53 protein-coding genes, 2 pseudogenes and 1 riboswitch are annotated in these 52,821 nt (G+C 66.4%); of the genes and pseudogenes, 30 read left to right on the top strand and 25 right to left on the bottom strand.

Features of this window, described 5'->3' with window-relative positions; genetic code table 11:
• The 9 genes and pseudogenes from ACLP4W_RS05930 to ACLP4W_RS05890 all read right to left on the bottom strand — a co-directional run.
• Nucleotides 1-729 (bottom strand): annotated as a pseudogene (locus ACLP4W_RS05930) (5-methyltetrahydropteroyltriglutamate--homocysteine S-methyltransferase); the annotation flags it as partial.
• 138 nt (nucleotides 730-867) lie between these two features.
• A riboswitch (cobalamin riboswitch) is annotated at nucleotides 868-1,099 on the bottom strand.
• Nucleotides 1,100-1,130: 31 nt separating this feature from the next.
• Nucleotides 1,131-1,772: an NAD(P)H-binding protein gene (locus ACLP4W_RS05925; protein WP_442385039.1), complete on the bottom strand. Its 642-nt coding sequence runs from the start codon at nucleotides 1,770-1,772 to the stop codon at nucleotides 1,131-1,133.
• Nucleotides 1,773-1,791: 19 nt separating this feature from the next.
• Nucleotides 1,792-2,634, bottom strand: a complete 843-nt coding sequence (locus ACLP4W_RS05920) for an SDR family oxidoreductase (protein WP_442385037.1) — start codon at nucleotides 2,632-2,634, stop codon at nucleotides 1,792-1,794.
• A gap of 79 nt (nucleotides 2,635-2,713) precedes the next feature.
• Complete coding sequence (locus tag ACLP4W_RS05915) at nucleotides 2,714-4,027, bottom strand: TetR/AcrR family transcriptional regulator (RefSeq protein ID WP_442385035.1); 1,314 nt, start codon at nucleotides 4,025-4,027, stop codon at nucleotides 2,714-2,716.
• A 154-nt stretch (nucleotides 4,028-4,181) separates the two neighbouring features.
• The gene (locus ACLP4W_RS05910) at nucleotides 4,182-4,829 is read right to left on the bottom strand and encodes a nitroreductase family protein (RefSeq protein ID WP_442385033.1); all 648 of its coding nucleotides are present in this window, start codon (nucleotides 4,827-4,829) and stop codon (nucleotides 4,182-4,184) included.
• A 10-nt stretch (nucleotides 4,830-4,839) separates the two neighbouring features.
• A complete protein-coding gene (locus ACLP4W_RS05905; protein ID WP_442385031.1) occupies nucleotides 4,840-5,967 on the bottom strand; it encodes an acyl-CoA dehydrogenase family protein in 1,128 nt (375 codons plus the stop codon).
• On the bottom strand, nucleotides 5,964-7,118 hold the full coding sequence (locus ACLP4W_RS05900; protein ID WP_442385045.1) for an acyl-CoA dehydrogenase family protein: 1,155 nt from the start codon (nucleotides 7,116-7,118) through the stop codon (nucleotides 5,964-5,966). The genes ACLP4W_RS05905 and ACLP4W_RS05900 overlap by 4 nt, the downstream gene beginning before the upstream one ends.
• A 48-nt stretch (nucleotides 7,119-7,166) precedes the next feature.
• Entirely contained in the window at nucleotides 7,167-7,736 is a 570-nt protein-coding gene (locus tag ACLP4W_RS05895; protein ID WP_442385029.1) for a nuclear transport factor 2 family protein, read from the bottom strand.
• Nucleotides 7,729-8,739: an SDR family NAD(P)-dependent oxidoreductase gene (locus ACLP4W_RS05890; RefSeq protein ID WP_442385027.1), complete on the bottom strand. Its 1,011-nt coding sequence runs from the start codon at nucleotides 8,737-8,739 to the stop codon at nucleotides 7,729-7,731. Before ACLP4W_RS05890 ends, ACLP4W_RS05895 begins: the two co-directional genes overlap by 8 nt.
• Before the next feature lie 110 nt (nucleotides 8,740-8,849).
• On the opposite strand from ACLP4W_RS05890, the gene ACLP4W_RS05885 reads away from it, so the two are divergent.
• From ACLP4W_RS05885 to ACLP4W_RS05845, 9 genes and pseudogenes are all read left to right on the top strand, one after another.
• Nucleotides 8,850-10,574, top strand: coding sequence for a nitric oxide reductase activation protein NorD (locus ACLP4W_RS05885; protein WP_442385025.1), 1,725 nt, complete (start codon nucleotides 8,850-8,852; stop codon nucleotides 10,572-10,574).
• Between the two features lie 147 nt (nucleotides 10,575-10,721).
• Nucleotides 10,722-11,579, top strand: coding sequence for a CbbQ/NirQ/NorQ/GpvN family protein (locus tag ACLP4W_RS05880; RefSeq protein WP_442385023.1), 858 nt, complete (start codon nucleotides 10,722-10,724; stop codon nucleotides 11,577-11,579).
• 113 nt (nucleotides 11,580-11,692) lie between these two features.
• Complete coding sequence (locus ACLP4W_RS05875) at nucleotides 11,693-12,811, top strand: ABC transporter substrate-binding protein (protein WP_442385020.1); 1,119 nt, start codon at nucleotides 11,693-11,695, stop codon at nucleotides 12,809-12,811.
• 1 nt (nucleotide 12,812) lies between these two features.
• Nucleotides 12,813-13,955: a spirocyclase AveC family protein gene (locus tag ACLP4W_RS05870; RefSeq protein WP_442385018.1), complete on the top strand. Its 1,143-nt coding sequence runs from the start codon at nucleotides 12,813-12,815 to the stop codon at nucleotides 13,953-13,955.
• Entirely contained in the window at nucleotides 13,948-14,937 is a 990-nt protein-coding gene (locus ACLP4W_RS05865; RefSeq protein ID WP_442385016.1) for an SDR family oxidoreductase, read from the top strand. Before ACLP4W_RS05870 ends, ACLP4W_RS05865 begins: the two co-directional genes overlap by 8 nt.
• A 2-nt stretch (nucleotides 14,938-14,939) precedes the next feature.
• Nucleotides 14,940-16,157 (top strand): cytochrome P450, encoded by a 1,218-nt coding sequence (locus ACLP4W_RS05860; RefSeq protein ID WP_442385014.1) that lies wholly within the window; start codon nucleotides 14,940-14,942, stop codon nucleotides 16,155-16,157.
• Nucleotides 16,158-16,304: 147 nt separating this feature from the next.
• Entirely contained in the window at nucleotides 16,305-17,789 is a 1,485-nt protein-coding gene (locus ACLP4W_RS05855; RefSeq protein ID WP_442385012.1) for an aldehyde dehydrogenase family protein, read from the top strand.
• Between the two features lie 93 nt (nucleotides 17,790-17,882).
• Nucleotides 17,883-18,614 (top strand): alpha/beta fold hydrolase, encoded by a 732-nt coding sequence (locus ACLP4W_RS05850; protein ID WP_442385010.1) that lies wholly within the window; start codon nucleotides 17,883-17,885, stop codon nucleotides 18,612-18,614.
• Nucleotides 18,615-18,641: 27 nt separating this feature from the next.
• Nucleotides 18,642-18,779: pseudogene (locus ACLP4W_RS05845) on the top strand (maleylpyruvate isomerase N-terminal domain-containing protein); the annotation flags it as partial.
• 95 nt (nucleotides 18,780-18,874) lie between these two features.
• Here the strand turns inward: ACLP4W_RS05845 and ACLP4W_RS05840 are convergent.
• Together ACLP4W_RS05840 and ACLP4W_RS05835 are read right to left on the bottom strand one after the other, a co-directional pair.
• Nucleotides 18,875-19,165 (bottom strand): hypothetical protein, encoded by a 291-nt coding sequence (locus ACLP4W_RS05840; protein WP_442385008.1) that lies wholly within the window; start codon nucleotides 19,163-19,165, stop codon nucleotides 18,875-18,877.
• A 147-nt stretch (nucleotides 19,166-19,312) separates the two neighbouring features.
• A complete protein-coding gene (locus ACLP4W_RS05835) occupies nucleotides 19,313-20,431 on the bottom strand; it encodes a hypothetical protein (RefSeq protein WP_442385006.1) in 1,119 nt (372 codons plus the stop codon).
• A gap of 230 nt (nucleotides 20,432-20,661) precedes the next feature.
• On the opposite strand from ACLP4W_RS05835, the gene ACLP4W_RS05830 reads away from it, so the two are divergent.
• A complete protein-coding gene (locus tag ACLP4W_RS05830) occupies nucleotides 20,662-21,819 on the top strand; it encodes a thiolase family protein (RefSeq protein ID WP_442385004.1) in 1,158 nt (385 codons plus the stop codon).
• A 53-nt stretch (nucleotides 21,820-21,872) separates the two neighbouring features.
• A complete protein-coding gene (locus ACLP4W_RS05825; protein ID WP_442385043.1) occupies nucleotides 21,873-22,619 on the top strand; it encodes an enoyl-CoA hydratase-related protein in 747 nt (248 codons plus the stop codon).
• A gap of 2 nt (nucleotides 22,620-22,621) precedes the next feature.
• On the opposite strand, the gene ACLP4W_RS05820 is transcribed toward ACLP4W_RS05825, so the two are convergent.
• Genes ACLP4W_RS05820 through ACLP4W_RS05810 form a run of 3 tightly spaced genes read right to left on the bottom strand, consistent with a single transcriptional unit; the run spans nucleotide 22,622 to nucleotide 25,244 of the window.
• Nucleotides 22,622-23,638, bottom strand: coding sequence for an NAD(P)/FAD-dependent oxidoreductase (locus ACLP4W_RS05820; protein ID WP_442385002.1), 1,017 nt, complete (start codon nucleotides 23,636-23,638; stop codon nucleotides 22,622-22,624).
• A complete protein-coding gene (locus ACLP4W_RS05815) occupies nucleotides 23,635-24,135 on the bottom strand; it encodes an isoprenylcysteine carboxyl methyltransferase family protein (RefSeq protein ID WP_442385000.1) in 501 nt (166 codons plus the stop codon). The genes ACLP4W_RS05820 and ACLP4W_RS05815 overlap by 4 nt, the downstream gene beginning before the upstream one ends.
• A 14-nt stretch (nucleotides 24,136-24,149) precedes the next feature.
• Nucleotides 24,150-25,244, bottom strand: a complete 1,095-nt coding sequence (locus tag ACLP4W_RS05810) for a type III polyketide synthase (protein ID WP_442384998.1) — start codon at nucleotides 25,242-25,244, stop codon at nucleotides 24,150-24,152.
• A 69-nt stretch (nucleotides 25,245-25,313) separates the two neighbouring features.
• Here ACLP4W_RS05810 and ACLP4W_RS05805 point away from each other — a divergent pair, with 69 nt between their 5' ends.
• Both ACLP4W_RS05805 and ACLP4W_RS05800 read left to right on the top strand, forming a co-directional pair.
• Entirely contained in the window at nucleotides 25,314-26,486 is a 1,173-nt protein-coding gene (locus ACLP4W_RS05805) for an NAD(P)H-binding protein (protein WP_442384996.1), read from the top strand.
• A complete protein-coding gene (locus tag ACLP4W_RS05800; protein ID WP_442384994.1) occupies nucleotides 26,483-27,205 on the top strand; it encodes a CPBP family intramembrane glutamic endopeptidase in 723 nt (240 codons plus the stop codon). Before ACLP4W_RS05805 ends, ACLP4W_RS05800 begins: the two co-directional genes overlap by 4 nt.
• Before the next feature lies 1 nt (nucleotide 27,206).
• Here ACLP4W_RS05800 and ACLP4W_RS05795 read toward each other — a convergent pair whose 3' ends face one another.
• The gene (locus ACLP4W_RS05795; RefSeq protein ID WP_442384991.1) at nucleotides 27,207-28,544 is read right to left on the bottom strand and encodes a DUF2867 domain-containing protein; all 1,338 of its coding nucleotides are present in this window, start codon (nucleotides 28,542-28,544) and stop codon (nucleotides 27,207-27,209) included.
• A 95-nt stretch (nucleotides 28,545-28,639) separates the two neighbouring features.
• Complete coding sequence (locus ACLP4W_RS05790) at nucleotides 28,640-29,452, bottom strand: enoyl-CoA hydratase (RefSeq protein ID WP_442384989.1); 813 nt, start codon at nucleotides 29,450-29,452, stop codon at nucleotides 28,640-28,642.
• A 110-nt stretch (nucleotides 29,453-29,562) separates the two neighbouring features.
• Here ACLP4W_RS05790 and ACLP4W_RS05785 point away from each other — a divergent pair, with 110 nt between their 5' ends.
• Nucleotides 29,563-30,645 (top strand): CaiB/BaiF CoA transferase family protein, encoded by a 1,083-nt coding sequence (locus tag ACLP4W_RS05785; RefSeq protein ID WP_442384987.1) that lies wholly within the window; start codon nucleotides 29,563-29,565, stop codon nucleotides 30,643-30,645.
• A 42-nt stretch (nucleotides 30,646-30,687) separates the two neighbouring features.
• On the top strand, nucleotides 30,688-31,440 hold the full coding sequence (locus ACLP4W_RS05780) for a 3-hydroxyacyl-CoA dehydrogenase (protein ID WP_442384985.1): 753 nt from the start codon (nucleotides 30,688-30,690) through the stop codon (nucleotides 31,438-31,440).
• A 154-nt stretch (nucleotides 31,441-31,594) separates the two neighbouring features.
• Here the strand turns inward: ACLP4W_RS05780 and ACLP4W_RS05775 are convergent, their stop codons facing one another.
• Complete coding sequence (locus ACLP4W_RS05775) at nucleotides 31,595-31,726, bottom strand: hypothetical protein (protein WP_297737764.1); 132 nt, start codon at nucleotides 31,724-31,726, stop codon at nucleotides 31,595-31,597.
• A 324-nt stretch (nucleotides 31,727-32,050) separates the two neighbouring features.
• Here ACLP4W_RS05775 and ACLP4W_RS05770 point away from each other — a divergent pair, with 324 nt between their 5' ends.
• Genes ACLP4W_RS05770 through ACLP4W_RS05760 form a run of 3 tightly spaced genes read left to right on the top strand, consistent with a single transcriptional unit; the run spans nucleotide 32,051 to nucleotide 35,722 of the window.
• Nucleotides 32,051-34,384: an MMPL family transporter gene (locus ACLP4W_RS05770; RefSeq protein ID WP_442384983.1), complete on the top strand. Its 2,334-nt coding sequence runs from the start codon at nucleotides 32,051-32,053 to the stop codon at nucleotides 34,382-34,384.
• A 1-nt stretch (nucleotide 34,385) separates the two neighbouring features.
• Nucleotides 34,386-35,084, top strand: coding sequence for a TetR/AcrR family transcriptional regulator (locus tag ACLP4W_RS05765; RefSeq protein ID WP_442384981.1), 699 nt, complete (start codon nucleotides 34,386-34,388; stop codon nucleotides 35,082-35,084).
• Nucleotides 35,081-35,722, top strand: coding sequence for a class I SAM-dependent methyltransferase (locus ACLP4W_RS05760; RefSeq protein WP_442384979.1), 642 nt, complete (start codon nucleotides 35,081-35,083; stop codon nucleotides 35,720-35,722). Before ACLP4W_RS05765 ends, ACLP4W_RS05760 begins: the two co-directional genes overlap by 4 nt.
• Nucleotides 35,723-35,809: 87 nt before the next feature.
• On the opposite strand, the gene ACLP4W_RS05755 is transcribed toward ACLP4W_RS05760, so the two are convergent.
• The gene (locus ACLP4W_RS05755) at nucleotides 35,810-36,673 is read right to left on the bottom strand and encodes an endonuclease domain-containing protein (RefSeq protein WP_442384977.1); all 864 of its coding nucleotides are present in this window, start codon (nucleotides 36,671-36,673) and stop codon (nucleotides 35,810-35,812) included.
• Nucleotides 36,674-36,807: 134 nt separating this feature from the next.
• On the bottom strand, nucleotides 36,808-37,521 hold the full coding sequence (locus ACLP4W_RS05750; RefSeq protein ID WP_442384975.1) for an SIR2 family NAD-dependent protein deacylase: 714 nt from the start codon (nucleotides 37,519-37,521) through the stop codon (nucleotides 36,808-36,810).
• A gap of 37 nt (nucleotides 37,522-37,558) precedes the next feature.
• On the opposite strand from ACLP4W_RS05750, the gene ACLP4W_RS05745 reads away from it, so the two are divergent.
• A complete protein-coding gene (locus tag ACLP4W_RS05745) occupies nucleotides 37,559-37,924 on the top strand; it encodes a GntR family transcriptional regulator (RefSeq protein WP_442384973.1) in 366 nt (121 codons plus the stop codon).
• Nucleotides 37,925-37,959: 35 nt separating this feature from the next.
• On the opposite strand, the gene ACLP4W_RS05740 is transcribed toward ACLP4W_RS05745, so the two are convergent.
• The gene (locus tag ACLP4W_RS05740) at nucleotides 37,960-38,475 is read right to left on the bottom strand and encodes a DUF1697 domain-containing protein (protein WP_442384971.1); all 516 of its coding nucleotides are present in this window, start codon (nucleotides 38,473-38,475) and stop codon (nucleotides 37,960-37,962) included.
• Between the two features lie 54 nt (nucleotides 38,476-38,529).
• Here ACLP4W_RS05740 and ACLP4W_RS05735 point away from each other — a divergent pair, with 54 nt between their 5' ends.
• From ACLP4W_RS05735 to ACLP4W_RS05720, 4 genes are all read left to right on the top strand, one after another.
• On the top strand, nucleotides 38,530-38,973 hold the full coding sequence (locus tag ACLP4W_RS05735) for a PPOX class F420-dependent oxidoreductase (protein ID WP_442384969.1): 444 nt from the start codon (nucleotides 38,530-38,532) through the stop codon (nucleotides 38,971-38,973).
• 47 nt (nucleotides 38,974-39,020) lie between these two features.
• Nucleotides 39,021-39,218: a DUF5302 domain-containing protein gene (locus tag ACLP4W_RS05730; protein ID WP_442384967.1), complete on the top strand. Its 198-nt coding sequence runs from the start codon at nucleotides 39,021-39,023 to the stop codon at nucleotides 39,216-39,218.
• Nucleotides 39,219-39,374: 156 nt separating this feature from the next.
• A complete protein-coding gene (locus ACLP4W_RS05725; protein WP_442384965.1) occupies nucleotides 39,375-39,956 on the top strand; it encodes an HhH-GPD-type base excision DNA repair protein in 582 nt (193 codons plus the stop codon).
• Complete coding sequence (locus ACLP4W_RS05720) at nucleotides 39,953-40,099, top strand: DUF1059 domain-containing protein (protein WP_442384963.1); 147 nt, start codon at nucleotides 39,953-39,955, stop codon at nucleotides 40,097-40,099. The genes ACLP4W_RS05725 and ACLP4W_RS05720 overlap by 4 nt, the downstream gene beginning before the upstream one ends.
• Nucleotides 40,100-40,136: 37 nt before the next feature.
• On the opposite strand, the gene ACLP4W_RS05715 is transcribed toward ACLP4W_RS05720, so the two are convergent.
• Together ACLP4W_RS05715 and ACLP4W_RS05710 are read right to left on the bottom strand one after the other, a co-directional pair.
• On the bottom strand, nucleotides 40,137-41,222 hold the full coding sequence (locus ACLP4W_RS05715; protein ID WP_442384961.1) for an Rv1157c family protein: 1,086 nt from the start codon (nucleotides 41,220-41,222) through the stop codon (nucleotides 40,137-40,139).
• Between the two features lie 45 nt (nucleotides 41,223-41,267).
• Nucleotides 41,268-41,999: a hypothetical protein gene (locus tag ACLP4W_RS05710; protein WP_442384959.1), complete on the bottom strand. Its 732-nt coding sequence runs from the start codon at nucleotides 41,997-41,999 to the stop codon at nucleotides 41,268-41,270.
• Between the two features lie 208 nt (nucleotides 42,000-42,207).
• Here ACLP4W_RS05710 and ACLP4W_RS05705 point away from each other — a divergent pair, with 208 nt between their 5' ends.
• Complete coding sequence (locus tag ACLP4W_RS05705; RefSeq protein WP_442384957.1) at nucleotides 42,208-43,530, top strand: mannosyltransferase; 1,323 nt, start codon at nucleotides 42,208-42,210, stop codon at nucleotides 43,528-43,530.
• Here ACLP4W_RS05705 and ACLP4W_RS05700 read toward each other — a convergent pair.
• Complete coding sequence (locus ACLP4W_RS05700) at nucleotides 43,527-43,811, bottom strand: 4a-hydroxytetrahydrobiopterin dehydratase (RefSeq protein WP_442384955.1); 285 nt, start codon at nucleotides 43,809-43,811, stop codon at nucleotides 43,527-43,529. The two genes, ACLP4W_RS05705 and ACLP4W_RS05700, sit on opposite strands and share 4 nt — an antisense overlap.
• A 26-nt stretch (nucleotides 43,812-43,837) precedes the next feature.
• On the opposite strand from ACLP4W_RS05700, the gene ACLP4W_RS05695 reads away from it, so the two are divergent.
• From ACLP4W_RS05695 to ACLP4W_RS05685, 3 genes are all read left to right on the top strand, one after another.
• Entirely contained in the window at nucleotides 43,838-44,230 is a 393-nt protein-coding gene (locus ACLP4W_RS05695) for a (deoxy)nucleoside triphosphate pyrophosphohydrolase (protein WP_442384953.1), read from the top strand.
• Between the two features lie 133 nt (nucleotides 44,231-44,363).
• Nucleotides 44,364-46,250 carry a translational GTPase TypA gene (typA, locus tag ACLP4W_RS05690; RefSeq protein ID WP_442384951.1) on the top strand — a complete coding sequence of 629 codons (1,887 nt, stop codon included), beginning with the start codon at nucleotides 44,364-44,366 and terminating at the stop codon, nucleotides 46,248-46,250.
• Nucleotides 46,251-46,304: 54 nt separating this feature from the next.
• A complete protein-coding gene (locus tag ACLP4W_RS05685; protein ID WP_442385041.1) occupies nucleotides 46,305-48,188 on the top strand; it encodes an ABC transporter family substrate-binding protein in 1,884 nt (627 codons plus the stop codon).
• Between the two features lie 343 nt (nucleotides 48,189-48,531).
• Here ACLP4W_RS05685 and ACLP4W_RS05680 read toward each other — a convergent pair whose 3' ends face one another.
• A complete protein-coding gene (locus ACLP4W_RS05680; RefSeq protein WP_442384949.1) occupies nucleotides 48,532-49,140 on the bottom strand; it encodes a TetR/AcrR family transcriptional regulator in 609 nt (202 codons plus the stop codon).
• Between the two features lie 83 nt (nucleotides 49,141-49,223).
• Between ACLP4W_RS05680 and mshB the strand changes: the two genes are divergently transcribed.
• Nucleotides 49,224-50,159, top strand: coding sequence for an N-acetyl-1-D-myo-inositol-2-amino-2-deoxy-alpha-D-glucopyranoside deacetylase (gene mshB / locus ACLP4W_RS05675; protein ID WP_442384947.1), 936 nt, complete (start codon nucleotides 49,224-49,226; stop codon nucleotides 50,157-50,159).
• A gap of 92 nt (nucleotides 50,160-50,251) precedes the next feature.
• The gene (locus tag ACLP4W_RS05670) at nucleotides 50,252-50,713 is read left to right on the top strand and encodes a hypothetical protein (protein ID WP_442384945.1); all 462 of its coding nucleotides are present in this window, start codon (nucleotides 50,252-50,254) and stop codon (nucleotides 50,711-50,713) included.
• A 20-nt stretch (nucleotides 50,714-50,733) separates the two neighbouring features.
• Here the strand turns inward: ACLP4W_RS05670 and ACLP4W_RS05665 are convergent, their stop codons facing one another.
• Entirely contained in the window at nucleotides 50,734-51,669 is a 936-nt protein-coding gene (locus ACLP4W_RS05665) for a PE family protein (RefSeq protein ID WP_442384943.1), read from the bottom strand.
• A 226-nt stretch (nucleotides 51,670-51,895) separates the two neighbouring features.
• Between ACLP4W_RS05665 and cofG the strand changes: the two genes are divergently transcribed.
• Nucleotides 51,896-52,821: 7,8-didemethyl-8-hydroxy-5-deazariboflavin synthase CofG (gene cofG, locus ACLP4W_RS05660; protein WP_442384941.1), on the top strand; the 926-nt coding region annotated here is incomplete at its 3' end.

Below are 52,821 nucleotides of genomic sequence, written 5' to 3'. Positions count from 1 at the left end.
GTAGGTGGCGACGTAGATGGCGGGCCGGCTGCTCACCGCGCCCAACTTGTTGTACACCGCCTCGGCCAGCGCGGGCGCGTCGGCGGAGATGTCGGTCACCAGCGCGGGCTCGTCGAACTGCACCCACTGAGCGCCGTTATCGGCCAGCAGCGACAGCAGCTCGGAGTAGATCGGCACCAGCTCCTGCAGCCGCTCGATCGGTGCGCCCCGGCCGTTCACGCCCTTGCTCAGCAGCAGGAAGGTTACCGGCCCGATGACGACCGGGCGGGCCGGAATCCCTTGCCCGAGTGCTTCTTTCAGCTCGGAGAGCACCTTGTCCGGGCGCAGCGTGAACTTCGTCGCGGGCTCGATCTCGGGAACGATGTAATGGTAGTTGGTGTCGAACCACTTGGTCATTTCCAGCGGCGCGACGTCTTTGTTGCCGCGCGCGGCGGCGAAGTATCGGTCCAGCTCGTCGGGAACCTGCGCGGCCCGGGCCGGCAGCGCGCCCAGCATGACCGCGGTGTCGAGCATCTGGTCGTAGTAGGAGAAGGTGTTGACCGGCACCGAGTCCAGGCCGGCGGCGGCCAGGCCCGCCCACATCTCGCGCCGCAATGTCGCGGCGATGGATTCCAGCTCCGATCGGCTGGTACGTCCGGCCCAGTAGCCCTCGGTTGCGCGCTTGAGTTCGCGTTTCGGGCCGATGCGGGGGGAGCCGGTGACGGTAGCGGTGAATGGTTGAGGGGTCACGATTCGTCCTTCAATCGGCGTGGTGGTCACCGCCGGTGGACGTGCAGCCGATCCGGATCGCGGTACGCACTTTAAGTACATAACCGCAACGGCTACAGCCAAACGCCCATTCCACGAGGCGATGAGCCGCCGGACGCGGCGCGCCCGGCACAGCCGGCAGGTCTTCGGACTCGCAGGCATGCGCCGGGTGGCGCTCCTACCGGCCTCCTAAAAGTCACAGCTTCCCAGTCTTGTGACCAGTGCTTTCTTATTTCGAAGACGGCTTTCGTTCCTGCATACCGCTGCGGGACAGTCCCGGATTCTCACCGGGTTCCCTCTTACGAAGCATGGCTAACGTGCTGCGCTCGATGCCGGCACCGCGTCGTGCGGTGACAGCAGACCAGCTGCGCCGTGCAGTTTACTCAGCCCGCCAGCGCCTCCGCGATGGGGATGTCTCCATTGTTGAATTCGATGGTTCGCCGAATGGTCGAATCATCGACCAGCGCGGCGGCCACCACGAGCGCGACATCGGCCCGCGAGACCTCACCTTTACCCTCACCGACGCTGATCCGGCCGCTCGGCGCATCCAGGGTGAGCCGGCCGGGCCCCAGCACCGTCCAATCCAGATCGCCGGCCCGCAGGTGGGCATCCGCGGCGGCCTTGGCCTCCGCGTAGGGGAAAAACGGATCGCCTTGCGGCACACCGTGGTCCGGGCCCGCACCGAAGTACGACACCATCACGAAGCGCTTGACGCCCGCTTGCGCGGCAGCATCGATCACCCGGATCGCGGCGTCGCGGTCGACCGCGTAGGTCCGCGCCGGATTGCCGCCACCGGCTCCGGCGGAGAAGACGACAGCATCCTGCCCGGCCACCAGATCGGCCAGCGCATTCGTGTCCAGTCGTTCGATGTCGGCCACGACGGGTGTGGCGCCGGTGGCGGCGACGTCGCCGGAATGATCGGGATTGCGGAAGACCGAATCCACCTCGTCGCCGCGCTCGGTCAGGATGCGGGCCAGCTGCAGTGCGACCTTTCCGTGGCCGCCGATGACGATGACGCGTGCCATGCCCCCGACGGTACCGCCGCTAAAATTTCACGCGGCCCATGATCAGGTCGATGATCGGCTTGCCGGGAGCGTATGCGCCGGTCATTGACGCCATGGTGTGGCCGGAGTCCACCAGGAGGGTGATCCCGCTGATGCCGCAGGCGGCGTCGCTATTGAGGAACGCCATGACGTCGCCCATCTGCTCCGGGGTGTGGACCTTGGAGCCGGTCTCGTCGCGGTAGTCCTGGGCGAAGCTGAGCCACAGATCCGCGTTGGCCTGGGCCAGCGGGGTATCGGTCGGGCCTGGGCAGATCGCGTTGATGCGGATCCCCTTCTTCAGCAGCGGGTAGCCCTGGGTGGCCACGTAGGTGTTGATCACCTTCTTGCTGGTGCCGTAGTGGATGATGCCTTCCGCCTCGTGTGCCTTGGACCAGGCGTCGGCGGCCGCGAAGTCCGGCGTGGCCAGGAACTCCAGCATCAGGTCCAGGTCGTTCTCCCAGCCCATGCCGGCGACCGAGGAGATGAAGCAAATGGCCGAGCCGTTGGGAAGCTGGTTCTTCTCCAGCAGCCGGTCGATGAGGTGGCGGTGGCCGATGAAGTTGATCTTCATCAGGTCGGTCGTTCCGTCGGCCACTCCGGCGGCCGAGAACAGGGCGTGGACGGGCCCGCTGATCTGTTCGAGCGCCGCGTCGATCGAGGCGGGGTCGCGCAGGTCTACCTGCACCGCCTGGGCGACGTCAAAGTTGACCGGCGCGTAATCCATCACGATGACTTCGGCGCCGAGCTCGGCCGCTGATTTGGCCGCCGCGGCGCCCATGCCCGTCGCGCCGCCGACGACCAGCGCACGCTTGCCGTCGTACCGCAACCGATCCATAACAGTCATTAGGGCTCCCTTTCCCGGGCCATTTCCAGGCCGTTACTAACTGCCCTACTGTATGTAGAACAGTTATTTGGTTCAATACCTAGGTGCCGCGAACGGCGACACCCCGCAAAACGGTGTCACGAACATGCAGTAGCGCCGCGCGTCTGCCGATCTCGCCGAGAATGTTCTCCGGTATCCACTGCAGGCCTATGAGGCATCGCGCCAGCATCGCTGTGGACGGAGCGTCGATACTGATCTCGCCTGACCGGATTCCTTCGGAGAGCAGCGATTTCATTTGCCGTAGGCGCGTTGTGTAGGACCAGCCCGGGTTGGCTGTTGGTGGTGATTGCCGCATCCAGGCGAGTTGAATCCTGAATTCGTCGGAAAACTGGTCCAACGCATTCACGTTGACCCAGCTCAGTGCGTCTAACTTCTCGGTGGGCGTGGCGTCAGAGCGAAGCACGCTGACCCATCCCGCCTCAACTTTCTTTCCGAACGAGCGCATGATCGAGTCGAGGAGTTCGTCCTTTGATCCGATCACCCGATAGACGGTTCCGGTACCCAGGCCGGCCGCCGAAGCGATGTCCCTGATGGTGGTGGCCTCGTACCCTTTGCGGCCGAATTCCGTTCGTGCCACGGCACGGACGAGTGCCGCTTTGTTGCTGGGGTCGGCGGCGCTGTCGTCGGACCACGTCTGGATGACGTCGTTGGCGGCGGCAAAGGCGTTGGACCGGTCGAGCGCAGAGTCCGCGGGCGGCCGGGCTGCCAACCCCTGCAGAATGATTCGGCACAACAGCTCGGCTACCTGATCGGCCGACGAAGCGTGGCGCATGACGTCGAGTCCGACCTGCAGCATGGTCTGGCAGATACGGTCGGCCAAGGTGGGAAGGTCGATGTCGGGTTTGATGTAGCCGCTCCACCTGCCGGCGCGCAGCGTTTGCAGCATCGCCTCCTGAATCGCCGTGGGCCGTTGCTGCGTCAGCTTCATCAGCTCCGGGTCTGTGCTCGGCCCTTCATAGAACGACATCTGCAGCGCGGCCCGATGTTGCACGGCGCAGTTGGCGATCGCCTTTCCCAGCTCGGTGATCTTTTCGGAAATTGGTCGCGAATCGGGTTCGTCCAACCGCGCTTGCGCCGTCCGCCCGACGCGATCAAGATCGTCCTGATAGCGGCTGATCAGCTCGACGAGGATCGCCTCTTTGGACTCGAAATGGTGATACAAGCTTCCGGGCAGAATCCCTGCCGCGTCGGCGATCTCCTGCAACGACGTCCGCAAACCAGAAGACGCGATCAACGACGCGGCAGTTTGCAGGATCTCGGTGCGGCGCGTCCCGGAGTCGTCTGCGCCCCCGAAACGATCCGTGCGGTCAGCCGCCGGTGGCCGGCCCTTTGGCAACGACTCGATTCTGGCCATGACTAGATTCTGGCCATGACTAACTGTGCACAACTAGGGACGATTGCGGATTGGGCAATCTACGCATTCGTCCTCCCGCCGAACCAAATCTTTGTTAGAGGCTATCAGACCGGGCGAAACAAATGCGCTGCGTAGAGCCCTGACGGAGGCCATTCTAGAGCGCTGGCCCGTCCCAGCCGTCGCACGCGACCACCTCGTCGATGGTCCGGCGACGCGCCGGCCGAAACTTCTGCCCGGCGCGGAGCCGGCCCACCGGCAGCAGACAGCCCTGGACGTAAGTCTGCGGAATCCCGAGCAGCTGGCGAACCTCCTCTTCGCGATGCAGGTGCAGAGTTGTGATGCATGTGCCGTATCCGCGGGTGTGCAAGGCCAGCTGAAAGTTCCACACCGGCGGGAAGATCGAGCCGTACAGCGTGGCCTGGTGAAACGACTCGTCGCCGTCGATGCGCGGCAGGTAAGGCTGATAGCACGGGATTACCAGCAGCGGCACCTTCGCCATGTTATCGACCAACCACTCCGTCGACGACATGAGCCGGCCCTCCGGCGTGCCGGCCGGCAACAGGTCGGCAAGCATTTGCCCGCCGACCCGCAACAGATAGGCCTCGCGATACAGCTCGGCGATCTTGGCGCGCAGAACAGGATCGGCTACCACCAGCCACCGCCAAGCCTGGGCATTCGACCCGTTGGCGGCCTGCAAACCGATCCGCAGGCACTCTCGAACGTCTCCCATATCGACCGGCGCATCCAGGTCGAGCGACTTGCGAGCCGAACGTGTAGCGGTAAGGAGGTACTCGATATCCATCATTGTGCTCCTACGCCAAGCTCCGCGCGGACGTTCTTTTCGTAAGGCGCGCACCGACTTCAGTGAGGTACCGGTCGGGTCCACCGAGAAGTCCGCTCCAGCTCAGCAGTCGTTTGAGGTAGAGATGAGCATCGTGCTCCCAGGTGTAGCCGATGCCGCCAAAGACCTGGATGGCGGTGTCGCCCACGGTGGCCAGTCGCCCGGCGAATGCCTTCGCGCGCAGCGCAGCAAGATGGCGTTCGTCGGAAGGAAGTTCGGCGGCTGGGGCGTCTGAGGCCCACAGCGCGTGGATCACACCGCTGCGGGCCAGCTCGACGGTCTCGTACATATCGACGCACAGATGTTGGATCGCCTGAAACGAGCCGATGGCCTGACCGAATTGCTTTCTGACTTTCGCGTATTCGACGGCAAGGTGCATGACCGCCCGCGCGGCGCCGAGCGCGTCGGCGGCAGTAGCGACGAGTACGTCATCGATCACAGCCGCAACGGCAGCTGAGGGAGCCGTGGCCAGCCGGTACGCGGACGCACCGTCGAGGTCTACGCGAAACTGTTTGCGGGTCTGATCGATACCTCGCTCGAGCGTCGCAGAAACCCCGGCAGAGTCGGTGTTCAGCGCGAAAAGCCCAATGCCTGCGGGATCCTCGGCGAGCACGAGCAATATGTCGGCCGCCGCGGCATCGGGCACGCCGACGAGCTCGCCCCGCAGGACGATGTCGTCGCCTTGCCCGGCTACTTCGACGGAGGAATTCTCGAAATCCAAGAATCCGACGGTAGCGATCGTCGTCCCGTCGGCGATCCCGGCCAAAATTGTGGCAGCACTATCGTTGCCGCCGAGCCGGGTCAGTGCCCGCGTGGCGGCGACCGCGGTCGACAACCACGGCCCCGGGTGCAGGGCTGCGCCGAGTTCTTCGGCGACTACGCCGGCCTCGACCATCGTCATCCCGGCGCCGCCGTATTCCTCCGGCACCAGCAGCCCGGTTATGCCGAGATCGGCCAGACCGCGCCAGACCGCTTCGTCGACGCCGGTCGGATCGTCGAGCAGCTCGCGCACATGCCCCGAAATCGGTGCTTTCTCAGCAAGAAAGCGGCGCGTGGTGTCGCGCAGCGCGACCTGCTCGTCGGTGAGTTCGAGGTTCATCTGCGGGGCAATCCCAGTACGCGCTGCGCGGTGATGTTCTTGTTGATCTGGGTTGTTCCACCCGCGATAGTCAGCGAACGTGACGTCAGGCGGTAGTTTGCCCACGGGGCATCCGCACCGCGGGTACCGAGAACGTCGAAAGCCAGGGCAGCCATGTCCTGTCCTATCTCACCCCACACGGTCTTGGCGAGGCTGGCCGACGCGAACGCGGCACTGTCAGAGCCGCCGTGCAGCATCGCCGAGATCGACCGCTGGCAGAGCACCTCGAGATACTTGATGCGGACGGCGATTTCGCCGAGGCGCCGCAGTGTCACCGGGTCTTCGAGGGCGTCGCTCTGCGTGGCGATGTCGTCCACCAGTTCTTCCAGCCGTGCCTGCATTTCGGCGTAAAGCCGCGCGGCCCCGGCGCGCTCGTGGCTGAGCGTGGTCGTGGCCACCTGCCAACCAGCGTTGAGCGGTCCGAGCAACGCACTTGCCGGCACCCGCACGTCGCGAAAGAAAACCTCGGCGAAGTCGGCGTCGCCGTTGAGCGTGACGAGTGGGCGGACCTCGATCCCGGGCAGCCTCATGTCGACGATGAGGCAGGAGATCCCTTGGTGCTTCGGGGCGTCGGGATCGGTTCGCACGTACAGCTGGCACCAGTCCGCGCGATGCCCGAGCGAGGTCCAGATCTTCTGGCCGTTGACGACGAAGTCATCCCCATCAAGCACCGCCCGGGTGCGCAGCGCGGCGAGATCGGATCCCGCTTCGGGCTCCGACATTCCCTGGCACCAGATATCGTCGGCGCGCATCATGCGGGGGAGCAGCGTTCTTTTCTGGTCTTCGGTGCCGTACTGCATGATGGCGGGAGCTATGTTGTTCATCCCAATTACGTTGAGCGGCATCGGAGCCCGCGCGCGTGTAGTTTCCTCTGTGTAGACCAGTTGCTCGAGAACGGTCGCTCCGCGGCCGCCGTATTCGCGGGGCCAGGAGACGGCGGCCCACCCAGCGTCGGCCATCGTCCGGCTCCAAGCGCGCAGCATCTCGATCGCCGCGTCGTCGCGCCCAGCGGGCCGACGGGCGGCCACCAGCTCATCGGTGAGGTTCGCGGACAGCCAGTCGCGCAGCTCGGTGCGGAACTGTTCCACTTCCGCTGGGTAGGAGAAGTCCACTTTTCCTTGACTCTGGTCGTGCGCGATTGACTGCGACAAAGCCGGACTTTACGTTGGAGCAGATTTTTGGTCAACAACGTCTCTGACCATGCGCGATGCCGCAAGCGGTCGGTCGTATGAGGCGTCCGTCGCATCGTGGCGGGGGGTCCGCGCCCATGGGACGGCGGCGATGGCTTCCACGGTGAGCAGCGATTCTGATTCGTTGATGAATTCCACGACGCAGACGCGATCGACGATCGCCCAACGTCCGTCACGCCGTTCCAGACGATCTACATAACGGCCGCCAGAGATCGTCATGTGATTCGCCGGTTCGCGGTCGGTCCCGATGAACAGATAGTAGGTCTCGGCGTGGGCTTCGTCGCCGTCGATGTCGACGGTGTGGTTCAGCAGGTAGTGCTGGTATCGCGTCTGCGTGCTGTGATACGCGAGTGCCCAGTCAATGAAATCGTCTACGACGCCGACAAATCCGACGTGGTCATCGACAGCGCCGTCATGGTAGGCCGATCGCAGCAGCGCACGATCTTGCCGGTCGATTCCGCGCGCGTACCGCTGCATGCAGTCATAGATCTCCGCGCGGTCGGTGAGGCGCTTGACCTGGTCTCGCAGCTCGTTATCCACGGTCAGCCTCCGTTGCGCTGAGGTTCGGGAATGCGACGTTGGCTTTATCCAAGGCCTCGCCGGGCATCGCGCTGATGCCGCGTCGCTCACAGACTTCCAGCACCTCGTCGACGATCGACGTGGGCACGAAGAACCGCTCGGTGGACGACAGCTGCTCGAGGTGTGCCTCGATGTCTTCCGCGGTTGGTTGGCTCCCGGCGTCTGCCAGCCAGCCTTCGGTCAGGCCGACGAACACCCTCGCGTAGCGGCCGGCCGAGGCTGAGTAGTTGCGGTGGGTGAACGTGCAGGCAGTGCTGGCGAGGAAGGTCACCAGCGGTACGACGAGCTCAGGCCGGATGGCCCGCATGAAGCCGGATTCGGCCAGGAGCTTCTCGTCGCCAACCGTCTCGGTAACCATTCGCGAGAAGCCGGTGGGCATAACGGAATTGGCGAGTATCCCATGGGCTTCGCCTTCGATCGCGATCACGTTGGTCAAGCCCACCAGGCCGGCCTTGGCCGCGGCGTAGTGAGCCTCCATCGGCTGGCCGAAGATCCCGGCGGAGGACGAGATGAAGACGAACCTTCCGCCCCCGTTGTTCTTCATCACGCGATACGCGGGCTGAGATAGATAAAAGCCGCCGTCGAGATGCACGCGCAGCATGCGAGTCCACTCTTCGGGCGAGAGGTCTTCGAATGGCACGCTGCCGAAGATTCCCGCGTTGCTGATGACCGCGTCGAGCCGCCCGAACGCACCCACGGCCGCGTCGATAATCGCTTGGCCACCCGCGGGACTGTCGACCGAGTCATAGGAGGCGATCGCCGTGCCTCCCGCTTTCCTGATCTCGTCGACCACTTCGTCGGCGACGCCAGAGTCGGCGCCTTCACCGGGGAAGCCGCGCATCGAGCCGCCGAGGTCGTTGACCACCACCGCGGCTCCCCGGCGTGCCAGCTCCAGTGCGTACAGCCGACCGAGTCCGCGCCCGGCGCCGGTGACCACTGCCACCCGGTCGGTGAAGTCAATCATGATGCGCTCCGGACTGACCGACCGCTGGTCCGATTGACCGCGGTGGAACCGGACTCTACGGTGGAACAGATATTTGGTCAACGAGGTCCCGCGCGGTTCGGAGGTTGAGCGTGGCAGACGACGCTCGCGACGACCGGTTGCAGGGCTTGAGCATGCTCGCTTCTGCACTTGCGGGCCGACCCGTGGCGGTTGCCGACTTGCAACCGGGTGAACCCCCGTGGACGGACGGCCAGACGATTTACGTCGATCCGTCCGCGCGAGCCCACGCGAAACTCGAGGCGATTGCGGTACAGGCGTCGATGATCGCCGCCGGCAGCCTGGATCCTGATGTCGTGCGTTTGCTGCTCCGCCACCCCCGGCTGGCCAGGCGCTATCTGGCGGTTGAGGGTCACCGCGCACTGGTCAGCAATGGTTACCTGCTACCACACGCCTTGGCCCCGGGAGTATGGCAGGTGGGCAACCGCGACATCGCGAGTCGCAGCGACTCGCCCGCCGCTTCGCTGAGCATTGCCGCCGGGCGGGCGGCGATCGACGAACCGGCGCCGGTGTTTGGCGTGATCCGTGCCGGGAAGGTGCTGGCCGCGTCCTCCCGAGCGGCCGACCAACAGGATCAGGCGGACTCCCGGCATGTCCCGCGCGGTCGTGGCGCGCAGGAACCGGAGGAGCTCCAGGAGCTCGAGGACGGCCAGATCGACGAATCCGACGATCCAGACCTGTTCACCAGCCCGGTTGGCGGGGGCGGCTTCATCGGCAAGTGGTTGAAGAAGATGCTGTCCTCGGCGCGCAAGACCGGTAGCGGCGGCGGACCGCCGGGCGCGGACACCCCGACGCATCGCACAAAGTCCTCCAACCGCGGTGTCTATGCCGTGTCGTCGCTGGCCTCAACGTCGAGCGAGGACCGAAATGACCACTTCAACGACGGCGAAGCCGGAACGTCCGGCGTGAAGTATCCGGAATGGGACGTCACCCGCAAGAGCTACCGGCCGGCGTGGTGCACCGTGCGGGAGGTTGAGCCGAAGATCAAGGCATCGGCCATCCAGGCGATCGACGACGCGATCGGGGTCAGGCGCCCGCTGTCACGACTTGGAATGGGTCTGCACCGCCGCCACCGCCAGTCTCAGGGCGACGACATCGACATCGACGCGGCGGTCGAAGCCCGCGTCGAGATGCTGGCCGGATCGGCGCCCGACGAGGCGGTGTACCTCGACAGCCTGCGGCGCCGGCGTGATCTGTCGGTGCTGCTCCTTCTCGATGTGTCGGGTTCTGCGGCGGAGCCAGGAACGGTGGGGCGGACGGTGCACGAACAACAGCGTGCCGCGGTCGCCGACCTCGCCGTTGCACTGCATGACCTGGGTGACCGAGTTGCGCTCTACGCCTACTACTCACAGGGCCGGAGCGCGGTGAACATGGTACCCGTCAAGCGATTTGACGATCACCTCAACGCCCAGGTCATGAGGCGCCTGAACAGCCTGGAACCCGGCGCGTACTCCCGCCTCGGTGCGGCGATCCGGCACGGCTCGGCGGTCTTGGAGGCACGCGGAGGTACGTCACGGCGGCTGTTGGTCGTGCTGTCCGACGGACTCGCATACGACCACGGATACGAGCGCCCCTACGGTGCCGCCGACGCGCGCCGTGCTCTGATCGAGGCCCGCCGCCGGGGCACCGGCTGTGTGTGCCTGACGATCGGCGCGGGGACTGACGTGCAAGCGCTGCGCAAAGTGTTCGGTAGCACCGCGCATGCGACCATCGCGCGCCCAGATCAACTCGCCGGGGTGATCGGACCGCTATTCCGGTCCGCACTGCGCTCGGCGGAGGTCCGCCGCAGGGTGTCATGAGCAGCGCCTGATTGTGCGAACTTCGTCCTGATGCCCTGTGCCAGAATGCCGTTGGCGCTTCACGGCCAAGCCCAAACGCGCTCGTCAGCGCACTTGAAACAAACATCTGTTCCGGATAGGCTCCAATCAATTGGCGGAAGGGACGCTATGGCCGACGAGTTCGGGATCGCTTACCGGAACGGCGCAGATCCCGACCCGAAACCCGGCGCTGCGACGGTACGGCCCTACTACAAGGCGGTCGGCGGCGAAGAGGCCATTTTCAAGGCCGCCTACCGCCAGGGTCTGGCACTGGTCCTGAAGGGGCCGACGGGTTGCGGCAAGACCCGTTTCGTCGAGGCGATGGCCTACGACCTCGGCCGAGCGCTGATCACGGTCGCCTGCCATGACGACCTCACCACGGCAGACCTTGTCGGTCGGTATCTCCTGCGGGGCGACGAGACGGTGTGGGTGGACGGTCCGCTGACCCGAGCGGTCCGGGAGGGCGCGATCTGCTACCTGGACGAAGTGGTGGAAGCCCGACAGGACACGACCGTGGTGCTGCATCCGCTGGCGGACTACCGGCGACAGCTGCCGATCGAGCGGCTCGGAATCACGCTGGACGCGGAACCCGGATTCGGCCTTGTGGTGTCCTATAACCCTGGCTACCAAAGCGTGCTCAAGGACCTCAAGGATTCGACACGTCAGCGGATGGTCGCAATCGAATTCGGTTTCCCCGCAGCCGATGTCGAAGAGACGATCGTTTCACACGAGGCAGGCGTGGACAGTGCCACCGCCGCCGAGCTGGTTCGCTTCGGGCAGGCCATCCGCCGCCTGGACTCCGGTGGCCTGCGTGAGGTCGCATCCACCCGCGTCCTCATCGCGGCGGGCAGGCTCATCGCAGAGGGCCTGACCATGCCAGAGGCGGCCAAGGCTGCGATCGTCGGACCGCTCACCGACGATGTGGCAGTCGGCAGGGCTCTGCGCGAGATGGTCGAGGTCTATCTGGGCGGGTCCGGTGGGGCCTGATGCCGGTGTCGGGGATCTGATGATTGACGCTGCATACCGCCACCGCTACGGTCTGAACAAATATTAGGTCAGTCATGGATCCGTGCGAGTGAGAGTGCCATCCGGGAGGTCAGATGTCCTACGAAAGCAGCGCAGAGCCAATCAAGGTCGGCTACCTGATCGACTTCACGCTCCCGCCGGGGTTTCCCGAGGAGATGCTCGCGGACTTCACGCGGTGCTTTGACCTCGTATTCGAGGAGGCGGTTGAACGCGGGGTGATGGATCGTCCCGTGCAGATGATTTACCGCGAGGTGGAGGGGCTGCCCAAGGGATCGGTCAAGGCGGTGATCAACGCGTTCGGTGAGCTCGTCGACGAAGGCTGTCTGGTGGTGTTCGGCCCGCACATCACCGACAACTGCGTGCCCACGCGCGAAGCCATCGAGGAGCGATTCAAGGTCCCGGCCATCAGCGTCACGGGCACCGACGACTGGCTGGGCGAATGGACGTTCTCCTTCCCGCAGGGATCGATGACCGACGAGCCGATCTTCATCGCCGACCTCGTGGCGAAACGCGGACTCACCCAAATCGGGGTTCTCGTCGAGCAGAACCTGATCGGCGAGAGCTACCTGAAGAACCTGCGAAACGCGTGCCGGCGCAAGGGCATTCGCATCGTCGCCGAAGCGGCGATCGCGCAGACCGCGCAGGACATCAACGGAGCCGTGCGCACCGTGCACGAAGCGAAGGCAGAAGCGATCGTCCACCTGGGCTTCGGCTTCGGGATCGTGTTCATCAACCCGGCGTTGCAAGCCGTCGATTGGGATCCGCCGAGATTCACCACCACGGCTTTCCAGAACGCGTGGGTGAACCCGATCATGTGGAACGCGTTCATGGGTTGGATCGGAGTCGACCAGTACGACGAGGCGAATCAGATCGGCCAGGACTTCCTCGATCGCTACGCGAAAAAGTACGGCGGTCGGCGTCCCGAATATTGCGTGCCGCCGGTCAACCGCGACGTCGCCGAGACGTTGGTGCGGGCGTTCAGCGACGCCCATCCGCTCAGCCCGCGTGGCGTCAAAGAGGCGCTGGAGCGGGTGAAGATGATGCCCGCCGCCGCGGGAGCGCCCGGCACGCGGGTGTCGTTCGGCAAATGGACCCGCCGGGCGTGGATGGGCGCCGGCTATCTGGTGGCACGGACCCTCGATGCCGACGGCATCAACTCGCATCTGGTCGATCGCTTCGGAGAGGAAGGCTGAGATGTCTACCGAACAATCCACACCGCTGAGGCCCGACGAGGAGCCCACCCCGCCGCGCGCAGCCAAGAAACGCGGATGGGGCGGATGGATAGCCGGGGCTGCCCTGGCGGCGTTCGCGCTCTTCTTCATCGCGAACTGCCGTGTCGCGCTCGACCCGCGCGTCGCCAACCCGAACGTGCACGGCCGGCCGCGCCCGGTCAGGTTCCTCTTTGGGCTGGACTACATCACGTTCCTGCATGTTGCCACCGTGATCATGCTGTTTGTGCTGCTGGTCGTGTTCATCAGGGGCTGGCGGCGCAATCCGGGCAGCCCGGTGATGCTGATGTTCCTGTGCACCACGCTGATCGTGTGGCAGGACCCGATCATGAACTGGGCGCCGTTCGCGGTCTACAACCCCGACCTCATCCACTGGCCGGAGTCGTGGCCGCTGGTGTCGTTGTCGCCGACCGTCGAACCGTTCGTGGTGTTCGGCTACGTGATGTTTTATTTCGGCCCCTACTTCCCGGCGATTTGGATCCTGCGCAAACTGCAGGCACGCAAAGGGCCCGAGGCCTTCGTGTCGCGGCACCCGTTGGTCTGCCTGGGCCTGCTGACCTTGGTGATCGGCTTCGTCTTCGACGCGTGGCTGGAGATCCAGCTCGTGCACGCCGGCATGTACATCTACTCGCAGGTGATTCCCTGGGGTTCCGTATTCACCGGCACCACCTTCCAGTTCCCGCTGATCTGGGAGTCGTTCTCGGTGACGTTCGTGATGATCCCGGCCGCGATCCTGTGCTACCGAGACGACACCGGGAAGTCGGTGGCGGAGAAGCTGACCGCGAAAGCGAAGATCCTGCCCAGCCGTCCGGTGCTCGGCACCTTCCTGGTGATGTTCGCCATCATGAATGTGTCGTACTTCGCCTACGGGGCGTGGTTCGCCGCCATCAAGATCAGCCATGCGGCGACCTCGGCCGCCTGCCCGTGGCCTTACCCAGAGGCCAAAGTCTATGACCCGCAAGGCTTTTACGAGAAGGCGGGCGCTCAAGGCCCGTTCTCGGTCGGCATCTGGTCGACCTGGGCGAGCGGGGAGCCGAACGGGCGGCCCCACGTCGATCCGCCGCCGCCGGGTGAAGGCGCCTGCGCAACAACGGGCAACAATGGTTGAACCGCGCACGGTTGTCATCACCGGTGCGTCCCGCGGATTGGGGTTCGCATCGGCGGTGCGCCTGTACCGCGAAGGGTGGCGCGTGGTCGCGGCCATGCGCACACCCGATAGCGGGATTCCGTCGCTACGGCAGGCGACTGGCGCAGCTGAAGATGACGACCGGCTGATCGGCGTGCAGCTCGACCTCACCGACGCCGCGTCGATCACGGCGGCGGCCAAGGCAATCGAAGAAGCTGTGGGCGCACCGTACGCGGTTGTGCACAACGCGGGGATCTCCGCCGCCGGAATGGTGGAGGAAGCCGATATAGCGCTGTGGCAGAGGATGTTTGCCACGTCAGTCCTTGGTCCCGTCGCGCTCACCCAGGCGCTGCTGCCGTCGATGCGGGCCGCGGGCGAGGGCCGCATCGTGCTGGTATCCAGCGCGGCCGGGGTGCGCGGTCAGCCTGCTACCGCGCCTTACTCGGCGGCCAAGGGAGCGTTGGAGCGATGGGGTGAGTCGATGGCGTGTGAGATCGCGCCCTTCGGTCTCGGCGTGACCGTTCTGGTGGCCGGCACGTATGACACCGACATCATCACCGACGCGGGCACCACCGATAACCGCAACTTCGAGGGCCCCTACGCCCGGCTGCACAACACCATGAACACCCGCGGGAGGTTCGCGATGAAACTCGCCAGGCCTCCCGAGCGGTTCGCCGACGGCGTGCTCAGGGCGCTGGATGACCGGAGGCCGTTTTGTCGCCGCGGTGTGGGCCCGGACGCCTCAATGCTGTTGGTGTCCAACAGGATCCTCCCGGCTTCGGGCATGCACCACATGTCCCGGATCGTGCTGGGCATACCCAGACAGGGTTCGATGCGGGACGGGGCGTGGCCGTTGACTTTGGCTCAAAAGGCGATGGTGTTCGCCGCACGCATTCTTCCGGCGCCGGCGTTGCAGCGCTTGGCGTCGCTGGCGGCGAAGCGCCGCAAGGGAAATGAGGGGTAAAAATGGAACAGCTTTTCGACGACCTGGAGGACTTCGGCTCCTTCGACGACGCGATATCCGGTGACGTGCGTGACCCCTACACCGAACTGGCGCGGCTGCGCCGCGAGGAACCGGTGCAGCGACTCGAGACGTCGGGAGCGCTTCCGCACGAGGAATCGCTACCGATGTTCATCGTTTACCGCCACGAGGATGTCCAGCAGATGCTGCGCGACAACGAGACGTTTTCGTCGTCGGCCGTCATCGCCGCGTTCGGCCCCGTGCTGGGTGAAGGGGTAATGCTCGGTATGGACGAGCCAATCCACGGTCGGCTGCGTTCGTTGGTACAGAAGGCGTTCACGCAGAAGTCTTTGGCGCGGTGGGAAGACGAGTTGGTCGGCCGGGTGGCGAACAGCCTGATCGACAAGTTCGCACCCAACGGCAAGGCGGATCTGGTGAAGGAGTTCACCTTCGACTATCCGAGCCAGATCATCGCCGGTCTATTGGGCTTGCCGGAGAAGGACTACCCGCAGTTCCAGCGGTGGTCGATTTCGCTGCTGAGTTGGCTGATGAACCCCGAGCGCGGGCTTGCGGCCTCGGCTGCCTTGTGTGACTACTTCGCACCGATCCTGCAGGCCCGTTGCGCCGAGCCGAAGGACGACCTGATCAGCGCGCTCGGTGCGGCCGAGATCGACGGGGAGAAGCTGGCGGACGAAGAGATCTTCTCGTTCCTTCGACTGCTGCTGCCCGCGGGTGTGGAAACGACCTACCGGTCGCTGGGCAGCCTGCTTTTCGGGCTGTTGTCGGATCCTGCGCAACTGGACGCCATCCGCGCGGACCGGTCGCTGCTGCCACAGGCCATCGAGGAGGGCGTGCGGTGGGAGCCACCGCTGTTGACCATCACCCGGGTCGCCACCCGCGACACCGAACTCGGCGGGGTGGCGATCCCGGCCGGCGCGACGGTGATGCCGATGCTGGGTTCTGCGAATCGGCAGGAGGATCGCTACCCCGATCCCGACACGTTCAACATTCACCGACAAGCCAAGGCAAACCTGGGCTGGGGCCACGGCGCACACGTATGCCTCGGCATGCACCTGGCGCGGCTTGAGATGCGCACCGCCATTAACCTGTTGCTGGACCGGCTGCCGAATCTTCGACTGGACCCCGACGGAGATGACCCGCACATCCGCGGGCAAGTTTTCCGGTCGCCGACATCGCTACCGGTGCTGTTCGATGCCCAGTAGGAGATCAGTTGAGTGGGTCCCCGCATGTTCCTTGTTGCCAATCGGCTAGTTTCCAGTAAGGCTCACCATAGGATGAGCCCGTCTGGCGATGGCATCCCACGTCCCGGCGCTCTAACCAGCGCCTTGTCCGAAGAGAGCTGAACAAATATGGCTGACACTGTAAAGGTCCGTTTCGAGCCGAAGATGATGATCGACGGCAAGTTGGTCGACGGCCAGGCCGGCACCTTCACGAACATCAACCCGGCGACCGAGGAGTCGCTCGGGGAGGTGGCCGACGCGTCGAAGGAGGACATGCACCGGGCCATCGACGCCGCCCGGCGGGCCTTCGACGAGACCGACTGGTCGACGAACCGCGAGCTGCGCAAGCGCTGCCTGCTGCAGCTGCACGAGGCGATCGAATCGGAGAAGGAAGAACTGCGCGAGGAGCTGATCCTCGAAGTCGGCTCCCCCCGGGCGATCACGTTCGGCCCGCAGCTGGATGCCCCGCTGGAAGATGGGCTGCGCTACCCCGCCAGGCTGATCGACGAGTATCCCTGGGAGACCGACCTGGGCGACAAGGTGATCAGCCTCACCGGCACGCTGACCACCCGCAAGGTCTGGCGCGAACCGGTCGGCGTCGTCGGCGCGATCGTGCCCTGGAACTTCCCGTTCGAAGTCACGATCAACAAGCTCGGCCAGGCGCTGGGCACCGGCAACACCGTCGTGCTCAAGCCGGCGCCCGACACGCCTTTCAACGCGACCCGCCTGGGCCGGCTGATCGCCGAAAAGACCGACATCCCCCCGGGTGTGGTCAACGTCGTCACCGCTTCGGATCACCTGGTTGGCGAGGAGCTCACGCTGTCGCCGAAGGTCGACCTGATCTCGTTCACCGGCTCGACCGCGGTCGGCAAGCGGATCATGGAAAAAGGTGCGGCGACGATGAAGCGGCTGTTCCTCGAGCTCGGTGGCAAGTCGGCCACCGTCGTCTTGGAGGACGCCGATTTCGGGCTGGCCTGCGCGATCGGCATCGCGCCGTGCATGCACGCCGGGCAGGGCTGCGCTAACCCCACCCGGATGCTGCTGCCGCGGTCTCGCTACGACGAGGGTGTGGCGATCCTGAAGGGCATCTACGAGAACGTCACGTGTGGTGACCCGCAAGACCCGGGCACCTTGTGTGGTCCGTTGATTTCGGACAGGCAGCGCAAGCGCGTGCTGGGCTACATCAACAAGGGCGTCGAGGAGGGCGCCACCGCCCTGGTCGGCGGGCCCGATGCGCCCACCGGCTTCGACCGTGGATTCTATGTCAGGCCAACGCTTTTCGTCGATGTCGACAACTCCATGACGATCGCGCAAGAGGAGATCTTCGGGCCCGTGCTGTCCGTCATCCCGTTCGACGACGAGGAGGACGCGATCCGGATCGCCAACGACAGCGTCTACGGGTTGGCCGGCAACGTTATGTCGGGCTCGCTGGAGCATTCGCTGGCGGTGGCCCGCCGAATCAAGGCCGGCTTCATGGGCGTCAACGGCGGCGCCCCGTACGGCGCCGACACACCGTTCGGCGGCTACAAGGAAAGCGGGGTGGGCCGCCAGAACGGTGTCGCCGGATTCGACCAGTACACCGAGATCAAATCCGTCGCGTATCCCGCCGGTTGAGCCACCAACTGCCGCGAGCGTGCGTGTCTGCACACAGACACGCCGTGCGGCGCGGCATTTTGCGCACGCTCGGCGGAAGAATAGGAGGCGCCGGTGGCCACCTATGTCTTGGTCCACGGTGGCGGCCATGGCGGCTGGTGCTACCAACCCGTCGCGCGGCTTTTGCGTTCGCAAGGGCACGAGGTGTACGCCCCGTCGTTGACCGGCCTGGGCGAGCGTGCGCACTTGTTCGCGTCCGATGTCGACCTCGACTGTCACATCACCGACATCGTCAAGCTGCTGCACTTCGAGGATCTGCGCGACGTGATCCTCGTTGGCCACAGTTATGGGGGCATGGTGATCACCGGTGCCGCCGACCGGGCCACCGACCGGGTGGGCCACCTTGTCTACCTGGACGCCGCGACACCCGTCAACGGCCAGACGCTCGTCGACCAGGCTCCTGCGATGATGGCCGCTGCGCGCGCCGAGGGCCGCATCGTCGACGGTGTCGAAATGTGCTTGTACCCAAACGATGACACGCTGCGGTACTACGGTGTGCGGGATCCCGGCCAGCGTGAGTGGATGAAGGCGCGGTTGACGCCGCACCCGTGGAAGTGCTTTGAGCAGCCACTGCGGCTGACCAACGAAGCCGCGCTCGCTCTGATCCCGCAATCCCACCTCTGTACCACGATGTACATGCGGTGGCGTGACGTAGATGGCCTGCGGCGTAAGGCCAACGGCCGCTTGTGGGACCTCGACACCGGCCACGACATGATGATCACCGAACCCGGTTGGGTCGCCGAAAAGCTGATGCTGGTGGCCGCCGACGACTCGGATCTGTCGTAAAGCGATGCGACACGACGCCTTCAAGTGATGCGTGCCGCCGACCGCGAGTTTGTCTTCGCCGCCGTCGCCGACGAACGACGCCGGATCGCGAGTCTGCTCGACGGCCTGAACGATATACAGTTGGGGACGCCCAGCCTGTGCGCGGGTTGGGATGTTAAGACGGTCCGTCGCGTATCCCGCCGGCTAACCGGGCCAAGCGAGCGGGGCGCGAAGGAACCGGTGTAGCGCATCGACTTCGCCCCCCGCCCCAGCGCGGGCCGCTAGCCAGGCGCGAGGGGCCGTTTCAAGGTGCAGACGATGCTCCATTCGAAATAATGGTCCCCGCCTTCGTCATAGTCCTTGAAGTGGCGTGCGACCTGAGTGCGTTGCACCGAAGAGCTCACGATCTCCCACCCCTGCTCTCCGTAGGCCTTCGTCAGGCGGCTCGCCTCGTCCAACACCGCTTCCTGAGACTCATCCGTGTGAGAGATAAAGAGCGTCTCCCACCGCTGCGGATACCACTGGCCGTCTGACGCCAGCCACCAACCGGGACCAGGTGAAGGAGTGCTCATACTCCGGCACCCTACTTTGCTGTGACCCCCAGAGAAATGAATGAAATGTGACCGAAGGTGTACGCGGCGTAAAAGAGCCGGCATCGAACTGTCAGCAAGCCGACTCCGGCGGGCTCATCAACCCCGCCGGAGCGGGCGCCAAGCCCATCAGGCGCGGTAGCCGTCGAGGAACCCGGTCAGCCCGGTCGGTTGGTGCTCGCCCATGTGGAACTCTTCGAGCACGCCGATGCCGACACGCTCACCCATCCGCGCCCGGACCAGGTTTTGGAGGTGGATGGAAGACAGCTCCAACGGGTCGAAATCGTCGACTCTGATTGATTCCCTCCCCGTTTCGGCCTGTCCGTGGTTGCTGCCGTGGCTCCAGTATGGGTGCATGTAGCCGATTCCGCGCATCCGGAATGTCGAGATCTTCTCGAGTTCGACATCAATGTGTCCGTCAACGGGATCGTCGAAGCTCAAACGGGCGCTGCGCATCTCGCGGCGGCCCGGCTCCCATTCGATCTCGTAGGCGATACCGCCGCACTCGCGGACCCCCGCGCGGCTCCACGGCGCGACATCCGATCCGACCGGTTCGAGGACCAGTGCGGTCTGCAGCCAGCGCGAGCCATCGGCGTTTTCGTGCAGAGCCAGATGAGTGTAACGGTTACCGAAATGTAGAGGGGCCCAGAGCCAAAACACCTGAGGAATCTGGAAGGCCCGGTTGGTGGCAATCTGTTCGCCGACCGGACGCACACCCCAGGAGCGGTCCCTGGTGCCCGGTACCTGGTCGGGATGGATTGCGATCCGGGCGCCGTCGACGGTGATGGATCCCTCCCAAGCTCCCCATTGGGTGAGCCGGGTGTGGTCGGTGAGCACGATGCCCTCCGGAGAAAGCCGACGCTGCCGCGGCTCCTCGACCGCGACGGTGGCCGCGGTGAACCTCAGGTCCGCCTCGATGCCATGCTCATTGGGCCCCACCACGAATCGGATGCGCCGCATCGGGTCGAGTACTTCGATGTGGATGGGACCGACCACGGTAGAGCGGTCCGTCGGCATCGCGCCGGAACTGAAGATCGAGTGCTGTACCCCGTCGACCACGATGCTGAATGCGGCGTCGATAACCCCGCGCACTGGGTAGTGGCCCATGGCGGCGCCGAAGATGAATTTGCCTTCCCGCTGGTGCCCGTTGAACCAGTACCGGTCGTAGTGATTCGGATCGGCGCTGGCCGGGTGGGCGATCGGGTCGGCCGAAGGATGAATGGGGAAATCGTCGTAGGGACTGAGCATGTGAGTCCTACCGCCTTGGGGTCTTGGCGCCGTGCGTCGATTGCAAGCCGTCGCAATGCAACATACGCGCGCAACCACCGGCGGCATCGATTCCGTGGATGGTGCGTGTGGGTGGCTCGCGGATAGGTCAACGCGATGTCTGGACCACCCCGCCCTCCGACCGCCCAACGCGTTGGTTGACAATCGTCTGAAGACCCCGCGTCACCAGTTCTTTCAGAGGAGACATAACCATGGCTGAAGCCGTCATCGTCGAGGCAGTGCGCTCACCGCTGGGGAAGCGCAACGGCGGGCTGTCCGGTGTGCACTCGGCCGACCTGTCCGCGCAGGTCCTCAACGGATTGGTCGACAAGGCCGGCATCGACCCCGGAATCGTCGACGACGTCATCTGGGGCTGCGTCAGCCAGGCTGGCGAACAAGCCATCGACATCGCCCGTACCGCGGTGCTGGCGGCCGGCTGGCCCGAGACCGTCCCGGGCGTGACCGTCGACCGCCAGTGCGGGTCGAGCCAGCAGTCCATTCATTTCGCCGCGGCCGGAGTGGTGGCCGGACACTACGACGTAGTCGTCGCCGGCGGTGTGGAGTCGATGTCGCGGACACCCATGGGTTCGTCCCTGGCCAACGGCGGACGGCCGTATCCGCAGGCCTTCATCGACCGTTACGAGGGCCAGATCCCCAACCAGGGCCTTGGTGCCGAGATGATCGCCGAGCAGTGGGGCTTCGACCGGCTTGCGCTCGACGAGTTCTCCCTGGGATCACACGAAAAGGCCGCAGCGGCACAGGATTCCGGCGCGTTCGACGACCAGATCGTGGGCATCAAGGTGGCCGACGGCCACGAAAAAACAGTCGTCCTCAAGGATGAGGGCATCCGCCGCGGCACCCCGATGGAAAAGATGGCTTCGCTGAAGCCCGCGTTCAAGGAAGATGGCGTGATCCACGCCGGTAACTCCTCGCAGATCACCGACGGTTCGGCCGCAATCCTGTTCATGTCCGCCGAGAAGGCCAAGGAACTGGGCCTCACGCCGATCGCCAAGGTGCACACCGCGACGCTGGCCGGGGCGAACCCGGTGATCATGCTGACCGCGCCCATCCCGGCGACCCAGAAGGTGCTGAAGAAATCCGGGCTGAGCATCGGCGACATCGGCGCGTACGAGGTCAACGAGGCATTTGCGCCGGTCCCGCTGGCGTGGCTGAAGGACATCGGGGCCGACGAAAAGAAGCTCAACCCCAACGGCGGCGCCATCGCGCTCGGCCACCCGCTGGGCGGCTCGGGGGCACGTATCATGACCACGCTGCTTTATCACATGCGGGACAAGGGAATTCGCTACGGCCTACAGACCATGTGCGAGGGTGGTGGCCAGGCCAACGCCACCATCGTGGAGCTGCTGTGACGGACGCCGACAGCGACCAGCCGGCAGCGCTGGTCGACCGCCGGGGCAACGTCATGGTGATAACCATCAACCGGCCGGAGGCCCGCAACGCGATCAACGGCGCCGTCAGCATCGGCGTCGGGGACGCGCTGGAAGAAGCGCAACACGACCCCGACGTGCGGGCCGTGGTGATCACCGGCGCCGGCGACAAGTCGTTTTGCGCCGGGGCCGACCTCAAGGCGATCGCGCGCCGCGAGAACCTGTATCACCCCGAGCATGGCGAGTGGGGTTTCGCCGGTTATGTGCACCACTTCATCGACAAGCCCACGATCGCGGCGGTCAACGGCACCGCACTGGGTGGCGGCACCGAGCTGGCGCTGGCCAGCGACCTGGTGGTGGCCGACGAACACGCCAAGTTCGGGTTGCCCGAGGTCAAACGCGGACTGATCGCAGCTGCCGGGGGTGTTTTCCGGATCGTTCAGCAGCTGCCCCGCAAAGTGGGGATGGAACTGTTGCTCACCGGCGAGCCGATCACCGCATCCGATGCCCTGGGATGGGGCCTGATCAACCAGGTCGTCAAGGAGGGCTCGGTGCTGGACGCCGCGCTTGCGCTGGCCGCGCGGGTGACCGTCAACGCGCCCCTGTCGGTGCAGGCCAGCAAGCGTATCGCCTACGGCGTTGACGACGGGGTCATCGTTGATGACGAAGCGGGCTGGGAGCGCACCGTGCACGAGATGCGTTCCCTGATCAGATCCGAGGACGCCAAGGAGGGGCCTTTGGCGTTCGCCGAAAAGCGGGAGCCGGTCTGGAAGGCGCGCTAGTTCTAGCGCGCCAGGACGTTCACCCCACGCTGGAACACCCCCGGTAGGAGCGTGCACGCCGGCACGATGGCGCGGCGAGCCACGTGTGGCGTGCTGCCCAGCACCAGTGCGCGGGTGAGCAGCCGATAATCGCGCGTGACGCGGTGCCACGCGTCCTCGTATGACGACGCTGCGTCATTGACGATGGCGTCGACTGCCGCGGCCGCTTGCTTGACCGCGAGGCTGATGCCTTCGCCGGTCAGAGCGTCCTCGTAGCCCGCCGCGTCGCCCACCAGCAGCACCCGTCCGGCGACGCGGCGCGAGACCACCTGACGCATCGGGCCGCAACCGCGGGCCTGTCCGCGACTGGCGCCCGCCAAATGCTGGGCCAGCCACGGGAACCAAGCCAGGTCGGGTCGCCCACCAGACAGGATCGCCACGCCGACCAGGTCCGGTTCCACCGGCGTCACGTACGCCTCACCCCACCGCGACCAGTGCACCTCGACGAACTCCGACCACGCCGGGACCTTGAAGTGCCACCGCACGCCATGGCGCCGTGGTGTTCCGGCCATGGCTTTGATTCCGACGGCGCGCCGCGCCGCCGAATGCAGTCCGTCGGCTGCCACCAACCATTTGGCGCGCACACCGGCGGCCGTCACTCCATGCGCGTCTTGCTGGACGCTTGTCACCCGCGCCCGGATCCACTCGGTGTCTTGCTCTTTGGCCCGTGCGGCCAGCGCCGCGTGCAAGGTGGTGCGTCGCACGCCCCTGCCCGGCCCGTCGCGAAACCGCGCCTGCGCCCGACGATGTTCGCTCACATAGGCAATCCCGCGAAGGGGCATGCCGGCCGGGTCCACGCCGAGCGACATCAGCTCGGCCAGTCCGCCGGGCATCAGCCCCTCACCGCACGCCTTGTCGATGGGGTTTTCTCGCGGCTCGGCCACGATCACCGAAAGTCCTTGCCTGCGAGCGTGTAACGCCGTGGCCAGGCCTCCCGGGCCGCCGCCGACGATCAGCAGGTCGGAGTCATAGTTTGTCATGCGTAGCCCAAAGCCGAGTTCTCCACCCGCAGACGCACCCTCAGCAACATCGCGTTGGCCAGTGTGAAAGCGAGCGCGGTCAGCCACGCGGTGTGCACCAACGGCAACGCAAACCCTTCGGCCACCACAGCAACATAGTTCGGGTGGTGCAGCCACCGGTAGGGGCCCTGCCGCACCAACGGCGCGTCCGGCAACACGATCACCCGGGTGTTCCACCGTCGGCCCAGCGTCGTGATGCACCACCAGCGCAGCACCTGGGCCAGCGCGGCCACGGCTAGCATCGGCCAGCCGAGCCAGCCGATGAACGGCCGATGCAGCGCCCACGGTTCGATGAGACAGCCGAGCAGCAGTGCGGTGTGGAGAGTGACCATCACCGGATAGTGATCTTGACCAAATTCCTTGCCGCCGTGAGCAAAAGCCCATCGCGCGTTCCGTTTGGCCACGATCACCTCGGCCAGCCGTTCGACGGCTACCGCCAGGATCAGCAAGTAATACATCGTCTTATCAGGCCCTACCAGCTCAGCAGGACGAATTCGGCGGAGAAGCCTGGTCCCATGGCGATCATCAGCCCGATCGAACCCGGCGACGGTGGGTCGGCCATTGTGGCGTGGAGTATATCAAGTACCGAAACCGAGGACAGGTTTCCATTGTCGCGCAACGAGGTTCTGGTGCGTTCGAGGGCATCCGCCGGCAGCTCCAACGCGTCTTCGACCGCGTCGATCACCTTCGGGCCGGCGGCGTGCAACAACCATGTTGAGACGTCGGCGGTGGTCAGTCCGTGGTCGGCAAGGAATTTGCGGACATCGTCGCCCACGTATTTCTCGACGACGGTCGAGATCTCGGCGGACAGGACAATCTGAAACCCGTCGCCGCCGATGTTGAAGCCCAACGCGCCTTCGGTGTCCGGGTAGATCTGGCTGCGGGTGGCCAGCACCTCCGGCCCAACCGGTGTCCGGTCGGCTCCGGTCGCGATGACGACCGCGGCGCCGTCACCAAACAGGCTGGAGGCGACGAGATTCGCGATCGAATTGTCCTCGCGCTGAACGGTCAACGAGCATAGTTCAACCGCCAGCAGCACCGCCACGTGATCGGGAAACGCCCGGAGGTAGTCATGCACCCGCGCCAGGCCGGCGGCGCCCGCCACACACCCCAGGCCGAACAACGGGACGCGTTTGACGTCTTGGCGCAACCCGACCCGTGTTGCCAGCCGGGCCTCTAGGCTCGGAACGGCGAGCCCGGTAACCGTCGTCGAAAAGACGATGTCGACCTCGGACGGCTCGACCTCGGCCTCGTCAAGCGCTGTGAGTAGCGCCTGCTCAGCGAGGTCAAGGGCGACCTCGACGAAGTAGTCGTTTGCGTCGGTGAAACCGGTTAAGTGCTGGTATTGCGTCAGTGGCAGCGCGGTGTGGCGGGACGCGACCCCACTGGTAAGTGCAAACCGCCGAAACTCCGGGCTGGCGAAGTCGGTCAACGCCCCGATGACCTCTTCTTGGCTGTACAGGTTTGGCGGGAACTTCACGGCAACTGCTGCGACTGACGGATTGGCGTTGGTGGTCGGTGTTTTCAGTCCGAGGCGTCCCGAACTGCCCCCCGTGGTGTTTTCCATGTACTGGTTACGGTGCCGTAGGTAGATCGGTTCAAGTGCTCCTCCGCACACGCGGCTAGGGTCGGAGGTATGCGGATTCTGGTCACCGGTGCCACTGGTTATGTGGGATCGCGGCTGGTCACTGCGCTGCTGGCGGACCAGCACCAGGTCGTGACCGCCACCCGAAACCCGAAGCGTCTCAAGCGTTTAGGTTGGTTCGACGATGTCACACCGGTCACCCTCGACGCGTGCGATCCGGTCTCGGTGCGGGCTGCTTTCGCCAGTTCTAGGGCCAGTTCCAGGGAAGCCGTGGGCCCGATCGATGTGGTGTATTACCTGGTGCACGCGATCGGCCAGCCTGGCTTCCGCGACGCCGACAGGGCCGCGGCCACGAACCCCGCAGCCGCGGCCAAAGACGCCGGTGTGCGGCGCATCGTGTATCTGGGCGGCTTCGCTCCCGCCGGCGAGGCCCTGTCGGAGCACCTGACCAGCCGAGCCGAGGTGGCCGAGGCCCTGACGGTCGAAGACGGCCCGGATCTGGTGTGGCTGGGTGCGGCGATGATCATCGGCGCCGGCTCGACGTCCTTTGAGATGATGCGGTACGTGGGGGACCGGTTCCCCCTCATGCCGATACCGAGCTGGATGGATAACCCGATCGATCCCATCTCCATCCGTGACGTGCTGCACTATCTCGTCGCCGCGGCAGACCCGGGCCAGGTAGCCGCTGGCGCCTACGACATATCCGGCCCCGAGACGACGTCCTACCGGGAGCTGCTCAGGACGTACGCGCGGATCTCCGGCAGGTGGCACGCCGCCTTACCAGTCGGCAGAGTCGACACCGCGCTGGCGTCGCTGATCACCGGGGTCGCACTGCCAGTGCCGCAGGGGCTGGCCGAAGACCTGGTCGAGTCGCTGGACCATCCGATGGTGGCATCCGTCAGTGGCCGGCGCGATCGGGTTCCCGAACCGCCCGGGGGCCTGCTCGGCGTCGACGACGCCATTGCCCTGGCGTTGGCCGACCGGCCCAGCCGCCGGCCCCGACCCGTCAACGCGTTGACTGATCCCCATCAGCTGGCCGACAGCGACCCCGCATGGGCGGGCGGTGACGCCCTGCGCATCCGCCGCCTCGCCCGCGCGATCACGCCGCCCATCGCCCGGCCCGCCTTGAAGCTGGTCAACATCGTCCCGGGGCCGCTCGCCGGTGCGCTGCGAACCGGCCTCGACATCCTGTTCACTTTGACCCCGAAAGTGCGTCTTGCATGAGCCAGTCGACCAGTCCGTACCACACCAGCGCCTACTCTGAGTTGCGCCGTGCGATCACCAATGTCGCTGTGCCCCATCATGAATCGCCAGTAGTGGTGCGACGTCGTCGCGTCATTGTTGCGATCACGCTGGTGATCGGCGCCGCCGTGCTGGGCTTTTCGTTGCGGCGCCATCCGGGGGAGTCGAGCTTCTACTGGCTGACCCTGGTGCTGGCGGCGGTGTGGGTCGCCGGCGGGTTCATCTCGGGCCCCCTGCATCTGGGGGGCATCTGCTGGCGTGGCCGCAACCAGCGCCCGGTCATCACCGGAACCACGATCGGCGTGCTGCTCGGCGGTGTCTTCGTGCTGGGCGGATTGATCGCCAGGGAGATACCGGCCATCTCCGACTTGATCACACGAGTGCTGCTATTCGCCCATCAAGGGCCTTTTTGGCTGGTCGTGGTGATCACCCTGGTCAACGGCATCACCGAAGAGATCTTTTTCCGCGGCGCGCTTTACACCGCACTGGGCCGGTATCACCCGGTGGTCATCTCGACCGTCCTGTACGCGTGCGCGGCCATGGCCAGCGGCAACCCAATGCTCGGTTTCGCCGCGATCATCCTCGGGACGGTGTGCGCGTTTGAGCGCCGGTCCAGCGGCGGTGTGCTGGCCCCGGCGGTGACCCACCTCGTGTGGGGTCTGATCATGGTGCTCGCACTGCCCCCGATGTTCGGCGTCTGACCTATCCCGGCGGGCCAACGACGTCGCGTGCCAGCGCCGACAGCGCGAGGGTACGCACGGGCCATGCCAGCAGCCAACACAAGCGTCCCAATACGCCCGTCGGCAAAAAGATCAGCCGTTGCGTGTACCTGGCGCCGCCCCCATCTCGCGGCGTGACGGTCATTTCCAACCACGCCTTCCCCGGTGAGCGCATCGTGGACCGTAGCCGCAGTGTGGTGCCCGGCCCGCGTTCTGCCACGCGCCATCGTCGGTTGCCGGTCGCCGCGTCCTCGGCGGCCCTCCACACGTCGCCCGGCTGGGCGGCGGTCTCGGCGGTCCGCACGTCGGTGTAGACGATCGCGCCGGCCCAGTCCGGATCACTCGGCAGCGGCTCGGCGGGATCCGACCGCAGCGAGGTCCAGGTGGCGTCGGGAAGGCCGCGCATCGCGCGGTTGAGCGCCAATTCGACGCCGCGGCGGTATCCGGTCAGGCCGCCCGGCGGCGGCTCGATGATGCTGTCGATGTCGAAGTCGCCCATCACCGCGTCGCATTCCAGCGATTCGATCAGCGGCCGCGCCAGTCCGGGAGGGATTGGGGTCACGGTCCCGACCCAGAGGCTGGCAATGGTTGGGGTCAGAAACGGCAGCACGATCAGATAGCGCCTTCCCAACCCCGCCACTTCGGCGTAGACCCGCATCATGTCGCCGTACTCGAGTACGTCGGGTCCGCCGATATCCCAAGTTCGCGACGACGGCACCCGTGCCGTCGCCGCAGCGACCAGGTAGTACAGCACGTCGCGCACCGCGATCGGCTGAATCCTGTTGTGCACCCACTTCGGCGTGGTCATGACCGGCAACCGGTCGGTGAGGTGCCGGATCAGTTCGAACGACGCCGAGCCCGTCCCGATGACCACTCCGGCTTGCAACACCACCGCCTCGACGCCGGAGTCGATGAGGGCGTCGCCGACGGCTTTGCGCGACTCCAGATGCGGCGAGAGCCTGCTGCCGTGCGGATGCAGCCCGCTCAGATACACCACTCGCCGCACCCCGGTGCGGCGAGCCGCGGTCACGACGTTGCGCACGGCGTTGGCTTCCTCGGCTGCGAAATTCTTCGACGTGCCCATCGAATGGACCAGGTAGTAGACGACGTCCATCCCGTCGAACGCCGTCATCAGAGAATCGACATCACCCAGATCACCTCGCGCCACCTCTGTCTGTCCCCGCCATGGCACGTCCGCCAACTTGCCCGGGTCGCGGGCCAACGCGCGAACTCGGTGACCCTCGTCCAGCAGTCGGGGCACCAGCCGGGCGCCGATGTAGCCGGTCGCTCCGGTCACCAGACAGCTGACCTGTTCCGCCATCGATTCTCCGTTCCTCGCGTTCAGTCATTCGGATCCGACGCAAGGAAGGATTGCCGGGTTCTATGCCGAATAAGCTCGAAGCGGGACAACGGAACTCAGCGGTCGGTGAAGTTGGGAGTGCGGCGATCCTGGAATGCCGTTGTGCCTTCTTTGAAGTCGTGGGACACCAGCAGGCGCGATTGTCCCTCGAATTCGCGCTGCAGGGTCGGATTCAACTCGGTGAGCGTGGCCGCATTGATCGCTCGCTTGGTGTTTGCGAACGCCACCGCCGGGCCGGCCAACAACCTCTTGACCACCTTGTCCACCTCGGCCTCGAAGTCGTCGGCCGGATAGACGGCGGTGATCAGGCCCCAGGACAGCGCCTCGGGGGCGGGCAGCCGTTCGGGCAGCAGCGCCATCTGCATCGCCCGGATCCGCCCGATCGCAGCGGCGACCAACGCCGATGCGCCGCCGTCGGGCATCAACCCGATCTTTGTGAAGGCAAGCATGAAAAACGCTTTGTCAGAAGCTAATACGACATCACAGGCCAGAGCGATCGAAACGCCGACGCCGGCCGCCGGTCCTTGAATGACGGCGACCACAGGGTGCGGCAGGGCGGCGATGGCCCGCACGAGTCGGTTGATCTCCAGGATGATTTCGTCCGGCGGGACCCCGCCACCACCGGACATGTCGTCGGCGCTGATGCCCGCCCCGGAGCAAAACCCGCGACCCGCGCCGCCGAGCCGGACCACCTTGACCTCGGGGTCGGTGGCCGCGTATTCCATCGCCTCGACCATCCCGGTGATCACCGGGATGGTCAGTGAGTTCAGGCTTTCGGGGCGATTGATCGTCACCGACAGCACGCCGTCGGTCAGCGTGACGTCGAGACCTGCGACTGGTGCAAGCGTGGCGATTCCAGAATCCGGCATGCGCTCACCCTAATGACCGCGTGAGCGACCGGGGTGCGCGGCCGTCGCGGGCGGCTGCGAAGATGCGAACGGAACGTCGGAGCGTCAGAGCAGACGAAAGGTCGTGGATCGTGGCTGGACCGCTACAGGGACTGCGTGTTGTCGAGCTGGCCGGCATCGGGCCGGGCCCGCACGCCGCGATGATCCTGGGGGACCTGGGGGCCGACGTGGTGCGTATCGATCGGCCGTCGGCCGGTGGCGGCGGTGTCGCGAAGGACGCCATGATGCGCAACCGGCGCGTTGTGACCGCCGACCTCAAGTCAGACCAGGGACGCGACCTCGTGCTCAAGCTCGTCGCCAAAGCCGACGTGTTGATCGAGGGCTACCGCCCCGGCGTCACCGAGCGGCTCGGCCTTGGCCCCGAAGACTGCGCCAAGGTCAACGACCGACTGATCTACGCCCGGATGACCGGCTGGGGACAAGCCGGCCCGCGCAGCCAGCAAGCGGGCCACGACATCAACTACATCTCGCTGAACGGAATCCTGCACGCCATCGGCCGGGTGAACGAGCGGCCGGTGCCGCCACTGAACCTGGTCGGTGACTTCGGCGGCGGCTCGATGTTCTTGCTGGTCGGCATCCTGGCCGCGCTGTGGGAGCGGCAGCGCTCCGGCAAGGGTCAGGTCGTTGACGCCGCCATGGTCGACGGTTCGAGCATGCTGATCCAGATGATGTGGCAGATGCGCGCCTCCGGCATGTGGTCGGACGTGCGTGGCACCAACATGCTCGACGGCGGCGCGCCCTACTACGACACCTACGAGTGCGCCGACGGCCGCTACGTCGCGGTCGGGGCCATCGAGCCGCAGTTCTACGCGGCCATGCTGGCCGGACTGGGTCTGGACGCGGCCAACCTGCCGCCACAGAACGACACCGCCCGCTGGCCCGAACTCCGAGCGGTGCTGACGGAGACGTTCGCCAGTCGCGACCGCGATCACTGGGCGAAGGTGTTCGCCGACTCCGACGCCTGCGTGACACCGGTACTGGCATTCGGCGAGGTGCAGACCGAACCGCACATCACCGAGCGCAACACCTTCTACGAAGTCAACGGGAGTCTGCAGCCGCTGCCGGCGCCGCGGTTCTCCCGCACCGCGCCGGACACGCCCCGCCCGGCGGCGCCGGCGACCGACATCGAAGCGGTGCTCATGGACTGGGTATAGTCCCCAACCAACCGGTTGGCTGGACGATAGGGAAGGACCTGCATGGAGATCAAAGACGCCGTGGCCGTCGTCACCGGGGGCGCGTCGGGCCTGGGCCTGGCCACCACCAAGCGACTGCTGGACGCCGGGGCCCAGGTGGTGGTGCTGGACCTCAGGGGTGAAGAGGCGGTTCGCGAGCTGGGCGATCGCGCGCGTTTCGTTCAGGCCGACGTGACCGACGAGGCTGCCGTCAGCAAGGCGCTGGACACGGCCGAGTCGATGGGCCCGCTGCGCATCGTGGTCAATTGCGCCGGCACCGGCAACGCCATCCGCGTACTGAGCAAGGACGGCGTCTTCCCGCTTCAAGCGTTCCGCAAGGTCGTGGAGATCAACCTGGTCGGCACCTTCAACGTGCTGCGGCTGGGCGCCGAGCGGATCGCCAAAACCGAGTTGATCGGAGAGGAGCGCGGCGTCATCGTCAACACCGCTTCGGTGGCCGCGTTCGACGGCCAGATCGGCCAGGCCGCCTACTCGGCGTCCAAGGGCGGCGTGGTCGGCATGACGTTGCCCATCGCCCGCGACCTGGCCAGCAAGGCCATCCGGGTGGTGACGATCGCGCCGGGGCTCTTCGACACCCCGCTGTTGGCGGGTCTGCCGGAACCGGCCAGGGAGTCACTGGGCAAGCAGGTGCCCCACCCGTCGCGGCTGGGCAACCCGGACGAGTATGGGGCACTCGCCGTGCACATCATCGAAAACCCGATGCTCAACGGTGAGGTCATTCGGTTGGACGGCGCGATCCGCATGGCGCCCCGCTGAGCCGGGCGGTCGGGCGGACACGGGCGGACACGGTCGGACAAACGAAAGCCCCCCGCGTTGCGGGGGGCTTTCGGAAACGAAGATCTATCGACGGAACCATCGACTGACAGCGGGTTCGGCCATAAGTAGCCGTGCGAGCACGCTCATGGGGCGGTCAGCTTGCCGTAGGCAGCGGGTGCTGGTCTTCGAACTGCTCCGAGGTCTCACCTTCCACCAGCACGTCGCCGTGGTAGAGAGCCTCGAAGTCAGCCTTGATGACGTCGGCACTCGAGTCGTCGATCCACATGACAATGAGCGTATGGGCCCCCTTTAAGGAATCTTTGAGTCACGATTCGGAAAATGATGGCAATTTACTCGCCGGTAGGTTTACGGCCGTCGCGCGCCGGACTGGGCCCGTGAGCGGTATGGGTGCCGCCCATTTTTCTTGCCGGACTCTCATGGCGGCCTCTTATCGCAGCCGGTTCGACGCGGCTTTTCCAAAGCTTTGAACCATCCGGGTGCCCACCCACGTGCCTAGGAGAGATTGTTTGACACCTGTAACTTATCGCTGATAAGTTATCGGAGATAGGTGGCGACCGGGGACCGTCACCGGGGGCGGAGGGGCACGAACATGCTGCAGGCGATCGCTCGACTGGCCATCGCGGCGCCTCGACGAATCATCGCGGTCGGGGTCTTGGTCTTCATAGCCGCCGCGGTCTTCGGCATCCCGGTCGCCGATAGCCTGTCACCCGGGGGTTTTCAGGATCCGAACTCGGAGTCGGCCCGCGCCATCAATGTGTTGGCCGACAAGTTCGGGCAGAGCGGTCAACAGATGCTGATCCTGGTGACCGCTCCCGCAGGTGCCAACAATGAGCAGGCCCGCAAGGTGGGCACCGACCTCGTCGGCCAATTGCAGCGGTCCCCGTTGGTACTCAATGTGTCCTCGGCGTGGACCGCGCCGCCGCAGGCCGCCGCCGATTTGGTCAGCACCGACGGCAAGTCGGGGTTGATCGTGGTCAACCTCAAAGGCGGCGAAAACTTCGTGCAGAAAAACGCCCAAACTCTGTCGGACCAACTCGTCCACGACCGTGACGGCGTCACCGTCCGCGCCGGTGGCCCGGCAATGCAGTACGCCCAGATCAACAAGCAAAACCAAGAAGACCTCTTGTTGATGGAGATGATCGCGATTCCGCTGAGCTTCCTGGTGCTGGTCTGGGTGTTCGGTGGGCTGCTGGCAGCGGCGTTGCCGATGGCCCTCGGGGCACTGGCCGTCGTCGGCTCATTGACGGTGTTGCGGCTCGTCACCTACACCACCGAAGTGTCGATTTTTGCGCTCAACCTGAGCACCGCGCTGGGCCTGGCGTTGGCCATCGACTACACCCTCCTGATCGTCAGCCGCTATCGCGACGAGCTGGCCGAGGGCGGTGACCGAAAAGAGGCACTGATCCGGACCATGGCGACTTCCGGCCGCACCGTGCTGTTCTCCGCGGTCACCGTCGCGTTGTCGATGTCGGCGACGGCACTGTTCCCGATGTACTTCCTGAAGTCGTTCGCCTACGCCGGTGTGGCCACGGTGGCCTTCGTCGCGACAGCGTCCATCGTGATAACCCCGGCCGCGATCGTGCTGCTGGGTCCCCGGCTGGATGCGCTGGACGTCCGCCGGCTCGTGCGTCGGATGCTGCGCCGCCCCGAACCGATGCACAAACCGGTCGAGCAATTGTTTTGGTACCGCTCGAGCAATTTCGTGATGCGACGCTGGCTGCCGATCGGTTTGGCTGTCGTCGCCGTGCTGCTGTTGCTCGGGCTTCCGTTCATCTCGGTGAAGTGGGGTTTCCCGGACGACCGGGTGCTGCCAACTACGGCGTCGTCGCATCAGGTCGGTGACCGGTTGCGCACCGGTTTTGCGCACGATTCCGCGACGGGGGTGCCCATCGTCGTCCCCGACGCCCGCGGCCTGAGCCCGGGGGATTTGGACAAGTACGCCGCCGATTTGTCGCGGGTTCCCGACGTATCGGGCGTATCGGCACCGGGCGGGACTTTCGTGGGCGGAAACCGGGTAGGACCACCGGCCGCGGCAACCGGCTTGGCCCACGGCAGCGCATTCCTGACCGTGAGCAGCACGGCGCCGCTGTTTTCCCGAGCCAACGACACCCAGCTCACTCGGTTGCATCAGGTTGCCGGGCCCGCCGGCCGATCGGTTGATATGGCCGGTGTCGCTCAGGTCAACCGCGACAGCGTCGATGCGGTGACGGAACGACTTCCGGCGGTGCTGGGGCTGATGGCCGCCATCACGTTCGTGCTGCTGTTCCTGCTCACCGGCAGCGTGGTGCTGCCGCTGAAGGCGCTGGTTTGTAACGTGCTGTCGCTGACCGCGGCTTTCGGCGCGCTGGTATGGATCTTCCAGGACGGCCATCTCGGCGCACTGGGAACAACCCCGAGCGGGACGCTGGTGGCCAACATGCCGGTGCTGCTGTTCTGCATCGCCTTCGGGTTGTCGATGGATTACGAGGTGTTCTTGATCTCCAGGATCCGCGAGTACTGGCTGGCATCCGGAGCCGCGCGACCGGCAAAGGTAAGCGCAGCCCTGGCGCACGCCGCCAACGACGAGAGCGTGGCGCACGGCGTGGCCCGCACCGGCCGGGTGATCACCGCGGCCGCGTTGGTGATGTCGATGTCGTTCGCCGCGCTGATCGCCGCTCACGTGTCGTTCATGCGGATGTTCGGCCTCGGCCTGACGCTTGCCGTGGCCGCGGATGCGACCCTGGTGCGGATGGTCCTGGTGCCGGCGTTTATGCATGTGATGGGCCGCTGGAATTGGTGGGCGCCCAAGCCCCTGGCGTTGCTGCATGATCGGTTCGGCATCAGCGAGGGGCCGTCCGGAGAGGTCGGGCATGTCGAACCGACCGAGGAGCCGGTAGCGCACAATGGCCGCCCGATCAGGCAGCCGGTGACAAGAATTGGTTAACGTGTCGATCGAAGGTCTTCGTCGTGCCAGGGCACCCCGTGGCTTCGGCAATCGGCTTCGTGACGAGATTCTGGACGCGGCCACCGAGTTGCTGCTGGAAACCGGGCACGCCAGGGCGGTATCAATCCGCTCGGTGGCGCAACGCGTCGGCGTCACACCGCCGTCCATCTATCTGCATTTCGCCGACAAAGATGCCCTGATGGACGCGGTTTGCGCGCGCTATTTCGAAAAGCTCGACGTGGAAATGCAGCGGGTAGCCGCCGAGCACACCGACCCGGTCGAGGTGCTGCGCGCCCAGGGGCTGGCCTATGTCCGGTTCGCCACCCAAACCCCGGAGTTGTACCGGATCGCCACGATGGGTGAGTGGCGGTCCGGAAGCAACATCGACACAGTGCTGGACAGCTCGGCGTTCAAACACATGCGCGCCACCGTGCTGAAGCTGATGGACGACGGGATCTACCTGCCGGACGACCCAACCACCGTCGCGTTGGAACTCTGGAGCGCGGCGCATGGCGTGGCGGCCATGTTGATCGCCAAGCCGCACTTGCCTTTTGGCGACCCCGAGGCATTCGCCGACCGGGTGCTGAGTTCGGTCTTCTATGGGCGTGTGGTGATCGGGCATTGCGGCCGGGATGCCACACCCCAAAAGTTGGCGGCATGGGTGACTGAACATCGGGAGTCGGAGGAGTCGCGGACATGACGCAGGAGGTGGCATCCACTATCGACCATCCGTTCTTCGCGCGTATCTGGCCCGTCGTCGCCACCCACGAAGCCCGGGCGGTGCGGGTCCTGCGCCGGGAGAACCTGGCCGGCCTGTCTGGCCGGGTGCTGGAGGTCGGCGCGGGTATAGGGACGAACTTCCCCAACTACCCGGAGTCGGTCGAACAGGTGATCGCGGTTGAGCCCGAGCAGCGGTTGGCGGCCCAAGCCCGCGCCGCGGCCGCCGTGGTGCCCGTGTCGGTTGTCGTCCGGGAGGAGACCGCGGAAGCTCTCAGCGACGGGGGGCCGTTCGACGCGGTGGTGTGCTCGCTGGTCTTGTGTTCGGTGCGCGACCCCGGCAGCGTGCTGCGGCGGCTGTATTCGTTGCTGCGCCCGGGCGGCCAGCTGCGCTATCTCGAGCATGTGGCCAGTGCCGGTGCGCGGGGGCGGTTGCAGCGGTTTGTCGACGCAACGCTTTGGCCCAGACTGTTCGGCAACTGCCACACGTATCGCGATACCGAGCGCTCGATCGCCGACGCCGGATTCGAGGTGGACGTCTCTCGGCGGGAGTGGACGTTGCCGGTCTGGGCGCCGCTGCCGGTGTCGGAGTTGGCGCTGGGCCGGGCGCGTAGACCCTAACGGTGTTTCTATTACCTATTGCGCCGAGTCTGCGCTCAGCGCGTGGATCGGCGGGTAAACCACGATCTACGCGCAGGCTTGACGCGGCTACCGCAGGCTCGCCGCTCGAAACTCCAACGCGCCGCGAACTCTGCCGATGATGTCGGCCGGAGGATCCGATGTGGTCACCCGGATGACGATCCAGCCGAGCCGGTCCAACACCTCCCGGCGGCGAATATCCCTTGTGTACTGCCAGCGGTCCAGACGATGATGCTCGCCGTCATATTCGATGGCGACCATGATGTCCTCCCATCCCATGTCGAGGTAGTACATCTGCGCTCCGGCTGTCACGACGGGGATCTGGGTCGTCGGCCGCGGTAGGCCCGCCCGGATCAACAAGAGCCGCAGCCACGTCTCTTTCGGCGACTGCGAACCGGGATCGACTGACTGCAGCGCTGTCTCGAGCTGCCTGAGTCCACGTGCGCCGCGATGCTGGTCGGCTACTTCGAGGACTTCATTGACCTTGGTGCCGGTCACCCGCATGAGGGCGTCCAAATGAACAATCGCCACACCCATCGCCTCGCGCCGACCGATGTCGAATGCGGTGCGTTCCGGTGTCGTCACCGGAACGCCCCCGACCACCTCGACCTCCGCCGGAACCAGCCTCACATCGTAGGTTCGCACGCCGCGAGGCGGCCGCGCGTTCGACCAGATCAACTCGACGGGTCGGCGTTCATCGACCCATTTCGAGCCATGCCAGGCGGCCGCGGTCAACCCCGCGAGCACCCCCTGCCGGTGCGACCAGAGCCAGGCCGCCACCGCGCAATCGCGCAGTGTCAGTTGCTGATCGCGTCGGACATAGACGTCGGGAAACACCGCGCGGAATCGGGACCGCAGCTGATGAGGCCGCAGCGTTCCGCTCGTTAGTGCTTCACTGCCCAGGAAAGGGGGTGACGGTTCGTCGCCGGTCATGACGGCAGACTTGCCGATTGCGCGGACACAGCCCCATCGAGACTGCGCTGAGCGCGCGATCTTGTGGACAAACCGCGATCTGTGCGCAGGCTCGACGCCGCGACCGCAGGGTCGGCGCCGGACGGCAGGCCGAGCTACCCCAGCAGGGCGGGCAGCCGCTGCAGCAGCCCGGGCAACGCCTGGCCCGCGGTCTCGCGCATGCTGATCGTGGCGCTTCTGGACAGCGGTGTGGCCTCGGGATTGACCTCGATGACGGCCGTGCCGCGGGACAGCGCCAGTTCGGCGAGCCCGGCCGCCGGGTACACGATCGCCGAGGTCCCCACCACCACCATCAGGTCGGCTGCTTCGGTCGCCTCGACCGCACGCTGCCACGGCTCGTCGGGCAGTGGCTCTCCGAACCAGACGATGTCGGGCCTGATCATGCCGCCGCAGTGGCACATCGGAGGCTCGACCTCCAGCACCGGCTCGGTCAGGTGCGGCAGCGCGCCGGTGTAGGGCATATCGCAACGCTCGCAACGGAACTCGAAAAGACTCCCGTGCAGGTGATGCACCGACGTGCTACCGGCGCGCTCGTGCAAGTCGTCCACATTCTGGGTGATGACGCTGACGTCGACGTAGTCTTGCCAGGCGGCGATGGCGCGATGTCCGGCGTTGGGTTCGACGTTGGCTACCAGGTAATGGCGCCACAGATACCAGCCCCACACCCGCTCCGGATTCTCGCGCCAGCCCTGTGTGCTGGAGAGCTCGTAGGGATCGAAACGGGCCCACAGCCCGTTCTTGTCGTCACGGAAGGTCGGCACGCCGCTTTCCGCGGAGATCCCCGCGCCGCTGAGCACCGTTACTCGCATCCCACAAAGATAGCGGTGCGTGCGTGATACTGGACACGTGGAGCTGCGGGATTGGTTAAAGGTCGATGTGCGGGCGGGCAAGCCGTTGTTCGACCAGCTCAGAAACCAGGTCATCGACGGTGTCCGGAGCGGCGCGTTGCCGCCGGGCAGCAGGCTTCCGACGGTGCGCGACCTGGCCGGTCAGCTTGGGGTCGCGGCGAACACCGTCGCCCGTGCCTATCGTGAGCTGGAGTCGGCCGCGGTCGTCGAAACACGCGGGCGCTTCGGCACTTTCATTTCCCGCTTCGATCCGACGGACGCCGCGATGGCGGCCGCCGCCAAAGAGTACGTCGGAGTGGCCCGAGCGTTGGGGCTGACCAAATCCGACGCGATGCGCTACCTGACGAACGTGCCGGATGACTGAGCGCACCACCGCGAAATAGCCTGGCGCGCGAGGTGTTAGCGCAACATCTTGGCCAGCGTGCGCAGGTTGCGGGTGGTGGTCGAAGACTTGTACCGCGGCTTGCCCATGGTCTTGCCGATCGTGCTGTTCAGCGTGCTGCCCTTGGGAACCTGCCAATAGACGACGCCTTCACCGCGGCTGATCTTCTCTTCCGCACCGGCGTCCAACCGGGCGAGTTCGTCCAGCACCGCTTTGTCGGCGACGAACGTGACGTAGGACTGATACCCCTCGACCTCGCGCTCGAACGGGTAGGCGTCGACGACGGCACGCACCGTATCGATGTCGTACACCAGCACCCAGGCGTCGTAACCGAACTTCTCGCGCAGCGTGGCTTCGGCCTTCTTGCGTACCGCGGCTACCCTGGCCGAAGACTCCAGGAGCACGTTGCCGCTGGCCAAGATGGTTCGCACGTTGGTGAATCCGGCGTCGGTCAACGCGGTCGCGACCCCGGCCATCTTGAGGTTGACCCCGCCCACGTTGACGCCGCGCAGGAAGGCGGCGTAATTGGTCATGTCCCGATTCCACCAGATCGGCTCGCGCCGGCGCGCGCGACGTAGGCTTTCGGCATGGGACGCCAAGTCTTCGACGACAAACTGTTGGCCCTGATCAGTGGGAACTCCCTCGGAGTGCTGGCCACCATCAAACGTGACGGGCGCCCGCAGCTGTCGAACGTGCAGTATCACTTCGATCCGCGCAAGGTGGCGGTGCAGGTATCGATCACCGAGCCGCGAGCCAAGACCCGCAACCTGCGCCGCGACCCGCGAGCCTCGATCCTGGTCGACGCCGACGACGGATGGTCCTATGCCGTGGCCGAGGGCACGGCGGAACTGACTCCGCCGGCGGCTGCGCCCGATGACGACACCGTCGAAGCGCTGATCGCGTTGTATCGAAACATTGCCGGTGAACACCCGGACTGGGACGACTATCGGCAGGCGATGGTCACCGATCGACGGGTGCTGCTGACCCTGCCGATCTCGCACCTGTACGGCATGCCCCCGGGCATGCGGTAACGGCAAATTCACCGGCCAGGCCCGACCGTCCGGGCTAGGCTGCCGGTATGGCTGATTCGAACCCCTCCCGAGACGCGGAGTCCTCAGGCTCGGAGGACGAGGTCAAGCGCAAGTTCCGTGAGGCCCTGGACCGCAAGATGGCCAAGTCGTCGGGCGGATCCGATCACAAGAGCGGTGGCGACAACCAAACGCGGACACACGGTCCGGTGGAGAGCCGACGCGAATTCCGCCGAAAGAGCGGGTAAAAGCGGAACACCTGGCCCGGGCCCTCGGGCGTCGGAAACTTCGAAAGCGGTTGCAGCATAGTCTGATTCGCACTGGGCGAGCTCAGCGGGCCGACTGCCGCCCGCTGCGTGCAAGCCCTCGACGCGGTGCCCGGGCCGCGGATCTAGACTGTGTGGGTGCCGAGACTGCAGCTTGTCCAAGATCCGGCCGCCGATGCCCTGCTGGATGACAACCCTTTCGCGTTGCTGGTCGGCATGCTGCTCGACCAGCAGGTGCCGATGGAAACCGCCTTCGCGGGACCGAAGAAGATCGCCGACCGGATGGGCGGCTTCGACGCCGCCGAGATCGCCGACTACGACCCGGACAAGTTCGTCGCGCTGTGCTCGGAAAAGCCTGCGATACACCGCTTTCCGGGATCGATGGCCAAGCGCATCCAGGCCCTGGCGCAGATCATCGTGGACCGCTACCACGGTAATGCGGCCGGGTTGTGGATGGCCGGCCAGCCAGACGGGAAGGAGCTGCTGCGGCGGCTCAAGGAGTTACCCGGTTTCGGTCAGCAGAAGGCGCAGATCTTTCTCGCCTTGCTAGGCAAGCAGTACGGGGTGACACCGACGGGCTGGCGGGCGGCGGCCGGGGAGTTCGGCGAATCCGGCACACACATATCCGTCGCCGACATCGTCGACGCCCGTTCGCTCGGGCAGGTGCGATCACACAAGAAGCAGATGAAGGCAGCAGCGAAGGGAAAGGCGGCAACGTGAAGACACACATAACGTGTCCGTGCGGCGAAGCCATCGTCGGTAAGGATGAGGACGAGCTGGTCGAACTAACCCAGGCTCACCTTGCCAGCGTTCATCCGGGCATGGAGTACGACCGCGACGCGATTCTGTTCATGGCCTACTAGCTTTCGCGCTCGACGGCCAAGGGACGCGGGGTCCGCTCTAAGGCACCACCGTGGAGCCGATCGTGGGCATGAACTGGCACTGCCTCTCCTTGGTGGTGACCTGCCCGAAGATCGTCGACATGATGCTGCCCGAGCCGGTGTCGGCGATCACGCTCAACGTCGTCGGCCCGTCGGCATTGATGTCTGAGCGCGGCTTGAGCGCGGCGGTTCCGGACTTGCCCGTGGTCAGGTTCACCCAGGTGACGTTCAATGGCAGCTTCTGCACGTCGGCGGGTCCGGGTGTGCCGACCGCGGTGAACACATATGCGGTCTGGCCTGGCCCGGGACCGGGCGCCGGGATCTTCGCCGGCCCCGCCACCGATAGCGCGGTCGCGATCGCGGTGCTGCCGTCTGCGAGGCAATTGGTGCCGATCGAGGGATACATGAAGTCCTGGGTGGGCGGGGCATCAGCGCCGAAACCCGGAGCCGCCGCGGGAGCGGGAGCCGGCGTGGGGGCCGCGGGAGCGGGGGCCGGCTCCGGTGCTGCCACCGGCGCAGGCGGCGCCGGTGCGGGTGCCGCGACGGGCTCGGTGGCCGGCTCGCGGGTCGCGGGCGCCGGTGCGGAAACGGGCGGTGTGGCGATCGGCGGCGTAGCCGGGGCCGCCGCAGCCGGTGCCGGACCCACCGCGTGGGTCGGATCGATACCCGACGGCAGGTGCGCCTGCACCCCGGGCTCTACGCCCGCCGCCGGCACGTGTGGCACCGGGCCGGTGTCGGGCGGGGTGACGCCACTCGGCGGTGGAGTCGGCGCACCGGGAACCGGTGCACCCGGCTCCTGCAGGAACTGATTCACCGACGCGGCCACGTTCTTGGACTCGGCGGGCGCCGTCGGGTTGTGGCTGAAAGCCTGCGCTGCGGCCATGAGCAGCTGCGTCGCCTGCTGTGGATCGCTGGCCGCTTGCTGAATTATCGGGCTCAGCTCGGATAACGCTGGAAGCCCGGGTAGTTGTTGGGTGGCGTTCGGCTGCGGTGTCGGCTGCGGTGCCGCCGGGTCGGCCGCCGCGCTCGGGCACAGCCCGAACGCGGCAGCCGACGCCGCGACGACAGCGGCCAAACCTTTGGACAGATTCCAAGTGCTTGCCACGGTGTCTCCGGTCCTTGGTGGTGGGTTATCCGTCTAACGAGTTGCTCACGGCAGGGCGGAAAGCAGCGACGGAGTCACTGCCGGCGCGGGTGCAGCGGGCGCCGCCGGGGTCGCACCCGAGGCCAGCGCCGGCAGGTCGGTCGGCAGCGTGACCTGCGGTGGGACGTTCACCGGCAGGCCGGGCAGCGCAGGCATGTCGATCTTTGCCTGCGGCAACCCAGAAGCAGCCGCCGGCAGGGCCGCGGCCGCCGGGGCAATCGGGCTGATCCCGGGGATAGACGGCAGCCCCGGAATCGCCGGCGCCGCCGGGGCGGCGGGTGCTGCCGGCGCCGTCAGCCCCGGAATCGAGACCGGAAGGCCCGGAATCGCCGGAGCAGCTGGAGCAGCCGGTGCCGGCGAGGTCAGCCCTGGGATGGGCGCGCTGATCCCGGGGATGGTCGGGCTTGCCGCCGGGGCCGCGGCGGCGGGCGGCGTAAGTCCGAGAATGGACGGGAGCGTCGCCGGGGCGGGTGTCGCCGCTGCGGCCGGGGTTAGGCCCGGAAAGCTGATGCCGGGAGCGGACGGCTGCGCAACGGGTGGCGTCGCGCCGAGGGCGGTAGCGAGGTTTTGCAGAATCTGAGGCGCGTTGGCCGCCGAAGCGATCAGCTGTTGCGGAATGTTCGGCAAGGGCGCCGGGGCCGGCGCCGGGTCAGCGTGGGCGATACCGCCCGTCAGTAGCGCGGCGGACGAACCGACTACGACGGCGGTTGCACGCAAGTAGGTCCAGATGGTTGGCATGACTCTCCCTGGTTGTTGACGACAGGTCCCGGGCCGAAGTTACTTTGATACTGGTGTGACTCAAGTGACACGTGTGGCATTTATGCGATCGTTACGGATACGAGTGACGGCGGTGACCGAACGCCCGGCAACACCCGGTCGCCGGCCCGTCGCCGGGTCCGCAGCGGCCCGTAGCCGGCAAAGTCCGCGACCGGAGTCAAAAGCCGCCGTGACGGCCGACAACGCCGCGGCGGCCGCCGCGATCGCTAAAGTCGGGCGGATAGACACCACCTCGGCCGCCTCGGCGGCACCCCGCACGCGCCGACTGGCGAGTCGGCTCCAGGCGGCCGCGCCGGCGCTGCTGATCGTCAGCATCGCCGCGCGACTCGCCTGGACCTACCTGGTGCCCAACGGCGCCAACTTCGTCGACCTGCACGTCTACCTCGGTGGCGCCGCGGCCATCGACCATCCCGGCACCCTGTACAGCTACGTCTACGCAGACCAGACGCCGGACTTCCCGCTGCCGTTCACGTATCCGCCGTTCGCGGCGGTCGTGTTTTACCCGCTGCATCTGTTGCCGTTCGGCCTGGTTGCGTTTCTGTGGCAGATCGCGACGATGGCCGCGTTGTACGGCGCGGTCCGGATCAGCCAGCGCTTGATAGGGTCTGCCGCCGATCCCAACGCCCGCCGTGTCGCGATGTTGTGGACGGCGATCACCATCTGGATTGAGCCGCTGCGCAGCACATTCGACTACGGGCAGGTCAATGTTTTGCTGATGCTGGTGGTGCTGTGGGCGGTCCAGTCGTCCCGGTGGTGGCTAACGGGGCTGCTGGTCGGTGTGGCGGCCGGAATCAAGTTGACGCCCGCAATCTCCGGTGTCTATCTGCTGGGCGTTCGGCGATGGGCTGCGGCGGTGTTTTCGGCGGTCGTGTTCCTTGCCACCGTCGGGGTGTCGGTTTTGGTGGTCGGTGATCAGACCCGCTACTACTTCACGGTCCTGCTGGGCGACGCGCACCGGGTTGGGCCGATCGCCACCTCGTTCAATCAGTCGTGGCGGGGCGGCATTTCCCGAATCCTGGGTCATGACGCCGGTTTTGGTCCGCTGGTCCTGGCCGCCCTCGCCGTCACGGCGGTGCTGGCCATCCTGGCCTGGCGGGCGCTGGACGGGCCCGATCGGCTCGGCAAGTTGCTGGTGGTCGAGTTGTTCGGGCTGCTGCTCTCGCCGATTTCGTGGACCCACCATTGGGTGTGGCTGGTGCCGCTGATGATCTGGGTGATCCATGGGCCGCCACGCGAGCGCCCCGGCGCGCGGACGGTGGGCTGGGGCTGGTTGGCGCTCACAATTATCGGCGTGCCGTGGTTGCTGAGCTTCGCGCAGCCGACCATCTGGCAGATAAGCCGACCGTGGTATCTGGCCTGGGCCGGGCTGGTCTACGTCGTGGCGGCGGTGGCGACCTTGATCTGGATTGCCGCCACCGGTCGGCACGGCGCCGCGTCCGATCGCCCCGCGCTTCAGCGGCCCGCTGCGCGGGCCCCATCGTCGTCGAACTAGTCCCCGACGATCCCGTCGATGTCGCGCGCCATCGCGATGTCGTTCTTGGTGATACCACCCGCGGAATGCGTAACGAGAGCGAATGTCACTGTCCGCCAGCGGATATCGATGTCCGGGTGATGATCCTTGCTCTCGGCGTGCTCGGCCACCCGGCGCACGGCGTCAATGCCGGCGAGAAATGTCGGAAACTTGATCGACCGGCGCAGGGCGCCGTCGGCACGCTCCCATCCGTTGAGGTCGGGCAGTGCGGCGTCTACTTCCTCATCGGTTAACACAGCCATACTCCGACCGTATACCGTCACTGGCCATGCCGACCCAGATCGTCGTCGCCGGCGCCGTCATCTCCGGATCCGCGGTCCTGGTGGCGCAGCGGGTCCGGCCGCCGGAGCTCGCCGGCCGCTGGGAACTGCCCGGCGGTAAGGTCGCGCCCGGCGAAAGCGAGCGCGACGCGCTGGCCCGTGAGTTGGCCGAGGAACTCGGCTTGGAGATCGCCGACATCGCGGTGGGCGACCGCCTTGGCGACGACATTGCGCTGAATGGCACGACGACGTTGCGGGCGTATCGGGTGCGACTGCTACGCGGTGAACCGCACGCGCACGACCACCAGGCGCTGCGCTGGGTGACGGCGGCCGAACTGCACGATGTCGACTGGGTGCCCGCCGATCGTCGCTGGCTGGGGGACCTCACCCGAGCCCTTTGAGCGCGCTCCCGACACGGCCACAGTCCGCGAGGTGGCGGACAAGCACGAACTGATCGGTCCGGCGCCACACGGAGTCCGGTTGCGTTTGTCCGCCAGTTCGCCATCCGGGGCGCCCACTGCCAGAATCACCGACGTGCCATTTCGCAATGTCGCCATCGTCGCGCACGTCGACCACGGCAAGACCACCCTGGTCGACGCGATGCTGCGCCAGTCCGGCGCCTTGCACGAACGCGGTGAGCTGCAGGAACGCGTGATGGACAGCGGCGACCTGGAGCGGGAAAAGGGCATCACCATCCTGGCCAAGAACACCGCCGTGCACCGCCACCACCCGGACGGGTCGGTGACCGTCATCAACGTGATCGACACTCCGGGCCACGCCGACTTCGGCGGCGAGGTGGAGCGCGGACTCTCCATGGTGGACGGGGTGCTGCTGCTGGTCGACGCCTCCGAGGGGCCATTGCCGCAGACCCGGTTCGTGCTGCGCAAGGCCTTGGCCGCGCATCTTCCGGTGATCCTGGTCGTCAACAAGACCGACCGGCCCGACGCGCGCATCGCCGAGGTGGTGAGCGACAGCCACGACTTGTTGCTTGACGTCGCGTCCGACCTTGACGACGAAGCGGCCGCGGCCGCCGAGCATGCGCTCGGCCTGCCGACCCTGTATGCGTCCGGGCGCGCCGGCATCGCGAGCACCGAACAACCGGCCGACGGTGAGGTGCCTGAGGGTGACAACCTGGACCCGCTGTTCGACGTCCTGATGGAGCACATCCCGCCGCCCGTCGGGGACCCCGAGGCGCCGCTACAGGGGTTGGTGACCAACCTGGACGCGTCGGCCTTCCTCGGTCGGCTCGCGTTGGTCCGCATCTATAAGGGCAAGCTGCGCAAGGGCCACCAGGTCGCGTGGATGCGTGAGGTGGACGGGTTGCCCGTCATCACCAACGCCAAGATCACCGAGCTGCTCGCGACCGAGGGCGTCGAGCGCACTGCGACCGATGAGGCGGTCGCCGGCGACATCGTGGCCGTCGCCGGACTGCCCGAGATCATGATCGGCGACACGCTGGCCGATCCCGATCACGCCCACGCGCTGCCGCGCATCACCGTCGACGAGCCCGCCATCTCGGTGACGATCGGCACCAACACCTCCCCGCTGGCGGGCAAGGTGTCCGGTCACAAGCTGACCGCGCGGATGGTCCGCAACCGGCTGGACACCGAGCTGGTCGGCAACGTGTCGATCCGGGTGGTGGACATCGGCCGGCCCGACGCCTGGGAAGTGCAAGGCCGCGGCGAGCTCGCCCTGGCCGTGTTGGTCGAACAGATGCGACGGGAGGGCTTCGAGCTCACGGTCGGCAAGCCGCAGGTGGTCACCAAGACGATCGACGGTCAGCTGCACGAGCCGTTCGAGGCGATGACGATTGACTGCCCCGAGGAATTCGTCGGCGCGATCACCCAGTTGATGGCCGGCCGCAAGGGCCGCATGGAGGAGATGACCAATCACGCGGCCGGCTGGGTCCGGATGGACTTTATCGTGCCCAGCCGCGGCCTGATCGGCTTCCGCACCGACTTCCTCACCCTCACCCGCGGCACCGGCATCGCCAATGCCGTGTTCGACGGCTACCGGCCGTGGGCGGGGGAGATTCGGGCACGCCACACCGGCTCGCTGGTGTCCGACAGGTCCGGCACCATCACACCGTTCGCCCTGATCCAGCTCGCCGATCGGGGTCAGTTCTTCGTCGAACCCGGCCAGGACACCTACGAGGGCATGGTCGTCGGAATCAACCCGCGCCCAGAGGATCTCGATATCAACGTCACCCGTGAGAAGAAACTGACGAATATGCGGTCGTCGACCGCGGACGTCATCGAGACGTTGGCCAAGCCGCTCGAGCTCGACCTGGAACGGGCCATGGAGTTCTGCTCGCCCGACGAATGCGTCGAGGTGACTCCACAGATCGTGCGGGTCCGCAAGGTTGAGCTGGACGCCACCGCCCGGGCCCGCAGCCGGGCGCGGGCCAAGGCCCGGGGTTAGATGCTCGGCGCACGCCCGATTAGCCGGGTTGCCGGCTGGGCGCTCGATACCCTGATGGGCATGCCGAGACGAGCCCGCCACTTCCTCCTGGCGGTCGGCGTGCTGGTCTCGCTGATCGGGTTGGCGCTGGCGGCCTGTACGGTCAACCCGCCGCCGGCGCCGCAAAGCACCGATACGCCGCACAACTCACCGCCCCCGCCGCAGCGGGTTACCCAGATCATCATGGGCATCGACTCGATCGGCGCCGGGTTCAACCCGCATCTGCTGTCCGACCTGTCGCCGGTTAACGCCGCGATCAGCGCGCTGGTGTTGCCGAGCGCGTTTCGGCCGGTACCCGATCCCAAAACGCCGACTGGCTCGCGCTGGGAGATGGACCCGACCCTGTTGGTGTCCGCGGAGGTGACCAACCAGGACCCGTTCACGGTGACCTACAAGATCCGGCCGGAGGCGCAGTGGACCGACAACGCCCCGATCGCCGCCGACGACTTCTGGTACCTCTGGCGGCAGATGGTCAGTCAGCCGGGCGTGGTCGACCCGGCCGGATATGACCTCATCACCGGCGTGCAGTCGCTGGAGGGCGGCAAACAGGCGGTGGTCACCTTCGCGCAACCGTATCCGGCTTGGAAGGAGCTGTTCAGCGACATCCTGCCGGCGCACATCGTCAAGGACGTGCCCGGCGGTTTTGCGGCCGGGCTGGCCCGGGCGCTGCCGGTGACCGGGGGCCAGTTTCGGGTGGAGAGCATCGACCCGCAGCGCGACGAAATCCTGATCGCCCGCAATGACCGCTACTGGGGGCCGCCCGCCAAACCCGCCCTCATCCTCTTCCGTCGGGCCGGCGCACCCGCTGCGCTGGCCGACTCGGTGCGCAACGGCGACACCCAGGTGGCCCAGGTGCATGGCGGCTCGGCGGCGTTCGCGCAGCTGTCCGCCATCCCCGACGTGCGGACCGCCCGGATCGTGACCCCGCGGGTCATGCAGGTCACGCTGCGCGCCAACGAGCCCAAGCTGTCCGACACGCAGGTCCGCAAGGGGATTCTGGGGTTGCTCGACGTCGACCTGCTGGCGGCAGTGGGGGCCGGCAGCGACAACACCGTCACGCTGGACCAGGCGCAGATCCGTTCGCCGAGCGATCCCGGCTACGAGCCGACCGCGCCGCCCGCTATGACCACGCAGGCGGCGCTGGCGTTGCTGGCGGCATCCGGATATCAGATCGAACCCAACACGTCGCCGTCGCCGGCGCCGACACCAGCGAGCACCGGCCCGCCGGAGGTCATCCGCGGCCGGATCAGCAGGGACGGCCAACAGCTGTCGCTCGTCGTCGGAGTGGCGGCGAATGACTCGACCTCGGTCGCGGTGGCCAACACGGTCGCCGACCAGTTGCGCAATGTCGGCATCGCCGCCACCGTGCTGGCCCTGGACCCGGTGTCGCTGTACCGAGACGCGCTCACCGACAACCGCGTGGACGCGATCGTCGGCTGGCATCAGGCCGGCGGAAACCTGGCGACGCTGCTGGCGTCGCGGTACGGCTGTCCCGCGCTGGAGTCCACACAGGTGCCGACCCCCAATGGGCCGACCACTAGCCCCTCTGGCCCTGTCGGGCCTACCCCGCCCGCCGGGTCGGGCACCACGGTGACATCTCCGCCACCCAGTCGCCCGCCCGACCCCGGCGCGCTGGTGCAAGCGCCGTCGAACCTCACCGGAATCTGCGATCGCAGCATCCAGTCGAATATCGATGCCGCCCTCAACGGCACCAAGAACATCAACGATGTGATCGCCGCGGTCGAACCGCGACTGTGGAACATGTCGACCGTGTTGCCGATTTTGCAGGACACCACCATCGTCGCGGCCGGCCCAAGCGTGCAGAACGTCAGCCTGGCGGGCGCGGTGCCCGTCGGCATCGTCGGCGACGCCGGCCAGTGGGTCAAGACCGGGCCATAACTGACCCGTCGGTCGGGCGAGAACGCCGACCCGTTCGGTGCAGCTTTCGCACCCGTTCACCGAAGCGGGCGGACGAAATCCCCAGTGATCAACGGCAATTCATATCCGCAAGCACGTTGGCGCAAACAGGTGTTTTCACAACGACTTCGAGCCGCGCTGCGCTCGTCGCTAGAACCTGATCGGGCCCGGGGGGTGCCGAAGCGCGTGTCGTGATGGGCCTGGGAGGTAGGGGCGTCGTTTCTGATCGCAGCGCCACAGCTAACAGCCGATGCCGCAACGGATTTGGCGACCCGCCCGGCCTCTTCCCGGGCACCTGGGTGACGGCCCAACCCGGGGTGGCTCGTTAGTCGGCGCTTGCCCGTGCTCGTGGCGGGATCACGGTGTCGACGACCAGCGCCAGTTCCCGTCGGTTCGGCGGTTCGCCGGTGAGCAAGAAATGGTGGTTGATCAACGCCGGTCCGACTCGCGCGGTCAGCGGGGTCACCGTGGCCGGGTCGATGTCGCCGTCGTCGATCGCGGCCTGGAGGATCGATTCGGTGATCTTCAGGCGCGGGCCCACCACAGCGTCGGCGAAGATGGCGCGCATTTCCGGTTCGTGAAGAAGCTGGTGGATGATGTCCAGGCCGGGGAAGGCGGTCTTTCCGGCCAGGATGTCGCGGTGCGCGGTGAACACCGTCAGCAGGTTCTCTCTGGCCGACCGGCCAGGCCGCAGTTCGGGCACCGGCGGCAGGGTGTAAACCAGAGCGGCGTGCACCAAATCATGCTTGCTGCACCAGCGCCGGTATAACGCCGCCTTGCCGGTGTGGGCGCGCGCCGCGATTCCTTCCATCGTCAGCCCGCCGTATCCGACTTCAGCCAGTTCGGCCAGCGTGGCCTCGTAGAGCGCACGTTCGAGGACTTCGCCTCGCCGGCGGCTCCGGCTGCTCCGGCGATCTTGGGTGAGCTGCGGCATTTCTCGATAGTAGCCGTTAGCGTTCCTATGCCGCATAGCTGGTGAAGCAAAGTCCCCGCCGATTACGGGGGTAGGGTGCGACCATGCCTGAGACTCCGCGGCTGCTGTTCGTCCACGCACATCCGGACGACGAGAGCCTCGGCAACGGCGCCACCATCGCGCACTACACCGCCCGGGGGGCACAGGTGCGCGTGGTCACCTGCACGCTCGGCGAGGAGGGCGAGGTCATCGGCGATCGGTGGGCCGAACTCGCCGTCGCTCACGCGGACCAACTCGGCGGCTACCGAATCGGCGAGCTCACCGCCGCGCTGCACGCGCTGGGCGTCAGCGCGCCCGACTATCTCGGCGGCGCGGGCCGATGGCGGGATTCGGGCATGCAGGGCACCCCGAGGCGGCATCGCCAAAGATTCATCGACGCCGACGCACGTGAGGCAGTTGGTGCATTGGTCGCCATCATTCGTGAGCAGCGCCCCCACGTCGTCGTGACGTACGACCCCAACGGCGGTTATGGCCATCCCGACCATGTCCACACCCACACCGTCACATCGGCCGCAGTGGCCGCCGCCGGCCGGAACTCCTCTGCGGCCGGCACCGACGACTACCCCGGTGAGCCATGGACGGTGCCGAAGTTCTATTGGTCGGTGTTGGCAGAGAGCGCATTCGAGGAGGGCTGGCGCGCGCTGGATAGCCAGGATCTGCGTCCCGAGTGGGTGCTTCCGCCGAAGGAGGCATTCGACTTCGGGTACGCCGACGAGGACATCGACGCCGTTATCGAGGCCGCGCCGGAGGCGCGTGCCGCCAAGGCGGCCGCGCTCGCGGCGCACGCTACCCAGGTAGTTGTCGGCCCGACCGGTCGGGTGTGCGCCTTGTCGAACAACATGGCGCTGCCGATCCTGGCGCAGGAGCACTACGTTCTCGCGGCCGGCTCCGCGGGTCAGCGCGATGAGCGTGGCTGGGAAACGGATCTGCTCGCAGGGCTGGGTTTCGACCAGTGCTTCAACGCGTCCGCCACACGGTAGGCTCCCAATCAGGCAGCCACGGAAGGAATTCGCATGGACCCCGACCTGGACCCTAACCAGCAGCACTGGCAGGACCGACTCGACAGCCTGCAGTGGGTTATCGGCTCGATAATCTCCCAGTTCGACAGCGTTCCGACCTGACCGAAACCAAGCCACGCGCCGCGTCCGTTGAAGACGGCGGCGCGACAGATCCCGCGATTCGTTTCGTTGTCCTGGCGCTGTTGGCTGTTGACGGCGTTCTCTCTGCGCTGGCCGGGGCCCTGCTGCTGCCTTCCTATATCGGCTCGATTCCGTTTCCCATCAGTGGGCTGATCAGTGGATTGCTCAACGGGGCACTGGTATGGGCCGCCGGGCGATGGACGAGATCGCCGCGGGTGGCCGCGTTGCCGTTGTGGACGTGGCTCCTCACGGTGGCCGCGATGAGCACGGGCGGACCCGCCGGCGACATCATCCTGGGGGGCGAAGGGCTGATGGCCTACGGAGCTCTGCTGCTGATCGTGCTGGGGGTTACGCCGCCGGTCTGGGTGCTGTGGCGGCACAGCCACCGTGCCTGATCGGGGCCTGACGGCCCCCGTCACGGGAAGGCCGGCGGGAGCGGCGGCAGCGGCGGGAGGACGCTGAGCAGCCAGTTGATCTCGGTGTTGATGAACTGGTTGATCGACGCCGTGGTGGCGGCCCAGAAGTTGCTTAGCCCTTCAGAGAAGGTGATTGTTCGTTGCAGCCAGTCGATCGTGTTGAACAGGGCGCTCTGCACAATAGGCTCGAAGAGGTAATAGAAGAAGTTGATCTGGGGAGCCAACCAGCCGATCCATGGCAGGAAACCCACCGCATACGCGGCGAGGTTGAATCCGTACTGCACCCACGGCTCGATCGCCAGGTAGGCATTCTCGATCGCGTTGCCGATAGCCCCGCCCAGGAACGCCGCCGGAGCCGCCGCGGCGTTGGTCATGGCGGCCGGCGCAAGCAGCGCGCGAGCCGCGGTCACAGCGCTGAGTCCGCCGGTGGGCCGCGACAGCAGCGCGCCGGCCTGACTGCCGAGCAGCCCGGCGCCACCCAGGAAGTTGGAGCCCAGCACGGTGCTCTCGAGGGGGCGCAGTGCGTTGGAGACGGCGCCGCCGACCGCAGCGGCGATGCCGCGCGCCGCGCCCGCACCGGCGCCGCTTCCGATCAGCGGATGCCCCAGCACCGCCTCGGCGGGTGCGTTCACCGCGTTCGCCAGGGTCTGCGCGGCGTTGGCTTCGACCGCGGCATACGTGCTCGCACCGGCGCTCAAGGCCTGCACGAACTGCTCGTGAAACGCTGCCAGCCGTGCGCTCAGCTGCTGATACCCCAGGCCATGCCCGGATAACAGCGCGGCGACCTGTGCCGACACTTCATCGGCGGCCGCAGCCAGCACCCCGGTTGTCGGCGCCGCCACGGCCGCACTGGCCGTGCCGAGCGTCGAACCGATACCGGCCAGATCCGAAGCCGCCGTAGCAAGCGCCTCCGGGGCCGCGAGTACGAATGACACCTCGCACCTCCCCTCGGATAAGAACGGATGGTATCGCGATCCCTGCTCAACGGCGGGGAAGTCCGCGAAACAGCCGCAACGGGCTCGGCGTGCGGCCATTACGCCCGGGGATGGCGACCGCGTGGCGGCGGCAGGCTGGCGCTACTGTTGCGCGTATGGCACCGCTGCCCCGGGTTAAGCGTTGGGACGTGCGGATGAAATTCGATCGTGGGGAAGTTACACCAACGTGCCGCTGACTCCGGGCCAGGAGCCCATCGCCTTGCCCGGCCCCGTCGTTCCGGCTGCCGTCTCGTCGAAGGCCAGCGCGTCGGCGCTGCGCCGGGTCTTGCGGCGGGCCCGGGACGGGGTCGCTTTGAACATCGACGAGGCGGCCGTCGCCATGACCGCGCGCGGTGCGGACCTCGCGGATCTATGTGCGAGCGCGGCGAGGGTGCGTGACGCGGGGCTGGAGTCGGCCGGGCGGCGCGCGCCCAACGGCCGGCTGCCGGTCACCTATTCGCGTAAGGTCTTCATCCCGGTCACCCATCTGTGCCGCGACACCTGCCACTACTGCACCTTCGTCGCCGTTCCCGGTAAGCTGCGTGCCCAAGGTGCCGGCATGTACCTGGAGCCCGACGAGATTCTGGAGCTCGCCCGCCGCGGGGCCGAACTCGGTTGCAAGGAAGCGCTTTTCACCCTCGGCGACCGGCCCGAGGATCGTTGGCCGGAGGCGCGTGAGTGGCTCGGTGAACGAGGCTACGACTCCACGCTGTCCTACGTGCGGGCGATGGCGATCCGGGTGCTGGAGGAAACCGGGCTGTTGCCCCATTTGAACCCCGGCGTGATGAGCTGGTCGGAGATGTCGCGGCTCAAGCCTGTGGCGCCGTCGATGGGCATGATGCTCGAGACGACGTCGCGGCGGCTGTTCGAAACGAAAGGGCTTGCGCACTATGGCAGCCCGGACAAGGACCCGGCGGTCCGGCTGCGCGTTCTCACCGACGCGGGTCGGTTGTCCATTCCGTTCACCACCGGTCTGCTGGTCGGAATCGGCGAGACGCTGTCCGAGCGTGCCGATACCTTGCACGCGATTCGCAAGTCGCACAAGGAATTCGGACATGTCCAGGAAGTGATCGTGCAGAATTTCCGGGCCAAGGAACACACTGCGATGGCCGC

Source organism: Mycobacterium sp., from assembly GCF_052145595.1.
Taxonomy (GTDB): domain Bacteria; phylum Actinomycetota; class Actinomycetes; order Mycobacteriales; family Mycobacteriaceae; genus Mycobacterium.
The sequence above is the reverse complement of the archived record's forward strand: the minus strand, read 5'-3'. Positions and strand labels throughout refer to the sequence as shown.

Coding starts and splice junctions, on each gene's coding strand:
- ACLP4W_RS05925 (WP_442385039.1), bottom strand. CDS start 1,772: ATGGCACGCGTCATCGTCATCGGCGGCCACGGAAAGGTCGCACTGCAG.
- ACLP4W_RS05920 (WP_442385037.1), bottom strand. CDS start 2,634: ATGACTGTTATGGATCGGTTGCGGTACGACGGCAAGCGTGCGCTGGTC.
- ACLP4W_RS05915 (WP_442385035.1), bottom strand. CDS start 4,027: ATGGCCAGAATCGAGTCGTTGCCAAAGGGCCGGCCACCGGCGGCTGAC.
- ACLP4W_RS05910 (WP_442385033.1), bottom strand. CDS start 4,829: ATGGATATCGAGTACCTCCTTACCGCTACACGTTCGGCTCGCAAGTCG.
- ACLP4W_RS05905 (WP_442385031.1), bottom strand. CDS start 5,967: ATGAACCTCGAACTCACCGACGAGCAGGTCGCGCTGCGCGACACCACG.
- ACLP4W_RS05890 (WP_442385027.1), bottom strand. CDS start 8,739: ATGATTGACTTCACCGACCGGGTGGCAGTGGTCACCGGCGCCGGGCGC.
- ACLP4W_RS05880 (WP_442385023.1), top strand. CDS start 10,722: ATGGCCGACGAGTTCGGGATCGCTTACCGGAACGGCGCAGATCCCGAC.
- ACLP4W_RS05875 (WP_442385020.1), top strand. CDS start 11,693: ATGTCCTACGAAAGCAGCGCAGAGCCAATCAAGGTCGGCTACCTGATC.
- ACLP4W_RS05870 (WP_442385018.1), top strand. CDS start 12,813: ATGTCTACCGAACAATCCACACCGCTGAGGCCCGACGAGGAGCCCACC.
- ACLP4W_RS05865 (WP_442385016.1), top strand. CDS start 13,948: ATGGTTGAACCGCGCACGGTTGTCATCACCGGTGCGTCCCGCGGATTG.
- ACLP4W_RS05860 (WP_442385014.1), top strand. CDS start 14,940: ATGGAACAGCTTTTCGACGACCTGGAGGACTTCGGCTCCTTCGACGAC.
- ACLP4W_RS05855 (WP_442385012.1), top strand. CDS start 16,305: ATGGCTGACACTGTAAAGGTCCGTTTCGAGCCGAAGATGATGATCGAC.
- ACLP4W_RS05840 (WP_442385008.1), bottom strand. CDS start 19,165: ATGAGCACTCCTTCACCTGGTCCCGGTTGGTGGCTGGCGTCAGACGGC.
- ACLP4W_RS05835 (WP_442385006.1), bottom strand. CDS start 20,431: ATGCTCAGTCCCTACGACGATTTCCCCATTCATCCTTCGGCCGACCCG.
- ACLP4W_RS05830 (WP_442385004.1), top strand. CDS start 20,662: ATGGCTGAAGCCGTCATCGTCGAGGCAGTGCGCTCACCGCTGGGGAAG.
- ACLP4W_RS05825 (WP_442385043.1), top strand. CDS start 21,873: ATGGTGATAACCATCAACCGGCCGGAGGCCCGCAACGCGATCAACGGC.
- ACLP4W_RS05820 (WP_442385002.1), bottom strand. CDS start 23,638: ATGACAAACTATGACTCCGACCTGCTGATCGTCGGCGGCGGCCCGGGA.
- ACLP4W_RS05815 (WP_442385000.1), bottom strand. CDS start 24,135: ATGTATTACTTGCTGATCCTGGCGGTAGCCGTCGAACGGCTGGCCGAG.
- ACLP4W_RS05810 (WP_442384998.1), bottom strand. CDS start 25,244: ATGGAAAACACCACGGGGGGCAGTTCGGGACGCCTCGGACTGAAAACA.
- ACLP4W_RS05805 (WP_442384996.1), top strand. CDS start 25,314: ATGCGGATTCTGGTCACCGGTGCCACTGGTTATGTGGGATCGCGGCTG.
- ACLP4W_RS05800 (WP_442384994.1), top strand. CDS start 26,483: ATGAGCCAGTCGACCAGTCCGTACCACACCAGCGCCTACTCTGAGTTG.
- ACLP4W_RS05795 (WP_442384991.1), bottom strand. CDS start 28,544: ATGGCGGAACAGGTCAGCTGTCTGGTGACCGGAGCGACCGGCTACATC.
- ACLP4W_RS05790 (WP_442384989.1), bottom strand. CDS start 29,452: ATGCCGGATTCTGGAATCGCCACGCTTGCACCAGTCGCAGGTCTCGAC.
- ACLP4W_RS05780 (WP_442384985.1), top strand. CDS start 30,688: ATGGAGATCAAAGACGCCGTGGCCGTCGTCACCGGGGGCGCGTCGGGC.
- ACLP4W_RS05775 (WP_297737764.1), bottom strand. CDS start 31,726: ATGTGGATCGACGACTCGAGTGCCGACGTCATCAAGGCTGACTTCGAG.
- ACLP4W_RS05770 (WP_442384983.1), top strand. CDS start 32,051: ATGCTGCAGGCGATCGCTCGACTGGCCATCGCGGCGCCTCGACGAATC.
- ACLP4W_RS05760 (WP_442384979.1), top strand. CDS start 35,081: ATGACGCAGGAGGTGGCATCCACTATCGACCATCCGTTCTTCGCGCGT.
- ACLP4W_RS05755 (WP_442384977.1), bottom strand. CDS start 36,673: ATGACCGGCGACGAACCGTCACCCCCTTTCCTGGGCAGTGAAGCACTA.
- ACLP4W_RS05750 (WP_442384975.1), bottom strand. CDS start 37,521: ATGCGAGTAACGGTGCTCAGCGGCGCGGGGATCTCCGCGGAAAGCGGC.
- ACLP4W_RS05740 (WP_442384971.1), bottom strand. CDS start 38,475: ATGACCAATTACGCCGCCTTCCTGCGCGGCGTCAACGTGGGCGGGGTC.
- ACLP4W_RS05735 (WP_442384969.1), top strand. CDS start 38,530: ATGGGACGCCAAGTCTTCGACGACAAACTGTTGGCCCTGATCAGTGGG.
- ACLP4W_RS05730 (WP_442384967.1), top strand. CDS start 39,021: ATGGCTGATTCGAACCCCTCCCGAGACGCGGAGTCCTCAGGCTCGGAG.
- ACLP4W_RS05710 (WP_442384959.1), bottom strand. CDS start 41,999: ATGCCAACCATCTGGACCTACTTGCGTGCAACCGCCGTCGTAGTCGGT.
- ACLP4W_RS05700 (WP_442384955.1), bottom strand. CDS start 43,811: ATGGCTGTGTTAACCGATGAGGAAGTAGACGCCGCACTGCCCGACCTC.
- ACLP4W_RS05695 (WP_442384953.1), top strand. CDS start 43,838: ATGCCGACCCAGATCGTCGTCGCCGGCGCCGTCATCTCCGGATCCGCG.
- ACLP4W_RS05685 (WP_442385041.1), top strand. CDS start 46,305: ATGGGCATGCCGAGACGAGCCCGCCACTTCCTCCTGGCGGTCGGCGTG.
- ACLP4W_RS05680 (WP_442384949.1), bottom strand. CDS start 49,140: ATGCCGCAGCTCACCCAAGATCGCCGGAGCAGCCGGAGCCGCCGGCGA.
- mshB (WP_442384947.1), top strand. CDS start 49,224: ATGCCTGAGACTCCGCGGCTGCTGTTCGTCCACGCACATCCGGACGAC.